Here is a 57,671-nt window from a genome sequence, read left to right on the forward strand (position 1 = left end):
TGGAGGCTATCCGATCACCGTAACGCTGGGCTCAAATCCGAACTATAGCGTAACGCCAACCGCTGGTACACTGACCATTGATCCGAAGGAACTGACCATTACCGCAGACAATAAATCGAAATTTGTAGGCCAAACAAATCCTCCTTTCTCTGTCTACTACTCAGGTTTCGCAATTGGAGAAGATGAGAATGTTCTTACTGGTACACTAGAATTCTCTACAGATGCAGATGAAAATTCATGCGCTGGTACTTATGATATTACTCCATCTGGACTGACCTCTACCAATTATGAAATTAAATTCATGGATGGTACACTTACAGTAGAAGGTCTCACTATTGATGCTTCGGCATCCAGCGCGCCAGTTCAAGTAGGGTCAAATGCCATTCTAAGTGCTACTGTTTCTCCGGCTGTTTCAGGAGTCTTTGTAACCTTCTATTTGAATGGAAATCCAGTAGGTAGCTCAAGTACCGATGCTAATGGCCTAGTTAATTTAACTGTTTCATCTTCTGTACTAGGAAGTTTACCTGCTGTCTACAAAGTGGAAGCAATAGTAGGTTCTGGATGCGCTGAATCAGTAGCTTACTTACCTCTATATGATCCAAATGGAAGCTTTGTCACCGGTGGTGGTTGGATTATGTCACCTGCTGGTGCTTATGAAGCAGATGAAAATTTAACTGGCAAAGCCAACTTCGGATTTGTTTCCAAGTACAAAAAGGGGTCAAATCAGGTAGATGGAAATACTGAATTCCAATTCAAGGCTGGAGACTTAAACTTCAAGTCTACCTTCCATGAATCTGGTACTTTGGTGATTTCAGGTAAAAAAGCTACTTACAGAGGTGAAGGAACTATCAATGGACAACCTGGTTATAAATTCACCTTGGTTGCCTTGGATGGAGATTATAATGGTGGAACTGCTCCGGATGAATTTAGAATTAAAATTTGGGGTGATTCAGGTATTATCTACGATAATGGATTAGGAGCTGATGATAATGCTGACGTAGCAACTTTGCTTGGAGGAGGATCAATAGTAATCCATGAAGCTAAAGGCAAAGGCAATAAGCGCGTAGCTGCTGATTTGGTGGAAGTTCCTTGGAACACCTCTTCTGAAGAAATCGAGAAGAAAATCGTAAGTATGGCTTCAACTTGGTTTGAAGGAAAAGGCATTAAGTTGACTATCGACTCTGAAAGCTATGACCAATTGCGTCCCGGATTCTATGAATTCAAAGCTACGCTTGAAGAAAACGAATGGTATGCTTTGGATGAACCAATTTCAGTTAATGTTTTGGTTTTGGATAAACCACTTGCTACTGATATTCAATTGAGTAATACTCTCATCGCTAGAAATATTCAAGCAGGTGATGCAATAGGAGACCTAAGCACAATTGATCCGGTAGATGATCAACATACTTACTCCATTGCTGAGAATTCTAATTTTGAACTAATCGGTAAGACGCTAATCTGGAAAGGGGCTGAAATTCCAGCAAATACTAGAATTACTGTCTTCAGTACTGATAGAGCTGGACAAACGATCGAAAAAGCAATTGATCTAAGTCGTGAACCTCGATTCGGTGACTTCAGCATGTTCCCTAACCCAGCTACTTCTGAAGTAAACATCGAAGTAGAATTGGAACAAAGCATGAATGTAGGAGTCAGAATCTTTGATGCTGTAGGTAGAATTGTGTTTGAAGAGGAAGGGGTTCAAAATGGAATCTCCACTTACCAAATCAATATTGACCACCTAAGTCCAGGATTATATGTTGTTCAATTGAAAACTGGAAAAATTGTAATGAATAAGAGATTGATCAAAAAATAATTTTAAGATTGATTGATGAGTGTTTAAATCTTCCTCCTATATGGGAGGAAGATTTTTTTATACCCTTTTCTTCATGATCTGAATTCTTCTAACCTCTTCAAAAAGTCTTTCAAACTCCAAATGATAAGTCAAAACCCATTCAAAACCCATTTTCTCATAAAATCGCTTTGCCTGAGGTTTTGATACCATGGCTTCCAACCATATCCAATCTATCCCAGCTTTTATAGCGACTTCCTCTATATATTCCATCAATTCCTTGGCAACCCCATTTCCCTGCACAGAAGAATCCAGGTAGAGTCTATGTAGTTTCATCGCATTTGGAATTTCTACTTCTCGAGGAGAAAAGGGGAAATCATACTTTAGAATACCGACCGTTTCCTTCTCGTATTCAACAAAAAAATAATGGCTTCTCTCTCTGGAAAGCTCCTTTTTTAAGTTTTCTGGATTGTAACATAGATCCAAATACCAATCTCCACCATCGATCCAAAAATCTGAATAAGCATCCTTGTAGATTTTATTCATAAGAGTGAAAAGCTTAGAATGATCCCCTATTCTAATCGGGATTAATTGAATGGTTTTTAAAGAGATCTTATAATCTTTCATCGTTGGTGATTAGGAATAAATCCAATAGGCAGATAACTGAATAAAATTTGATTTTTTGAATTCTGAACCTCTGAGGTGATTCAATTCATAAATCCGAATTCGTAAATTAATGCTAAAACAGAAACTCAATTTTATGGCTAATCCTGATCATTTTAAAATTTTTCTTCAAGGGCCAAAAATCTGGAATAATTGGAGAGAAGAAAATCCGCAAATCCATCCGGATCTCGATGGAGAATTTATCTATCCACATTTCGCCAGAAAAGATAAAACCAAGCTTCTCACAAAAGGTGAGAGAACGGTTTCAGATTGGGATATCCCATTCAATTTTTCAAATACTTCTTTTCATAAAGCTTCCTTCGAGAATGCTGTTTTTCCAAAAGCAAATATGACAAATTGCTATTTGTATGAAGCAGATTTAAGTAGCGCAGGTTTTCCTGGCGCAGATTTTTCGGGAAGTATGATCAGAAAAGCATATTGTTCTGGTACAGACTTTTCCGATGCAAAATTCATAGACTGCGTATTAAACAATTCAACTTTTATAGGGACTGATTTCTCAGGAGCTAGGATTGAAGGTTGCAATGTTTATGGTGTGTCTGCTTGGGAAATCTGCATCAGTGATGATACCGTTCAGAAAGAACTTTTTCTTCATAGAGATAATTTTTCTAGAAAAGATCTGAATGGCAATAGCCATGTGGCTTTTGTTGATGACATCGCGCTAGCTCAATTTATCTATTTTATTCAGCAGGATGGAGGTTTTGGAAAATCCCTAAAGCAACTGAATCAAAGGTCTGTTTTGCTACTTGGTAAGTTTAGAGACGGTGGATTGGAATTGCTTCGAGATGTAGCGGATAAACTTCGGAAGAGGAACTTTATCCCGGTAATCTTTGATTTTAACCCTTCCGAAAACACAAACATCATAGAAAATGTGGTGACTATGGCGGGCTTAAGCAAGTTTGTAATCGCCAATTTAGAGGGAAGTTCGGTACCTGCCGAACTCGCAAAAATTACCTCCAATTTCAGGAATCCAGTAATTGCTTGGATTCATGATGATAAGCATGATTCCATTTATGCCATGTTCCAGGACGTAATTGCCCTAGAGCATGTGCAATATTTCACTTACACCAACCCCAATAATTTAGAAACTCAATTGGATAAAGCCCTTCAAAAGGCGGAAGCTTATATTGAGGAGCTTTCAAAGCATAAAACAGTTGCCAAGGGAAAAATGGACGAAGGAAGGGTTAAAGAATAAAAAAACCACAGCCAAATGACTGTGGTTTTCAAAGCAGCAATTGCTTTTAATCTTATTTTCTTGCCAAAGCTTTTTTAGCAGCTTTTACAATGTTTGCAGCATTCAAACCATACTTTTCCAATAATTGAGTAGGAGTACCAGACTCACCAAAACTATCATCCACACCTACATACTCCAATGGAGCAGGGTTGTTTCTGATTAAAGTCTGAGCGATACTATCTCCAAGACCTCCGTTGTATTGATGCTCTTCAGCAGAAACTGCGCAACCTGTTTTTGCTACAGATTCCAAAATCGCTTCTTCATCCAAAGGTTTGATTGTATGGATATTTATTACCTCAGCAGAGATTCCTTCTTCACGAAGCATTGCTTCAGCGATTACAGCTTCCCATACCAAATGTCCTGTTGCAAAGATGGTTACATCTTTTCCATCTATCATTTTCCAGGCTTTTCCGATTTCAAATTTTTGATCGGCAGGAGTGAAGATAGGCCAAACTGGACGTCCAAATCTCAAATAAACAGGACCTTCATGTTCTGCAATCGCCATCGTAGCAGCTTTGGTCTGGTTGTAATCACAAGGGTTGATCACAGTCATATGAGGAAGCATTTTCATCATGCCTAAGTCCTCCAAGATCTGGTGAGTAGCACCATCTTCTCCAAGAGTCAAACCTGCGTGAGATGCACAAATCTTTACGTTTTTGTCAGAATAAGCCACTGACTGACGGATCTGATCATAAACTCTACCGGTAGAGAAGTTGGCAAAAGTACCTGTGAAAGGAATTTTTCCGCTGATGCATAATCCAGCAGCGATACCGATCATGTTTGCTTCTGCAATTCCTGTTTGAAAGAATCTCTCAGGAAACTCTTTCTGAAAAGCACCCATTTTCAGGGAGCCAATTAAATCTGCACAAAGACCAACCACATTTGGGTTTTTGCGACCTGCTTCAAGCAAGCCATCACCAAAACCTGAACGGGTATCTTTTTTATCTGTATAGTTGAATTTTAAATCCAATGTCTTTTCCATGTTTTCTTTGAATTGAGGGTCAATAATAGCGTTGGTTAATAATCTCCCAATGTTTCTGGAAGTTGTGCCAAAGCATCTGCCAATTGTTGGTCATTTGGTGCGATACCATGCCACTTATGGGTTCCTACCATAAAGTCAACGCCATATCCCATTTCAGTATGAAGCAAGTTCAAAATCGGCTTTCCTTGGCCTGTTAGATTTTTTGCTTTTTCCAATCCGATCAATACAGATTCCATGTTGTTTCCCTGAAGGGTGTCAATAACTTCCCATCCGAAAGACTCATATTTTGCTCTCAAATCGATCAAATCCATGATCTCTTTGGTAGGTCCATCGATCTGCTGTCTGTTTAAGTCGATTGTAGCGATTAGGTTGTCCACTTTCCAGTGAGCTGCATACATCGCAGCTTCCCAGATTTGACCTTCTTCCTGTTCTCCATCACCCATCATTACATAGACAAGACGATCATCACCATCTATTTTCTTAGCCTGAGCTGCACCGATTGCCACAGATAGCCCTTGACCCAAAGATCCCGAAGCGATTCGGATTCCCGGTAGGTTTTCTTCAGTAGCTGGGTGGCCTTGAAGCCTGGAATTTAATTTTCTAAAAGTGCTCATTTCGGCAATCGGGAAATATCCGGATCTCGCCAAGACACTATACCATACAGGTGAAATATGACCATTGGAAAGGAAGAATAAATCTTCGTTTTTTCCTTTCATATTGAAGTTTTTGTCATGCTTCATCTGGTCAAAGTAAAGGGCTGTAAAAAACTCAGTACAGCCTAATGATGCTCCAGGGTGGCCTGATTGTACTTGATGTACCATTCGTAAGATGTCTCTTCTCACCTGAGAAGCTACTTCCTGAAGCTGTTCGGTTGATTTTTTTTCCATTACGGAGGTTTATTTTAAGATTTGAGCTGTGTGATCTTTGGTGTTTACTTTTTCGATGATTTCGGCGATTTTTCCTTCCTCATCGATGACAAAAGTAGTTCGGGCTGTGCCCATATATTTCCTGCCATACATTGATTTTTCTACCCAAGTGCCATAGGCTTCATGCACTTTTTTATCCGGGTCAGCGATTAATGAAAACGGCAGGGATTGTTTTTCAATAAATTTCTGATGGGATTTTTCAGCATCTGAACTGATTCCCAATACTACATATCCAGCTTTCTGAAGGGCCTCGTAATTATCTCTTAAATTACAGGCTTGAGCTGTACAGCCAGGAGTATTGTCTTTTGGATAAAAGTATAGAACCACTTTTTTGCCTCGGTAATCCGAAAGTTTGATGGTTTCTCCTGTCTCAATTTTTGCTTCGAAATCTGGGGCCATTTGGCCAACTTCTAAATTCATGTTCTTTTCTTTTGGAATGAAACAATTTGTTTACAAAGTACCTTTCCATTCAGCGACGTTGCCAGCTTGGTCTTTTACTTTGAGGATCACTGGACCCTTCAGGGGTTCTCCGTTTAAGGTTTCGGACCAAATTACCGCCTGTTTGTATTCATAGCGCATCAAAAGCCATTTGCCGTTGACATTTGCTTCGAAACTATCGATGCCTGAAGAGTTATCCCTAATGGTAAACCTCAATCCTGAAGAATTGATTCGAATCGGAGTAATTGTTGGTTTGACATCGTCGGTGGCTAGAACAAAAGTACCAAAAATTCTGGTTTTAAAACGGATAGATTCACCTTCCCAAGTTCCCCCGACATAGGACTTTCTTCCATTCGATGCTTCTTGGTACACAAAAACCTTCTCTTTGTCCCCTTTGTAGTCAGGTAGATGCCAGGTGATCTCCATTTCATTCCATAAATAATCCGATGGATCATTGATCACCATCCTTGGAGCTGAAGCTGTACCTTTCTGCTCAATTCTGAGAAATAGATCTTCTAAAAGAGTTCGGTCAGTAAATTTGATTTTCACATGATTATCTGCGAAAAGCTGGTCAGTATCTGCCGGTATTCTTGCATCAACACCTACTAAAACCACTTCGGAACAAACATCGATTTCTTCTGGAATCCCAAAATTCATATCCCATAAATAGGTTCTGCTTTGGGAATTTTGGTAGGCTGGAAGCATCTCAAAGGTATGTGCTCCCACATAGAATTTAGCAAGGCCTCCGTTGGGTGAAATTGGTGCTTTTACTTTTAAGATATTCCCTTCATAGCTCACTGAGGCTCTTGACGGAGCGGCTCCATCATTTACATTATGTTCTAGATCCTGACCCTGAAGCGGAATTGAGATTTTTCGGGAATTGCCGTAAGCGTCTTTTAAAGCTAATTGATATGTTTTCTTGACGCCAGGCTCTAATTCCAAATGCCCTGTGTTTTCAGAATTTGGCTCGAAATAATCAAACTTTAAATCCTCCTGGACATAAAGTTTTGTAAACCTGTTTCTGTATGTATGCAATAAAAATTGTCTGGTAAAATTGAAGTCAACCTTGTCAACGACCATTCTATAGACCAAACCCGTTTCGTCGGATACTTCAAAAGTAGGATATCCATTTCGGTTGCTAGCTCCATCCAATTGGTCAAAACTTTGGATTTCCAGTCCAACTTGCCCTGTGATCTGGACAGTAGAAGGAAGGGTGTAAGATCCACCAGAATAAACAGGAGTCACTTCCAAGCGCTCAAATTTTCCATTCACTCTGGAATCAATGTCTAGCGGGACAATCGCAATTTTCTGAGGAGTAGGAGGAGTCTTGTCTACAATCTCAGAAAAACCCCAGAGTAATGGGTCCATTGCTCGTTCTAAACTGTCTCTGATTTCGAAATGCAAATGTGGGCCTCCAGAACCTCCGGTATTGCCACTGTCTGCAATTCGCTCTCCTTTTTTAACCGGTAATTCTCCTGGCTCTGGATAGACTTCTAATTCGTTTGCCTGGGCTTCATACATTTTATTGCGTATGAATTTGGTCAATTTATCATTGAAGTTTCTCAGGTGACCATAAAGCGTGATAGTGCCATTGGGATGCTTAAGGTAAATCACATTTCCGTATCCAAAAGACGAAACTTTAATACGGTAAACCCATCCGTCAGCAGCAGCAAGGATAGGTTCTCCTTCTTGGCCTCCTGTTTTAAAATCCAGACCAGTATGAAAGTGATTAGGCCGCAACTCGGCAAAATTCCCAGCCAAATAATTCCTGACTCCGGGCTTGATTGGATTAATGAAATAGCCTTTTTCAACTTCCTGGGCTATCCCGGAAACAGAAAAGAGTATTAAGAAAATGAGGAAAAGTGTTGATTTATTTAACTTCAAAATCAAGTAGTTTTTTTGTTCCGATGAATCCTTCCAATCTATCGCCAGGTTTAACTGGGCCAACTCCGGCCGGCGTTCCTGTATAGATCAAATCACCTTTTTTCAACATAAAAAACTTAGTAACATATTCGATTATTGTCCCGAAATCAAATAATAGCAAGCTGGTGTTTCCTTGTTGTTTTATTTCTCCATTGACTTTTAGATGAAAGTCAATATTGTTTAGTTCTGGGAGTTCGGTTACTGGGATAAAATCGCCAATAGGAGCGGAGCCATTAAAGGCTTTGGCGATTTCCCATGGAAGACCTTTTGCTTTGCATTGATCCTGTAAGTCTCTTGCCGTGAAATCAATTCCAAAACCGATTTCATCAAAGTAACGATGGGCAAATTTCTTTTCAACGTACTTTGCTTCCTTGTTGATTTTCAAAACCAACTCACCTTCATGATGGATATTCTGCGAAAACTCAGGATAGTAAAATGGTGCCCCTTTTTTTAAAATAGCCGTTTCCGGTTTTAAAAATACGACAGGGTTAGTAGGCTTTTCGTTTTTGAGTTCCTCGATATGAGCCACATAATTGCGGCCAATGCAAATAATTTTCATGCGGAATTTTAATCTACAGCTTGTAAGAGCATTAATTCAGCTCCTTTTTCATCTAACAAAGTAAGTTGATTCTCTGCAATTTGGTAAGATTTTGTAGCAGTAATTGCCTGAAGAATTGCATTTTCTACTGTCATGTCTGCACAAGCCATTTCAGTAACTGCACCCGGACCAAAAGTCAAAATCGCAGCATCGAGATCTAGGATAGTTCCACTGATGGAATTGCAGCCCAATGAACCTGAATAGCTTCTTTCACTAGCTTTGATTTCGAATAGCAGAGGATCTTTAGAATTGGGGTTTGTAGGATTTTCTATTTCGCCAACTTGGATTACCTTCCAGATATTTGTGATGCGCAAACTTGGATCCACTTCCTTCGAAATGACTTTTACCAACTCATATTTTTTGGAAGAGGCATCAGCAGGAATGGGTTCGGCTTTGTCAGAAACTTTCACCAAGACCTGATAAATGTATCCTGCTTCATATTCAAATCCCTGAATTTGATCGTAGAAAAACTGCCAACCTCCAGGCTCCAAAGTTTCTCCCTTTTGGATTTGGAGGCAACTCATAGGTCCTACACCCACGCAATCTTTTTTGGCAGAATTGATCCACCAAGATTCTATTTGATCATCTTCTTTTTCGCAGCCCAAAATGCTAAGCAATAGTCCTATAATTACCAGATAGATTTTCATTTGAATTCTTTTTTAGAGACGATTTCAATTAAGGCTTCTGCCCATTTTTTATAAACCAATCCACTGGGATGCAATTGGTCGTCAACTACCATTTCATCCTGCCCGCCAATCATTCGATATTCAGTAGTAATGTCAATGAAAACCACGCCGAATCTATCGCATATTTCTTTTTTCACTGAATTGAAGGCAGTGATTTCTTGGGCCACTTTTTCACTGTCTTTTCCATTGGCAGGAGCAAAAGGAGTCACTCCCCAATCTGGAATAGAAACGACAACCACATGATCAGGTAGATTTCCTGCAAATCCAATGGCTTGGAGAAGCATTTTCTCAAAATCGATTTCGTACTGGTCGACAGAACCACCTCGGTATTGATCATTGACACCAATCAACAGAGTCACCAAATCATAAGGCTGTCCTTCTAATGTTGACTTGCTGATTCCTTCATCCAATTCATCAACAGTCCATCCTGTTTTGGCGATGATTTTTGGGGCAGCCCAAGTGTATTCAGTTGAGCTGTTGAGAAGTGAAACCAATTGATTTGGGTAGCGGTCTTCTTCTGGGACACCTTCTCCGATGGTATAGCTGTCACCCAGTGCCAGATAAGTTAGCGTTTCGTTTTCTTCCATAGTATTGTTGCTACCAGGTTCGTTTTTTGAACCTTGGCAGGCCAAAAGTGTCAATATTGTACAGGTGATCAGAAGTGTTTTCATCAGGGTAAATTAGGATTCAAAAACTGATTCCATCATGGTAAAGGTACCTGCATCGGCATCCATTTTTACTTTGGCACCAACCGGCACGATGAACTGCCTGGAAATATGCCCGATCATAGCACCGGTATAAGCAGGGATTTTCAAAGGAAGGATGTAATCATCCATCACTTGATCCACTGTTAACGAACCATAACCACCTCCGGGTTCACATTCGCTGCATTGTCCAAAAATAAATCCCTTGATCTGATCCAAAGTGCCGTTCAATTTCAAAGTACTCATCATCCGATCGATGCGGTATGGATCTTCTCCCACGTCCTCAATAAATAGAATGGCATTTTTGAAATCAGGGTAATAAGGAGTACCTGAGATTGCGGTCAAAACAGTCAGGTTTCCACCAAGAATAACCCCTTCCGCGGTTCCTGAATGAAGTGTCTGAATCCTATTTGATTTCGCAACCAAGTCTCCATTTTTGGTAATGTCATTTTCGAATCGAATCAATTCCTTTGCAAAAAACATTTTTTCAAACTGCTCTACATTGAAGGGATTCCAGCTTCCTGAGCCATTTGGACCATGGAAAGTTATCAGGCCTGTCTGAGCATGGATGGCAGAATGCAATGCGGTGATGTCTGAATATCCCAGCAAGGGCTTTGGATTTTTTGAAATCAACTTATAATCAATCAAAGGCAAAATTCTGGCTGCACCAGATCCGCCTCGGATGCAGATTATTGCTTTGATATCTGAGTCTGCAAACATGCCGTTGAGATCAGAGGCTCTATCTTCATCAGTTCCTGCCAAATGACCTCTTCTGTTTTTCGCATTTTCTCCCATTTTCACCTGAAAACCCAAAGCTTCCAAAGCTTCCTGAGCAAAGGTAAATTGCATGCGATCTGCAGAGGCAGCAGAGGGGCTGATCAATCCTACGGTATCACCTTTTTTGATGCCGAGAGGCTTTAATGTTTTGGCAAATTCTTCCTTGGTGGGAAAGGTAAAAGATAGGGCGGCAGCTGAACCGGCCATTAAGCCTAAAGATTTTAAGAAATCGCGTTTTTGCATTCGATTGGTTTGTTTCCGAAATGTGAAAATAAGGTTTTCACCGCAAAGGACACAAAGGTTTTCTTGGATAACCGCAGAGACGCAAAGATTCAGTAATCAGTCAACAGTCGCAGTAACCAGTAACCAGTCAACAGTCGCAGTAGTCAAGTCGTATGCCAATAGCGCCATTGCGGGGGAGGAATGACCGGAGCAATCCCGATGTAAAAAACTTAAACCGTGGTCTGTGCCTTTCCGTCCGCAGGCGGGTCACACAGACATCAAGGTTTATATTTGACCTCAAAGCAAACAAAGTATCCCGCAGAGGCGCAAAGGGGCAGAATATTTAGTTTGCAGTCGCAGTATTCAGTCACAGTAGTGGTAACCTATGAGGTTTTTAGATTAACGCAGTGTTCGCAAAGTATACCGCTAAGGACGCTAAGGGTGCTTTTAAGAGTTCAGAGTTTACAGTTTGCTTCCGTCTCCCGTCTCCTGTCTTCCATCTTCCAACTTCCAACTTCAATCCTTTCACTTCGACTGTGCAATGCCTTCTTCTAGCATCCCTTCCATCTTTTCGATCAAGGGCTTTAGTTCACGATCGTACTTTTTGATTTTTCTGCGGATCTGCCAATGCATAAACACTGCGATTACTCCCGTAAGCGCCAAATGAATTCCGATTCTGGCCATTGCAGACAAAGGCTCCAACAAGATGAAATAGGAAATATTCAATGCTAGCAACAATAAAAAAGTGTAGCCATACATGTATTTGCTGGTAATGGTATATCGGGACTTCAGCTTAGCGATCTGAGCTTTTAAGTAAGCTGTGTTACTAAATCGCTCAGTACCATTATCCTTACTTAATTTAGCTTTTACGGTTAGTGCAAGTACTCCGATCATCGCGAAGGCAATCAGATATAAACTGATGGCGATTCCTTGACTTTCTCTCCATGGCATGGACCAAAAGAGGAATCCAATGGTCAGAGGTGTGATAATCGCCATAAAGGTCAACTCTCTTCTTTGCTTGGCTTCAGTTTTTTTCAGTCCAGAAATCAGGGAGGAGAGGTCAAACTCCACAGGCTGTTGTGCTTGCCAAAGCTTTTGTATGTCTTCAAAATTATTTTCCATGGGGGTTGAGAATTTGAGTGAGCGAGGTTTTGATGCGGTTTACTTTCACAGCCACATAGTTTTCGGTGATGCCTGTTACCTCGGCGATGGTTTTGTATGGCGTATTTTCCAAAAGGAGGGTAGCGATTACCCGGTCGGTTTCCGGCAGGGAATTGATGGCTTCGTATAGTCTTTGAATCTGGATTTCCTGTTCCTGACTTCTATTTTCAGGCTCGGCCAGCTCCATTCCCTGCGGAAAATCCACCTGTTCCTGTTTTCGCTTTTCCTTGGCAGAAAAAGTAATTGCCGTGTTATAGGCAATTCGATAGATCCAGGTACTGATGTCACTCTCACTTCGAAAACTATCCAGATGCCTCCAGATTTTGATCAAAATCTCCTGGAACAAGTCGTAAGCCAGGTCTCGATCTTTCACGAAACCCAGGCAAAGACGGAAGATCTTATCCTTATGGAGTTGGTAGAGGTTCTCAAATTCGAGTTCCTTGTTTTGCTTCATTGGATAAAACTTTTCACCTGTTCCATAAACCAATCCGGATTGTCCCACATGATGAAATGATGTGCCGTAGGAGCCATTTCAATCTGAACATTAGCTGCTTTTTGGTATTGATTTTGGAAATTACTTTTCACTGAAGCTTCAGTCAGCCCATAATCCTTACCCGAATACCAAGCACCCAAAACCAATAAGGGAGTTTTGAGGTTGCTGAGATTCTCCCGATAATCTGTCACCATCAATTCGTACATGGCCTGCGAAAAAGTCTCCCGATCACTGGCCAAAGACCAATCCACAATCGTAGCTATTTTGTCCTGAGTCGCTGTCATCATGCCCATTCCAGCTTGCTGTTGGGTTTTAAAATCTGCATCTGAAATTGATTCAATCATTTGTTTCATCTGTGCGGCCATAGGTTTCATGCCTTCGACAGTAGCTGCAGGATTCATCGCTGCCGAATAAAAAGGATACGAATCCACAATGATAGCTTTTTCTACCTTTTCGGGGAAGTCATTGGCCAGCTGCAAGGAAAGGAAACCTCCAAGACTATGGCCAATCAGAATCGCCGGTTGCCCGAGCTGGTTAAGGTATGCGCCTATTTCCTTTTCAACATCGGGAAGAAATCCCTTTTCCAAATCTATCGGAGCCTGTCCTGCAAAACCCGGTAAGGTCAGCACATGGCATTCGAAGTTTTGGGAGAGTTGGCTTACTGTTTCATTCCAAACATCTCCGGAAGAAGCAAGTCCCGGAATCAAAATGATAGGCTGGCCAGCTCCGGTAACTTTCACCGAAAAGGAAGTCTGTGAAAAAGAATAGGTGACAAGTCCAAAAATTAGGAGGTAAAGGATCAAGTATTTTTTCATGGTTCTGTTGTTTTTTCTCTTTAGACCATGAGTGATCCGAATCCTTACAGTTTCACGAATATTTTTTTGAAATAATTTTGGGGGAGGCTATTTCTTACTTTTCAATTTGCTCTAATACTTGCTGGATCCAATCCCTGTCAAATGCCAGGCTCACCTGAGGACTGATCCCGACTGATTCATAAGGCAGGTAATTGCCGGAATCCTTCATATCGGTGATATACAATTGGAATTTACCGGAGGGCAAAGTCTCTGTTTTGCCATAGTTATTACCATAGGTCAGTATGCCCGCTGTTCGGATGCCTGCACTGGTGACATGATCCCGCTTGAGGAGTTCGATGGTGAATTGCTCCGCATTGCTGGCGGTTCTTTGGTTGAGGAGCACCCAGATATTTCCCTTCTCTGCATATTCACGGAGTAGTTGGTAGAAGATTCTCGATGCTTTAAATCCTCCACCACCGTTATTTCGCAAGTCCACAATCAGGTTTTCGCTAAGCAAAGAATCTTTAATCTGCTCGTGAAATTGCTGGGAGATTTCTAGTTGATCGTTGGATGTAGCAAAGGTGCCTAAGCGCAGGTAATCGGTTTTTGGAGTCAGATGTTTGAATTGAAACTTCTCCTCTTCGGTAGGGATCTGCGAAAAATCAGGTTCCCCGGGAGTCTTACTATAATTGATCCGGGCAAAGGTTCCATTGACAAGCTGCTCGCCTCTATAGAGCCCTAGGTTCTTTTGCACAATATTGTAATTCCAGATATTCAAGTTGCCGTCAGGGAGCTTTCTTGCCAAAAAGGCGATCTGTCCCGGTGCCCAAGTGCCAAGTTTGGACTCAAATACCACGGCTATAAACTGACTGGGAATGGTCTGGAATAGCCCAACTTTCAGGTAATCCCCATACCAATAAATGCCTTCCGGATCTTCTTTGGATAGTTTGGAAAGGGCCGTTTCCAGAGAATCCATATTGGTGGTGACATTGGAAAAATTCAGAAACTCATCTTTTTGTCGGTAGGCTTGGACAAAAGCAGAGTCCTTTAGGTTTTCACTGCTGATAGGAGTCTTGGGAACCTGCGAAAGATAAAGATGATTGTCCCGAAGGGGTGTAACCAGCCCGCTGATAGCCAAAAAGCACTGGCTGTCATTTTGAGCATTAAGGGCATTTTCCTGTAGGGTTTGGTAAGCTTTTTCGTATTCGGTTTTAAAATCACCTTTTACCTGATCCTTGTAGGAAGGCGTCTCTTGGAGATGCGCATAGAGGGCTTTGAGGTCAAGAAGGCAGCTGCTGTTTTCTTGTGCCTGTGCCAAATTGGGAGAGAGGAAGAATCCTAAAAGCCCCAAAAATATTCCGAAAAATCTATTGCTTGGTTTCATTACCTTAATCTACACGATTTCGGGGTAATTGGGAGGGGTTTGCAATTAAAAAATCGTGGTCTGTTTCTCACAGACCACGGTGATAAAATGTGACGATTCCCTTAGCCCACGCCCTCAACAATTGTCGGGGTAAACCGTGGGCTATAAATTGAATAAAGGAAGAGGAGCCATTTCAATGGTTTCACATCCTATCAAGAATTACAATTTGAATTTTTTGATTTCCAGATTACCTGTTGGTCTTCCAGTTCCAGATATATGCCATCTCCTTCCACAATTTCCCCCTGACAGTCATAAAAAAAATATGCAACGGAAAGGCAAAATGCGCAGCAAGTGTGTTCATAAAATACCGTCTGACCTTGATATGTTGCCATAATCACAGAGGTTGCATCTGAATAGTCTCCAGCTTTAATTTCGGCAATCTTCTCCTTAAGCCAAGGTAAATTCTCAACGGGGTCTGCTACTCCGCAGGCCATAATTGGATCTTCGGTTTCCTTACATGAAAACAAAGCCAAAACCAAAAGAAAGAGAGGGAATAAGGTCTTTTTCATAAAAGTAAGTTTGTAATTGATTGTTTTTGATAATAGTACGAGGAATTTAGTGGAAGCGCAACTGAGGTCGGGGAAAAAAAATTAAAAACTTAGGATCAATTAAGTTCAAGAGAGGATTTTTCTCAAACCAAAAATTTAAATTGAACTATTGTTTTATTATTTTCTTCAGATTAAATTACCTAAGTAATTATTTTTCAACACTTTTAACTGATTTTTAAGATGGAAAACAAAGTATCCATTGAGATCCCACCAGCGGATCTACAGGCGATCAAAGACGCCATTGCTGTTTTAGTGACCAAATTGGGTCCCTTGCTCATTGCTCTCACCGAAGAGGAGCGTAAGTCGCTCTACAAGATGGGTGAGGCCTCCCGACCTTTTGCAGAAAAGGTACTGGAGTATGTAGTTTCCAATCCGGAATTTCTCCCACCGTTTACCGATGTGCCAGAGATGCAAAAAGACTGGAAAGCTATTACCGAATTATTGCCGATTTACAATGCTTTGGCGCAACTCTGCAGCAATCTGGATGATACGCTGATGGAGGCGGGCTCTGAGGTAATGGTGCCGGCAAGTTCTTATTACAAGTCAGTTCAGATGGCAACCAAACTGGCAGTACCGAGCGCCAAACCTATTTATGAGGATTTGAGAGTTCGGTTTGAGCGAAAGCCTAAACGGCCAGCAGCTTAAAAGTACCCCTGGCAATACCTGATTTTTTATCTTAACGCGAAGTGAAAACCGGTTCCTAGGAGCCGGTTTTTTTTTGATTCATTCTCTAATAATGAAAATTCATACTAAAAGAGTGAACGTTCATTGTTCAAGAGTAAAATTTCATACTAAAAGAATGAACGTTCAGTGTCAAAGAATGAAAATTCATACTAAAAGAGTGAACGTTCATAGTTCAAGAGTAAAAATTCATACAAAAAGAGTGAATGTTCAGTATCCAAGAGTGAAACTCCATACTTAAAGAGTGAATGTTCATTGTTCAAGAGTGAAACTTCATACAAAAAGAATGAATGTTCAGTGTTCAAGAATGAAAATTCATACTAAAAGAATGAACGTTCAGTATCAAAGAATAAATGCTCTTTAATTTTTTTGGTAGGGGAATGAATCAGCTAGGATAGGGGTAGGGCAATATTTATGCTTTTGGAATGAAAAAATCTGCTTTTAGTTATCGGGGTAAATGATATCTTTAGGAATCAATTTTTATCAACCCATTTTTCATGACTGTTTCCGAATACCTTCAAAGTATCAATACCCGATTTAAACTTGGTCACGCTACCGAACATACTTTTAGAGGCGATCTTCAGCAACTCATAGAGTCCATCGTTCCGAATATTTCTGCAACCAACGAACCCAAACGGCAGGCATGTGGAGCACCGGATTACATTCTGACCAACAAAAAGGAAATCCCTGTCGGCTTTATCGAAGCCAAAGATATTGGTGACTCAGATCTGACAGGATCAAAAAAGAACGGAAACAAAGAACAGTTTGACCGATACAAGGAATCGCTGGACAACCTGATCTTTACCGATTACCTTGACTTTTACTATTACAAAAGCGGAGAACTCGTTACTTCCATTCGGATCGGGGTTGTAGATCAAGGCAAGATTCTTCCACTCCCTCATAACTTCCCAGCTTTCGAACTCCTAATCAAGGACTTCACCACCCACATCGGGCAAAGCATCAAAAGTCCCAAGAAACTCGCGGAGATGATGGCGGGCAAAGCGCGAATGTTGGCCAATGTCATCGAAAACTCCCTCAATTCCGATGAGGAAAACCAGGAAAACTCTACGCTGAAGGAACAGATGAATGCCTTTAAGGATATCCTGATCCATGATATTACCCCAAAGGAATTTTCGGATGTCTATGCCCAGACGATTGCTTATGGCATGTTTGCGGCGAGATTGTATGATGAAAGTCTAGATACTTTTTCCAGACAGGAAGCAGCTGAATTAATTCCCAAATCCAATCCTTTCCTACGAAAGCTCTTTCAATACATCGCTGGCTATGATCTGGACGATCGAATCGTGTGGATCGTGGATACACTAGCGGATATCTTCCGGGCTACCGATGTGAGTGCGATCTTGAAAAACTTCGGCAAGGCCACCAAGATGGAGGACCCGATTATCCACTTTTACGAGGACTTCCTGAGCAGCTATGATCCCAAGCTGCGCAAAGCCCGTGGCGTCTGGTACACGCCGCATCCCGTGGTAAACTTTATTATCCGTGCTGTGGATGATATTCTGATCGATGAATTCGACCTCCCGATGGGGCTGGCGGATACTTCCAAAACCACCATCAAAGTACCCATTGCCACCCATGACAAACGCTTCTCAGGAGGAATGCGGGAAATCGATCAGGAAGTACATCGTGTGCAGTTCCTTGATCCTGCCACGGGCACAGGGACTTTTGTGGCGGAAGCAATCAACCAGATCTATTCTAAATTAAAAGGACAGCAAGGAATCTGGAACTCTTATGTGGAAAATCACCTGCTGCCCCGCATCAATGGCTTCGAATTGCTGATGGCCTCATATGCTATGGCGCATCTAAAGCTGGATCTACTGCTAAAGCAAACAGGCTATACGGGTACCAAAGCTCAAAGATTCCGTATCTACCTGACCAATAGCCTAGAGGAATATCATAAAGACACGGGAACCCTCTTCGCCAACTGGCTTTCTGCTGAGGCCAATGAAGCAAATCAAATTAAGCGGGATGCTCCTGTAATGATCGTGGCAGGAAATCCACCTTATTCTGTGAGTAGCACGAATAAAGGAGAGTGGATTCAAAATCTGATTGCGGATTATAAAAAGAACCTGAATGAAAGAAAGATAAACCTAGATGATGATTACATCAAGTTTATTCGATACGGACAGCATTTTATTGATAAAAATGGTTCAGGAATTTTAGCATTTATTACTAATAATAGTTTTATCGATGGTATTACTCATCGTGAAATGAGGCATAGCTTGATAAAATCTTTTAATAAAATCTACATTTTAGATTTACATGGTAATGCTAGTAAAAAAGAAAAAGATCCAAATGGTGGTTCCGATGAAAATGTTTTTGACATTCAGCAAGGAGTTTCTATTAATATATTTATAAAAACAGGTTCAAATAAAACAGAGATTTTTCATCAAGATCTATATGGAAAAAGGCAAGTAAAATACGAATTTTTATCTAATTCAAGTTTAGATTCTATTAAATGGTCAGATGTTATTATTGAGAAGCCAAATTTCTTTTTTACTTCTAAAGATATTAATTCTAATAAAGAATTCTTAAAATATTTATCTCTTAATGTCTTATTTAAACTTGGGAATTCTGGTATTCAAACAAAGTGTGATAATATATCTATTGATGAAGATGTGAATATATTAAGAGAAAGGGTTGAAATTTTTAGAAATGAGGATATTGAAAGATTAAAATTAATATTCACTAAAGGAGAAAGTAGTGGATGGAATTATAAAAGTGCAAAGAATGATATTTTATCAAATAATGAAATAGAAATAGTAAGATATAACTATAGACCATTAGATTTTAGAAATATTGTTTATACAGGAACATCATCTGGATTTTTAGGAAGATCAAGGAGCATTGTTATGAAACATTTCATAAATAAAGAGAATCTAGGTTTATGCTTAATGAGACAATTTTTTCAGGATGCTCCATATAGTCATATTTATATAACAAATTCATTAATTGATGAAAGAACAATGTATAGCAATAGAGGAGGGACATACTTATTTCCACTTTATCTCTACCCAGATTCCGATTCTCAGCTATCTATAGATTCTCAGCCTACCCGAACGCCGAATTTGGATATGAAAATTCTGGCAGAGATTGCAAATGGTTTAGGTTTGAGTTTTGAATCAGAGAAGACCGATGCTAAAGGGAGTTTTGCACCGATAGATCTACTGGATTATATCTATGCAGTGTTGCATTCTCCGAGCTATAGAGAGACGTACAAAGAGTTTTTGAAGATTGACTTCCCGAGAGTGCCTTATCCTACCGATGCGGATGAGTTCTGGAGATTGGTTGCCCTAGGCGGGGAACTTCGATCCCTGCACTTGATGGAAAGCCCAAGCCTCAGCGAATACATTACTGAATATCCAGTTGGAGGAGAAAATGAGGTGGATAGGCCAAAGTTTGAACCGTCATCGCGAGCAGAGCGAAGCGATCCCGATAATGAGACTGCTTCGGCAAAAAGCCTCGCAGTGACGGGCCGAGTCTATATCAACTCAGATCAATACTTTGACAAAGTACCCGAACTCGCATGGAACTTCTATATCGGCGGCTACCAACCCGCCCAAAAATGGCTCAAAGACCGCAAAGGCCGAACACTGGATTTCCAAGACATTCTGCATTACCAAAAAATCATCAAGGCACTTGTGGAGACTGATAGGGTGATGAAGGAGATAGATGGGGGTGGTAAATAAAAGGTGGTGTCGGTAAATAATTGTAAAATGGAAGAAAACAAAAAACCATTTCGATTTAGTAAAGAAGATGCCCAGCGTCTTTGGGAGTTAGCCGATCCGGAGAGATTAATTTCTGGATCATTCTCAAATATTGATACATTTTCGTTTTTAGAAATTGTTGATAATAGTATAAAAAGAATTAATAATTCAGAAAATCCTAGGGTTATTATTTTAGAAACATGGCTAATTCTTGACTATACTATAAGAGAGCTTTTAAGAAGAGGTTTAGATATTAAGAGATTTTGTGATGACTCATTTGATCCTTTACCAAATGGGTTTAGGGATTGTTCAAACTTATTAGAGAATTTTATTAATAAGCAAAATTCAAAAAAAAAGAATCCTTATTTAATATTTTCAGAGGTTCAAATTCCAATAGGATTACGAGATTTAATTTATTCTAAACAAAAAGTGCTCAAGGAAATTCTGGAATTCCAGTTTGAGTTTTGTAATAAAAATAATATTTCTGCTCTAACTATAAAAAACAGAGAAGATGTTAAATTTCAAAACGTTGATACATTTTGGCTTAATTCTGTAAAAATGTTAGATAGTAATTGGTTCAAAGATGCTAATAAGATAAATAAAGTTCGGAATCAAGCTGCCCATTCAATTAATGAAGAAAAAATATATATCATATTAGGCATAAAAGGAGAAAAGAAGTTAGAAGCGTTAAAGAGATATTGTAATCACTCATTAAAACAATTGATAGGATTAAAATAAATTCAACCTTAACTGGGAGTAGAAACTTTACCTAAGCGTAGACCTCTATAGCAATCGGGCGCATCTACGCTTTTTTGTTTTAAATCTTAGATTGATTTTTTACTGATCGTGCCTTTGGCACTCTCAAGAAAAGCTGATTCTTTGACCCAGCATTACGCTTCGCTGATGCTGGGTTGGCACTGATCGCACCTTTGGTGCTTGTTTCCATCTGCGTCTTTGCGACCTTAGCGAGAGTCTTTGTGGTTAAAAGAATATAGAGGTTCTTTTGACGGGATTGCTTCGCCTCGTTCCTCGTCTCGCAATGACGGTTAAAAACAAAAACCTTCGAAGTTGAAAAAAAACCTCAAAGGTTAGGCTTGTTGCGCCTTTGCGCCGTTGCGTGAGAATCTTTGCGCCTTCGCGGGAGTCTTTGTGAACTTTGCGGTTAAATAATCAACCTTCTACTCAGAAGCATGGATTGCAAAGGTTTTTCCTTTGTCCTCGGATTTTACTTCGAATAGAAGCTCTTCTTTATTTTCCCCTTTGATCAGGTACACTTTTGTTTGAGGGTAGAAACCAACATATCGCTTTTCAAAAGGATAGAAGCTAAGCACATTATCTGCAATCCGTAATTTCTTGGGGAAAATGCTGTTGTTCTTAATGGAAAAAGGAATGGAACCTGGGTTGCGGGATTCAGCCGATGGAAGAGTATCTGTTTCTTGAAGTGTTTCTGCTGTATTTGCTTTCCGGTTGTTTCGTATTTCTTCCCATTCCTCAGGAGTTTTGGAATTATTGAATTCCTCATAGTAGGCTTTTCGTTCTTCCGCAGTCATGTTTTCAGGATAGCTTTTATCTGCACATCCGGCTAGGATAGACAAAGAAATAAGTAGAGATGCTTTAAAAAGAATGGTTTTCATTTAGTGTGTTGATTTGAGATGCTTGGTAGGATTTCAATTCCAATGCCAGTTAAATCTTTGTTTTTCAGACGATTTTGGCCATTTCCAAAATCATTAATTAAAAAATCCGATCAATTTTGTTCGCTTTCGAGCGATTTGAGGTTTGCCAATTGCTTGTTTCCTTCTGCTCCTTTGCGCCTTCGCGGGAGCCCTTGTGTTTAAAAACATATAGAGGTTCTTTTCACGGGATTGCTTCGCCTCGTTCCTCGTCTCGCAATGACGGTTAAAAACAAAAGATTGCCACGTCGTCGTTCCTCCTCCTTCCACCACGGCGGACAGGCGCAATGACGGTCAAAAAAACGTCCTACATCTTACATCTAACATCTGACATCCCACCTCACAACATGTCCCTTACCTGCACCAGTACTTTTTCCATTTCACGGCGAACTTCAGAGGCTTTGTAAGGATAGTTGGAATTCATAAAGGCAAAGCAAAATGTTTTACCGCTTTTAGTCTTGATCAGTCCCACGAGGCTGTGATTGTTACTCATCGTACCTGTCTTGGCAAAGATGTAGGGAGTTTGCGCTTGATAGCTGTTTTTGATCGTTCCGGAAACTCCTCCAGTTGGTAGGATTTCATAGAGATCCTGATCCGGCATCATTCTGTAGATTTTCTCAAACAAGGCCACCATGGATCTGGGAGTCATTAGATTGTGACGGCTAAGTCCACTTCCATCCACCCATTGCGGTTGATCCGGCAAGTCAAAAAGATAGGTTTTCAGCATGTATTCGATCGCTCTTTCGGTATCCAAGCGTTGAAAAAGTCGATCCGAAACCATCAGCATCAATTGCTCAGCGAGGAAATTATCGCTTTCCAGCATCATTTCTTTTAGGATGGGAAATAGCGGTGATCCACGCCACTCCTGATGGATTTTTGGGAGGCTGTCTGGCTTATAGATCCAGCTTTTTCCTGTGGCTTCTGATGCCAGTTCGATAAATAATTCAGGAGTTGAAATAAAGGGAATGAACTCCTCTGATCCCCGGAAATTATTGGGGTTGTAAAAGAACTTGTTCGAATGGAAATCCCTTTCGAGTTCCCGAATGCTTCGGTTGGTCGTAAAAACCGAGGCTTGGAATCGGGCTGGGGAGACAATAGGTCTGTTTCCTGATTTTCTAACCTGAACGAGATTTCCATAAATAGGAAGGGAGGTTCGCTCAGCGGAATAGTCGTAATAGTAATCATCCCATTGCCAACCATAGCCAAAGGCAGGAGCATCTTGATTGGCATCGGAGAAAATAACGGTGGAATAAGGTGCTAAAAACGCTTTGATATCTGGCTGGAAGAAATCCTTGTACTTCCAGCTTGGATCACCTGAACCCCAAATCCGAATTGTGTCTCCGCTAGTGACATAGCGAAGAGTTTGTGTGGAATCATTCAGAATGATCAGGCTGGAGAAAAGTGTTAAGAGTTTTGTGGTGGAAGCCGGAATAAAGCGCTGCTCGCTGTTTCGCTCATAAACTACTAGTTGGCTGTCCAGATCATACAGTTCAAAACCGGAAAGGTGATTGGCAAAAAAGCTTCTATCGCCCACCAGCTGTTCGAGTTTTTCATATTGATCCCGATTGAGTTGGGCATAAGAAAAACTGCTCAGTAGGCCAAAGAAAATAACAAGCGAATAGGTAATTCTAGTCAACGACAATTTGATCATTTCTTAAAGCTGCATAAAACAAACCCAACCAACCCAGGATAAAAAACACGCCACCTAGAGGAGTCACAGCTCCCCACCAAGTGACACCCGTCAAAGATAAAATATACAAGGAACCCGGGAATATTACGATTCCCCCGATCATGGACCAGGTGCTGAATTGAAGACTTTTCCAGTTGGGACGAACCAATTGAATCAAACCGATCAGTGCCAAAGCCAGGGTATGGTAAAAATGGTATTTGACGGCTGTCTCAAAGGTTTCAGTTCTACCAGTTGCAGTCAGGGTTTCTTCTAAACCATGAGCGCCGAAGGCTCCTAGTCCTACTGCCAGTGCGCCGGAAAGTCCCGCGAGCATAATAATTTGTCTTCCGTTCATGTGTTATTGTTTAGTTGCCAAAATTTTCGAAAGAGTTAAAATTCGAAGTTTAGCATTCATTATTCGGTGTTAGTTCAATTCACTGTTTTCGAATTTGTCCTCCTGCGAATTCTATTGGTTTCCAAAGGGAAATTCGGAGCAGGAGGGGAGAAAAGGTTTTGCATCACTATACCCAGGGGCCCGATAGCTATCGCGGCAAACCCTGGGCTATTGATATTTCATGCCTTCGGCATGCTTCCGTTTTTCATTTTTATCCAAGATCTGTTTCCCTATTCGATATTCAGCATTCATTATTCGGTGTTTTTTTCTCTGTTTTCGTCTCCGGCCTCCTGCGATTTCTATTGGTTTCCAAAGGGAAATTCTGGGCAGGAGGGGGCATTTTAAATCCATTTTTACCATGGGTTGCATTTGCTCACTTCGTTTCGCTCATTTACCCATGGCTATAACTATTTGACCCTCCCGAAAATATCGGGACAGGCTGTACAGGGTCTTTTCAGTTTTTACATTATGCCTGCTCTGGAAAACGAAGTCCAGTATTTCTATTTTCGTATTTCCTAAGTTTTCGACCACATCATAAATCTAACTTCTGAAATCTTACTTCCTTTAGCCTCTGCTTCCAAAGATCGCGGATCCGATACGAACCATAGTACTTCCTTCCTCTTGAGCGATAAGGTAATCTCCGCTCATTCCCATGGAGAGTTCTTTCATCTCAACAAATGCTGGAAGGGTTTCTTTTTTTAGATTTTCAAAAAGGCTTTTTAAACTTTTGAATTCCTTTCGGATTTGGTTTTCGTCTTCTGTGAAAGTAGCCATACCCATCAATCCCTGAACGCTTACATGAGTCAGCGCAGTGAATTCAGGATCCTGAATCATTTCTTGGATTTCTTTGGCATCAAACCCAAACTTACTTTCTTCTTCTGCGATATGGATTTGAAGTAAAACAGGAATAATCCGATCGATTTTCTTCCCTTGCTTGTTGATTTCTTTCAGAAGCTTGAACGAATCCACTCCATGAATCAGATGGACAAATGGAGCGATGTATTTGACCTTGTTGCTTTGCAGATGGCCGATCATATGCCAACGGGTATCCTCAGGCATCTCGGGCTGCTTCGCCTGGATCTCCTGTACTTTGTTTTCCCCAAAATCCCGTATGCCACAAGCATAGGCTTCTTTCAGATCTGCAAGAGGCTTGGTTTTGCTTACCGCAACCAAGAGACAGTCCGGATTAATAAAAGTTTTTTTTACTGCTTCTAGATTGGCTTTAATGTCCATTTTCTATTTTTATGCTTTACTTTTTCACTAATTGGCCTAAAACAAAGATATGGCGATCATCAGTACTTTACTAAAAAGAGGCATAAGACTGCGCGAAAGTTTGGAGCAGGAATACTCGATGCCTCTTGAACTTCAACGTGCTACCCTTAAGAAATTATTAATCAAAGCGAACCGCACCGCCATAGCCACCAAATATGATTTCTCAGCCATTTTGAGAGGTTTCAAATTGGGTAATCATGAGTTCTATGAGCGATACAAAGCTCAAGTTCCTATTTACGATTACAATAAAATACATGCCGAGTGGTGGCATTTGTTGCAGGAAGGAAAGCGTGACGTGACTTGGCCGGGTGAAGTCCGATATTTTGCCTTGAGTAGCGGCACATCAGGTGCGACTTCCAAATACATTCCGATCACGGTGGATATGGTGAGAGCCATTCGGAAAACAGGAGTAAGACAGATTTTATCACTTTCGAAATATGATTTGCCGGATTCTTTGTTTACAAAAGGTATTCTGATGCTGGGAGGAAGTACTGATCTGGAATTTAACGGAACCTATTTTTCTGGAGATCTAAGTGGGATTACAGCAGGGAGATTGCCGATTTGGTTTCAGCGGTTTTATAAACCCGGAAAGAAGATTTCTAGAAGCAAAAATTGGGGAGAAAAACTGGATCAGATTGTCAAAAAAGCACCTCATTGGGATATCGGGATAATAGTTGGAGTTCCGGCTTGGTTGCAGATTTTGATTGAAAAAATAATCGAGGAATACGGTGTCAAAAATATTCATGAGATCTGGCCCAACCTTCAGATTTTCGTGCATGGCGGCGTATCTTTTGAGCCATACAAAAAGGGATTTGAAAAGCTCTTAGGGAAGCCGCTGATCTATATTGAGACTTACCTTGCTTCAGAAGGATTTTTGGCTTTTCAGGCTTTGCCTGACCGCAAATCCATGCGTTTGGTGTTGAATAATGGAATCTTTCATGAGTTTGTGCCTTTTACGGAGGAAAACTTTGACGAGGAAGGAAATATCCGGGAAAATGCAAATGCTTTAAAAATTGACGAGGTTGAGGAAGGAGTAGATTATGCGCTTTTGATCAGTACCTGTGCCGGAGCTTGGCGCTATCTGATTGGAGATGTGGTGAAGTTTGTGTCCAAAGAGGAAAGTGAAATTATCATCACTGGGAGGACCAAGCATTACCTGAGTTTATGTGGGGAGCATTTGTCCGTGGACAATATGAATAAAGCTATAGAATTGGCCTCAGAAGAATTGAACATCACGATCCGTGAATTCACGGTTTTGGGAGTTCCTCATAAAAATCTCTTTGCACATCATTGGTTTGTGGGAACAAGTGATGATGTGGATCCGGATGCCTTAAAAGAGTCTCTGGATAGCCATTTGAAGGATCTCAATGATGACTATGGAGTGGAGCGAAAGCATGCCTTGAAAAAAGTGAAAGTCACCGTGGTACCGTCTTCCCTGTTTTATGAATGGATGAAGCTTCAGGGAAAAGAAGGTGGTCAAAATAAATTCCCAAGAGTATTAAAAGGTGAAAAGTCCACTTCCTGGCTTGAATTCATGAAATCAAAAGATATGATTTCATGAATCCGGCATTACTCGAAGGCTTGAGTATGGGACTTTTGCTCTCAGCGCTGGTTGGACCGGTATTTTTCACTTTGATCCAAAGCAGTCTCAGTTACGGTTTCCGTTATGCAGCAGTACTCGCTTTGGGGATCTTAGTCAGCGACAGTATTTACGTCGTAATCACTTTTTTTGGAGTCAAGTTTCTGGCGGATGCAACTTACTTTGAATTGGTTTTGGGTTATGTTGGAGGCTTGATTTTGATAGGATTTGGCATTAGTTCTTTGTTGAAGAAAAAGGTTTCCAGGCCAAATTCAGGAGGATTGGATTTTCCGCAATTCAAAAAAAGATCAGCCTTTTTCAAAGGTTTCAGCATCAATGGAATCAATCCTTTTGTGCTTCTGTTTTGGATTTCCATTGCCAGCATTGTACAGATTAAAGATACTTTTGGCACAGCTGAAGTTTGGTATTACTATCTAGGAATATTAGGAACAGTTTTCAGTATTGATTTGCTGAAGGCATTTATAGCCAAGCAACTTTCCCATTTAGTTACTCCTAAAATGATGGGTTGGTTGAATAAAGCTGTAGGTCTGATCATGATTGGGTTTGGTATCCGAATGTTGGTTTTTACCTACCTTCAGTAATTCAGCCAGCCTGAATTTCAAATCAGCCTCGAAAACACTTCTTCAGTCTAAGCGTTTTGCTTGTATGAAAAATCTCCTTTCCCTATCTCTAATTTTGTTGATTTCTCTGCTCTTCCCTTGGGAAGCTTTTTCGCAGGAGATTCCAGAATTACCGATGTTCAATGAAACCAGAATCAACTACAATGAGTCAGGAATGATCATTCTAGGATCTTGGGCTTTGGGAAATATGGTTTGGGGAGGAATTGCAGCCAGCAATACGACTGGACAAACCCAAGCTTTTCACCAGATGAATCTTTATTGGAATTCAGTGAATTTACTGATTGCAGGATTGGGATATTGGCAGGCAAGCAAGGAAGTTCCCAGTAATGATTTGTTGGAGACGATGATGGCTCAGGGCAAAATGGAAAAGATTTTACTCTTTAATGCCGGATTGGATCTGGCTTATATGGCAGGAGGGATGTATCTCAAGGAAAGAGGACTGCGAATCAACAAGGATAAATTTGTGGGTTTTGGAAAGTCAATCATCCTGCAAGGAGCTTTTCTGTTGACTTTTGATGCGTTGATGTACACATTTCATGTCACCCATGCCAAAGAACTTCCCGTATTTTTCGAGCAGGTTTCTTTTACTCCAGCTGGAATGACCATGACCATTCCTTTGGCTCGATAGTCTTAAAAAACAGCCTTGAATTCGATTTTATTCAACTGGAAGCTCAGGGCTCAATTGTTTTTTGGATTCTTCCGAACAGTCACTCACAAAACTTTCTCCCGCTGAGGCAATCAAATCGCAAGTTCCTGTTCCCATTCCCATAATTGTTCGCATGGCATCCTGTGTTTGGACATTAAGGAAAGTGATCGATTCTTTAGGAACATGGTAAATGTTGCCGTTGGTGGGGTTTGGAGCAGTAGGAACGAAAACCGTGTACAATTTCTCATTGATTTGATCGGTAATAAAACCTGTCATCATCGTTCCGCTTTTGTAAACATCAATCAGAACCACTTCAGAAAATGGTAGTTTTTTCAAGCCGACAAACTGATAAACTGTTTGATGGATCAAATTGTAAAGAGGGACCTTCGTAAGGTATTTCTTTTCAAATCGGGAGAAGTAAATCTTTCCGACTCTGTTTCTGATTAAGGCTCCGATGATAAAAATGAAAAGAACCAAAATGCCGATCGAAAGGAAATTGATAGACCAATGAGGTTCTTCGGTTCCAGGATCTAGTATCGAACTGATTGGAGCTACTATTTTGAAGATGAAGTTGAATGAAAAGGAAAGTAAAATGAGAACTATCGATAGGGGAAGTAAAATCAAAAATCCCTGAAAAAGTGTATCTAATAAAAATCCGCGTTTCAAATTGTTATCAATATTTTCTGAAGTGTTGAGCTGGGGGTCCATGGTTTCAAATGTCTATTACTGATTAATTTTCAGTTATTTAACATTCAATTCCATGCCATGGCTTTAATTCAGATTTAAAGGGCATTGCCAGAATTTTGATTGGGTATCCAACGGATATAATTGGGGATATTTTGCCTCTCTTATCTCAAGGACAAAAAAAAATCCCTCCCATTTTCACAGGAGGGATTTATTAGTATCGATTGCAGTTTAGTCAGCTAGGTATTTTACAACAGGAGTGTAATCCAAATCAAAAGCTTCTGCTACTGCTTGGTATACGATATCACCATTGATGATATTCAAACCTGGTACCAAATCAGGATTGTCTTGAGCAGCTTTCTTCCAGCCTTTTTCTGCCAATTGAATAGCATAAGGCAAAGTAGCATTAGTCAAAGCCAAAGTAGAAGTGTAAGGAACCGCACCAGGCATATTAGCAACACAGTAATGAACCACATCATCGATGATGAAAGTAGGGTCCTGATGTGTAGTTGGCTTACAAGTTTCGATACAACCACCTTGATCCACTGCCACGTCCACTAGAACTGTTCCTGGTTGCATTTCTTTCAACATGTCACGAGTGATCAAATGAGGAGCTTTCGCACCTGGAATCAACACAGCTCCAATGATCAAGTCATGATTTTTGATCATTTTTCTGATGTTGTATTCATTGGACATCATTGTTTTTACATTGGCAGGCATTACATCAGCCAAGTATCTCATTCTTGGAAGAGAAACATCCATGATAGTAACATCAGCTCCAAGTCCGGCAGCCATCCAAGCAGCCTGTGTTCCCACGATACCACCACCAAGAATCAAAACTTTAGCAGGAAGTACTCCTGGTACGCCACCCAAAAGAATTCCACGACCTTGCAATGGTTTCTCTAGGTAATTGGCACCTTTCTGAACAGCCATTCTACCGGCAACTTCAGACATAGGAATCAATAAAGGAAGGCTTCTGTCTGCTTTTTCTACAGTTTCATATGCCAAACAAACAGCTTTGCTTTCAACCATTGCTTTTGTAAGCGGCTCGTATGAAGCAAAGTGAAAATAGGTAAACAACAATTGATCTTCTTTGATCAGTTTGTATTCAGGTTCGATAGGCTCTTTAACCTTCATGATCATCTCAGCAATTTCATATGTTGCTTCGATAGTAGGAAGGATAGTAGCACCTGCTTCAGCATAAGCTTCGTCAGGGAAACCAGACCCTTCACCAGCAGTGTGTTGTACATAGACAGTATGGCCTCTTTTGACCAACTCTTTCGCACCGGCAGGAGTGAGGGCTACTCGATTCTCGTTGTTTTTTATTTCCTTTGGAACACCTATAATCATGGCTTGTCTATTTGGATTTGTATAAAGTACTGCAAAGATACTAAGCAAAAACAAACTGAAAAGCCGGTAAACAAATAGTATTTGGTCTGATTCTGAAAAAATTAAAAAATCAGAATTTTATACTGTTTTTAATATTGATTTTTGTGAAAATTTTAAAATTCGAGTTTTAAACAAGTTTAATTTGGAAAATTTTTTTCTGTCAATAAATCTTTTAACTTATTTCAAGCCCTTGCGAATATTTCAATTTTTTGAATGGTTTGTAATTGAATCACCAAATAATATTTGTTTTTGATCAAAAATATTTAACACAGTCCAAATTATTGATTGTAAATTTATTTTAAGGAAGTTTGTAAAAAAAAGGGATTTGGCTATTTTTGGAATATGCTACTTATAAAGCATAAATACGCCCAAAATAACTTTAGACTATAAGACCCTATGGCAGAAGTACAATCTTTATCTAAGAACCAAAATTCACCAAACTTTACGAAAGAAGCGATTCTGAATGATTTCAGAGTGGCGCTTATGAGTAGGCAAGCCTCACTCGTAGGAAGGAAAGAAGTGTTTATGGGAAAGGCAAAGTTTGGGATTTTTGGAGATGGAAAAGAGCTTGCGCAAATCGCCATGGCTAGGGCATTTCAATTGGGAGATTTCAGATCTGGATACTACAGAGATCAGACTTTTATGTTTGCCATCAATGAGCTTACTGTGCAGCAATATTTTGCCCAGCTTTATGCTCATACCAATGTAGATGCTGAACCAGCAAGTGCGGGCAGATTGATGAATGGGCACTTTGCAACTCGTTCATTGAATGAGGATGGTAGCTGGAAGGACCTGACCAAAATGTATAATTCTGCTGCGGATATTTCTCCGACAGCTGCTCAGATGCCAAAACTTCTTGGTTTGGCATATGCATCTAAGCTTTTCAGAGAAAACAAGGGGTTGAAAACTCTTTCAAAATTCTCTGTGAATGGAAATGAGGTAGCATGGGGAACCATCGGAAATGCTTCCACTTCAGAAGGAATATTTTTCGAATCAATAAATGCTGCTGGGGTTTTACAAGTACCTATGGTTATCTCGATTTGGGATGATGGATATGGTATCTCTGTTCCTCAGGAATTCCATACCACCAAAGGAAGTATTTCTGAAGCTTTGGCTGGATTTGAAAGAACAGACAGCCAGAAAGGTTTTGAAATCATCAAGGTAAAAGGATGGGATTATGAAGGTCTGATGCATGCTTTCTTCCAAGCTGGAAAAATTGCACGCGATGAGCATGTGCCTGTTTTGATCCATGTGGAGGAAATGACTCAGCCACAAGGGCACTCTACTTCTGGTTCGCATGAGCGATACAAATCTCCAGAGCGATTGAAATGGGAAAAAGACTGGGATTGCATCAGCAAATTCAGAGAATACATTCTTTCTTCAGAAGTGGCTACTGCAGAGACTTTGGATAAAATTGAAGCAGAAGTAAAAGCTGAGGTAAAGAGACAAAAAGAAGCCGCTTGGTCAGAATTTTCTAAAGAAATTAAATCCGAATTGACAGAGGCTATTGCCTTGATCAAAGAAGCTGCTCAAAACAGCACAAGAAAAGTATTGTTGACTCAAATGGCTGATGAACTAGCCAGAACAATCAATCCTATCCGAAAGGATGTGATTTCAACAGTTAGAAAAGCTTTACTCACACTCCGATTTGATCAGGGTTCCTCAAAAAATGCTTTGAAATCCTGGTATGAAGCACAGGGAGCAAAGAATTTCGATAGATATAACAGCCATTTGTACAGCCAGTCCGAGTGGAATGTTTTGAACATAGAAGAAATCAAGCCTATCTTTGATGAGAAATCCCACTTAGTGGATGGACGTGAGGTTTTGCAGAATTTCTTTGATTATACCCTAGAAAACAACCCCGCATTTTTTGCATTTGGAGAGGATGTAGGGAAAATAGGAGATGTTAATCAGGCTTTCGCAGGACTTCAAGCAAAGCATGGAGAATTGAGAGTGGGAGATACGGGTATCCGTGAGGCGACTATTGTAGGGCAAGGAATTGGAACAGCACTAAGAGGATTAAGACCAATTGCAGAAATCCAATACCTGGATTATTTGCTTTATGGACTTCAGATGCTATCTGATGATTTAGCTTGTTTGCAATACAGAACCAAAGGGGGCCAAAAGGCACCATTGATCATCAGAACAAGAGGTCATAGATTAGAAGGAGTTTGGCATTCAGGCTCTCCAATGGGAATGATTCTTTCTTCCCTAAGAGGAATGGTTGTTTGCGTGCCAAGAGATATGACTCAGGCTGCAGGGATGTACGCTACGCTTCTGAAGGCGGACGAGCCAGCGATCGTAGTTGAATGTCTGAATGGTTACCGATTGAAAGAGAATTTACCAAGCAATTTAGGTGAATATACAGTTCCGATTGGCAAGCCGGAGATTTTAAGAGAAGGAAAAGACATCACTTTGGTGACTTACGGATCCATGTGTCGAATCGCATTGGATGCAGCTGCGGAATTGTTCGAATTAGGAATAGACGTTGAAGTAGTGGATGTACAGACACTGTTGCCTTTTGATGTTCATGGAATCATCGGAGAATCAATCAAAAAGACCAATAGAGTGATTTTTGCTGATGAGGACGTACCAGGAGGAGCTTCAGCATTTATGTTGCAGCAGGTAATTGAAGGCCAAGATGTATTTAGATATTTGGATTCAGAGCCTTTGACAATTGCAGCTCAAGCTCATAGACCGGCATACTCTTCAGATGGAGATTATTTCTCTAAACCGAGTCTTGAAGATATTGTGGAGAAAGTTTACAAGGTGATGCATGAAGTGGATCCGAAAACCTATCCAGCATTCTAAAAAGAAAAGCCCTTTTCAAAGGGCTTTTTTTATTTTCTGGTAATCTGACTTAGCGTGACATCAGGACTTGTGACTTCGTTGCTTCTATTTAATCTTCGGTCTTGAATCTGGATTTCTACTCGGAGAGTATCTGTTCTGAAAATTGATTCCCAACCAGAAGAAAGCATTCCATATCTGATATTTCCCTCAATGGCTTGCTCCTTATCATCATTTAGGATTCTAGGAAACCTACCGTTGAAAGTTGTGTAGAATGGCGGATCTTGCCATTTGAACTCAGTATATTGTCCGTTTCTCTTTCTGAAAAACTTAACGAAAATATTGTATTGATCCGGGTTTTGAATAACCCAAATTGTATCCTTTACAGTAGCATTGTTGATGATCGGGTCAATTACCCAATCGATTGGATTATAGCTTGGTGCATTAGCTGGTCTATTTGCATAATTGATCAATTCTCCTCGATTATCCCTTTGATATTCTACCGGATTAAATGGAGGATTATTTTCTGTAGCAGAAAGACCTAAATCCCCTTCAGCATCCTTAAAATCAACTGATACAATCAATGAATCAGGACCAGCAGTTGGTACATATTCGATAGTTGCGAAATTAATTTCAGGAGTAGAGGGGAAATTATCAGGTGTGTTGACACAAGAAAAACCCGCAAGAGCTAAAAAGAATATTCCTGAATAGTTTTTGAAACGCATAGGTCGAAAGTAAATTTACATCCAAATGACATCAGTGCCGATTGGACTTTGCAAAATATAAAACGATGCAGGAATTTAAAAGTTTTTCAGAACGCATAAAGGATTTAAAATCCGAGGATTTTGATTCTTTGGCTTTAGAGATTTTTAGATTTCAGGCATCGCATAATCAAATTTACAGAAAATACGTCGAGGCAAGGCAAGTGGATGTTTCGAGCATTCAGCAGGTAGTGGATATTCCTTTTTTACCCATCCGTTTTTTTAAGGATTTTGATGTTATCTGTGGAGAAAAGGAAAATTTTTCAGGCTTTTATTCCAGCAGTGGCACCACAGGAATGATTACCAGTAAGCATTATTTCTGGTCAGAAGAGCTCTATTTACAACATACCCAATCCATTTTTGAAAGCGAATATGGTTCATTGGAAGATTTCCATGTTCTCGCTTTACTTCCTGCCTACTTGGAGAGAAAGGGGAGTAGTTTGGTTACGATGGCAGAATATTTTATTAAACAGAGCCATTCTGAGCATTCTGGTTTTTATTTATACAATCAGGATGAATTGCTTGATAAAATAAAATTGCTTTCCAAAGAGTCTAAAAAAATTCTATTGCTGGGAGTGACCTTTGCTTTGTTGGATCTGGCAGAATCAGGAAAGGCTTATCCAAAAACGGATCAATTGATCGTCATGGAAACTGGTGGGATGAAAGGAAGAAGAAAAGAAATGATCCGAGAAGAGGTCCATGCTATTTTAAAGCCATTTTTTGGAGTTGATAGGATCCATTCAGAATATGGAATGACAGAATTACTTTCTCAGGCCTATTCAAAAGGAAATGGGAAATATACTTTACCTACATCGATGCGCGTTTATTTGAGAGATATCAATGATCCCTTGTCCTGGACTTCAAGAAAACAAGGTGGAATAAATGTTGTCGATTTGGCTAATTTTCACTCCTGTGCCTTTATTGAAACCCAAGATTTAGGAAGATTTGATGAAAAGGGGGAGTTGGAGGTTTTGGGTAGATTTGATAATAGTGAAATCCGCGGGTGTAATCTTCTGGTGCAGTAATTGCTATCTTAAGATTAATTGAACATATTTGATCAGCATAAAATCTGAACTATGAAAAAATTAGCAACAATCGCACTATTGGTAGGAATTTTAGCTTTGGGAGCTTGCGCTTCCAGCAAACCATGCCCAGCTTACGCAAAGGCTCCTTCTACTGAAAAGCCGAATAGTTAAAAAAAATGCTGACCTCAATAGTCAGCATATTTTTTTATGTCCTCTAGACTGATTTCAGGTTCCCCTAAAATCACAAGTCTTTCCACTACATTTCGAAGTTCTCGGATATTTCCTGTCCATGGGAATTCCTGCAATTTTTTAAGAGCTGCATCAGAAATTGATTTTTTAGCGTCGCCATTTTCTGATGAGATATCATCCAGGAATTTATTTACCAAAAGTGGAATATCTTCTTTTCGATCTTTCAAAGCTGGCACTTGAATCAAAATAACACTTAGCCTGTGGTATAAATCCTCACGGAAACGGCCTTCCTTGATTTCATTTTTCAAATCCTTATTGGTGGCAGCTAGCACTCGTACATCTACTTTAATGTCTTTGTCGCTTCCCACTCGATTGATCAGATTTTCCTGCAATGCTCTCAAAACTTTTGATTGAGCAGATAGGGACATGTCTCCGATTTCATCCAGAAATAAAGTACCTCCTTGTGCCTGTTCAAACTTTCCTTGTCTCTGTTTATGAGCTGAGGTGAAAGCTCCTTTTTCATGACCAAAAAGCTCACTTTCAATTAGTTCAGAAGGAATTGCTGCACAGTTTACTGCGACAAATGGTTCGGCAGATCTATGGCTTTTCGCATGAACCCAGTGAGCCACTAACTCCTTACCGGTTCCATTTGGACCTGTAATCAAAACCCTAGCATCGGTTGGAGCTACTTTTTCTATGGTTTCTTTGACATGTTGGATGGCGGATGATTCTCCGACCATGTCTAATTTTTTGGATAGCTTCTTTTTCAGAACTTTCGTCTCTGTAACCAGATTTTTCTTATCGAGAGCATTTCTGACAGTCAGCAATAAGCGATTGAGGTCTGGTGGTTTAGGAATAAAGTCAAATGCACCTTTTTTAGTGGCTTCCACAGCTGTTTCTATACTGCCGTGAGCAGAAATCATAATAAACTGAGGGGATTTGTCTAAAGCCTTTGCTTGATCCAGGACTTCGATTCCATCCATTTTGGGCATTTTGACATCGCAAAGCACCAAATCAAAATCTTCCTCCATCAATTTTTTGAGCCCTTCAGCACCGTCTTGAGCTTCTGTAACCTCAAATTTTTCGTATTCTAAAATTTCTCGCAACGTGGCGCGGATGACTTTTTCGTCATCAATGATCAATATTTTTGACATGTCTCTAATATAAAATAAAAAAGTGCAAGTCTATAAGCCGGGTTCTGTTTCCCTATGCGAAATCGCAAGAGATTCTTGTCATTTATCTAGCCCTGACTTCACAGTCAGGATCCATCGATCTACCCATCCCGCGTAAGAGCGAGCAACTCTTCTTGGAACTGAATCCAATGCGGGACCTATTTGATCTTTCAACCCATAAGGTTTGCCATGCCTCCTACATCACTGTCGGAGCGGTGGGCTCTTACTCCACCTTTTCACCCTTATCCTGATTCCGACAAATCGGGATCGGGACGGTATATTTTCTGTTGCACTGGCTGTATTTATTCCGTCGCCAGAATAAACCCTTCCCGTTAGGAAGTATGGTGCTCTATGTTGCCCGGACTTTCCTCTCCCTCGAAAGAATCAAGGCAGCGACAAGTCGACTTGCACGACACAAAGAACGTAATTTTATCCAAGATAGATTTCAAAGTTTTTTGATCGGTCAATGGAACAAATAAAAAAAGACGATAAATATTCCTGATTGTCAAAACATTTGAATTTTATCCTTGTTACAAACAAAAGGCTAAATAATAGCTTTATTTCATAGTGCTGGGTTGAGCCGCTTCCGAAAGGGAGCGGTTCTTTTTTTATCTTTCCTGATGGAAAAGAAAGAAAATAAGAATTTTAAGAAATTGATCCGCATGATCAATTGGTACCCGCCTTACTTGTTTTCGGGAATTAAAGTAGTGGATTATGCACCAGACTTTTCCATGTTTAAAACAAGATTAAAACTGACATGGTATAACAGGAACTTGATTGGAACTGCTTTTGGGGGCTCGCTTTATTCCATGTGCGACCCATTTTTCATGTTTATTTTACTTACCAATCTTGGAAAAGAATACATCGTCTGGGATAAAAATGCATTTATAGATTTTGTCAAACCCGGAAAAGGTACCGTTTATGCAGTGTTTCAGCTTTCGCAGGAAGAGATTCGAGAGATAAAAATGAAAGTAGATGAAACAGGTAAACATGTTTTTGAGTTTCCTTGTGAGGTAAGGGATGCCTCAGGAAATTTGATAGCAAGTCTCAAGAAAGGAGTTTATGTAAGGAAGAAAAACTTCCTAAAGCAAGATTCCTGAGCTCATTTCGATGTCAATGATTACCTTTGGAGCAAAATAATTGAGGTTATGATTTTAGTGGGAAATGCAGTTCTGTCTGATGATATCAAGGAGAACTTTTTTGTCTGTGATTTAGAAGCTTGCAAAGGCGCTTGTTGTGTGGAGGGTGATGCTGGTGCTCCTTTGGAAGATGAAGAGACTAAGATTATTGAAGAAATTTATCCCATTGTAAAGGATTACATCACAGAAGAAGGTAGAAAAGCTATTGAGGCTCAAGGAACTTGGGTAATAGATAAAGACGGAGACAAAGGAACGCCAACTATTGGGGATAATAGGGAATGTGCCTATGCTCTCTATGATGAGCGAGGGATTTTAAAGTGCGGTATTGAGCAAGCATATTTGGATGGGAAAATCTCATGGAAAAAGCCGATCAGTTGCCATATGTACCCGATCCGAATCACAAAATACGATCAGTTTGATGCCCTGAATTATGATCGTTGGCATATTTGCGATCCAGCTTGCCAACTAGGATCTAATTTGAAAGTCCCGATTTACAAGTTTTTAAAGGATGCTTTAATAAGAAAATATGGCGAATCTTGGTATGAAGATTTGGTCCAAGAAATTGAAGGATAAAAAACGAATCCTGCCCAATTGCTGGGCAGGATTTTTAATTTGTATTGATTTGATAATGGCGAAGGGGTTTCTCTCCCATTAAATGCTCAATAAAGTAATCCCATCTCTTCTTTGTAAAATAATCCCCACTAGTCCTTCCAAAACTATGATTTCTACTTGGCCAGATAAATAGGTCAAAGTCTTTTCCAGCATTGATTAATGCCTCAGCAAATTTAAAGGTTGCCGAAGGGTTTACATTTTCGTCGATTCCTCCATGTGCCAAAAGCAAATGACCCTTAAGGTTTGCCGCATTGGTAATATTGGACTGCTCATGATAGAAATCTCCGATTGGATAGCCCATATACATTTCAGGCCACCAAGCTTTCTCCATTCTGTGATCATGATCACCTGCAGAAGCAACTCCCACTTTGTAAAAATCGGGATGTAGTAACATTGCTCTTCCGGCATCATATCCTCCTGCTGAGTGGCCAAAAATCCCCACTTTATCTACATCCATAAACTTATTTTTGGCAGCCAGTTCTTTGATTGCCAAAACATGATCTGTCGTGCCATCTCCCAAATTATTGTATGAAACATCGTTAAATGCTTTACCTCTTCCATTCGTGCCAAGCCCATCAACAGTTACCACCACAAAGCCCAGTTCCGACATGGGTTGCTGCAATCCAATCAAGCCAGCTTTGAATGTTTTTGGGGTAATATCCGTATGAGGTCCAGTATAGGTGTAGTCAATGATTGGATATTTCTTTTTTGCGTCGAAGTCAGTCGGGAGGTAATAAATGCCATAAATGGTTGTCTTTCCATCTTTGGCAGTTGCTGTAAAAGGAGTGGGGCTTTGGTATCCTTTTTTCAGAAGATTTGAAATGTCAGCTTTTGAAATTTCCTGAATTATTTTTCCTGTTTCTAATTCTCGTACAACGGAAACAGTTGCTTGATTTACTGTAGAATAATTGTCTACAAAGTACTTACCATCGGGAGAATAAGAGATTTCATGATTAGCCTTTTCAGGTGTCAAAAGCTCGATATTTGATCCATCAAAATTGACTTTGTAAAGAAATGAATAGTACGGATTTACATCCTTTTCTTTTCCGGAGGCTTCGAAGTAGATGATTTGGTTTTCCTCATCGATCTTTATAAGGTTTTTTACAACAAAATCTCCATTCGTAATTCTATTGATTAATTCACCTGAGTTCCAATCCATGAGATACAATTGATTCCATCCTGATTTTTCTGTTCCCAGAATAAATTGGCCATTATCCAATCTTCTAAAAATGTTATTGTTGTTGACATGGGTAGGGGAAGATTCGGAATATACTTTTCTGACTTTCTTTGAATCCGCATCAATTTCTATCAGGTCAAAAGCTTTAAATCCACGATGGAGATAGGTTCCGAAAAGTGATTTACTATCAGGTGCCCAATTGAAATACATCCCAATGAAATGGGGAAGTGAAAACTCGGGGAATTTAGTTTCCTCTTTCTTCTCAATATCAAAAATTACCGGAGTATAAGTAACTACTGTTGTGTCTCCAGGAGATCCGCGGTAATACCCCATCAATTGTGGGCGGAATTTATCATCCTGACTATTGTCTAGGAGCAACATTTTTTCGGCTAACCTCAGGTCCACTATCTGGGTTTGGATCTTCTTAGAATCTGGCGACCAATTTACTGTAAAATGAAAAGGTCTTTCCCCACTTTCTCCGTAAATCATATCTGACCAACCCCAAAAAGAAGCGTATTCATAATCTTTTTTTCCATCAAAACTCAGTTGGATTTCTTCACCAGTCTCAAGATTTTCTACAAATAGATTAAAGTTTCGAGTATAGGCTTTCCAATTTCCATCAGGAGAAGTTGAGGAATCTCTATTTCTTGGTTCTGGAGCTCGTTTTGATTCCAAATTCCCATTTTGAAAAGTCCAGGTTTTGTTTTGCCAATCAAAGCTGATCTTGCCGTCTTTGGAGATTTGAATGCGGTTAAAAGGAAGCTTGTTTTCTGTGATTTCTTGTCCACTTTTTTCTGATAATAATTTTGCCAGCTGCTTGTGGTCAAAAGCTTCTTGAGTGGATTTTTTCTCCACATCGGTTAAGAAAAATCGCTTTCCATCTTTGGTATATGTCTGATGCCAAAAGCTTGTTTTTCCTTCCAACCAATTAGGAATAACTTCTAAATGGTATACCTCACGCTGGATATTGTTGCTTAAAAAGTATTCAGCTTTGTGATAGGTTTCCTCGGTAATTTGAGCGACAGCTACCTGAAGACTGCAAAGCAGGAGAAATAAAAAAAGTCCTGAAATTCTAAACAGTTTTAAAATTCTGTAATTAGTCATGGTTTTAGATTAGAAATTATCCATTCAAGGTAAGTTCAAAATAGCTGGAAAACATGTTTGAAATTGACCAGATGTGATCTTATTATGTGAATGGAATCAATTATCCAGCAGCATCATAGGCTTTTTTCAGCCAAGTAATGAGTTCTTTGGAGTATTGCTCCTCATGATTTACTACGATTCTATGCGATACCATTCCATTTGACTTCGTGTCCAGTTCCAAAATGCCTTGTGGTTCTTGGCCTTTCAAATTGATTCCGATATCATATCTAGTCTTTGTGGCAGGGATCAATAAGGCAAATTGTTTTTTTCTCCTGACACTGACATAGGCGTTTTTTGGGGAGAACTCTACATCCTTTCCAAACTTCTTGATTTCTTCGCTTAGCTTTTCGTACAGGGGAAGGAAATGCTCTTTTCCTTTGTATTGTTTACTGATTAAATCGTCAGTGTCTTTTGCCGATCCCGCATCAGATTGTAGGGTCTTATGGGCAACTAGATTTGCAAAGCCATGGGTGAATCCATGATTTGTTTTGAGGAATTTTAGAATTTCCCCATGCTTTTCAAATTTTTCTTTTTTGACGATTTCCACCCATTGATCCAGACTTTTACCTGTATTTTTATGAAGGTTTTCAATCATGGTAATTGCTGCTTGGTCCATTTTAATTCATTTAAAATTCAACTTCAGATAGTATAGGAAAGTGATCGGAACCTTGAATCAATTGGTTTTTTACACTTTGAATTAAATCATCATCTTTTTCAATATAGGGGTTCCAGACTTTTCCTGCTGTTACATTTAATCCCTGACTGGCCAAAATATGATCAATCAAAACATTTACCTGATCTCCGGTGATTCGATCTTTGTATCGACTTGAGTTGGGAGTCCAACCGTAGGAATTAAGTTTGGGTTTTGGCAAGACTGACTTGAGGATAAATTCAGGTTTCCATGTATCCCCAAGCAGTAATTCGACCGCACTTTTACTGAATCGATTTTCATAAAAATCCAATTCAAAGCCATCGTTAATATCGCCCATGACCATCACCTGTTGGCCTTTTTCTAGGTATTCATCACAACGCTCTCTGATAGACATACATTCCGCAAAAAGCTTGAGCCTATCCCGTTGTGATATCTGCTCAAACCTGGCATAATCTACCATGTCAAAAATCCCCTTTGATTTGGTGTGGGCTATGATCACACGCGTGAGCAAAGTGTCATCCAGACCCAAAATGCTCAGTTCCAAAGGCGGTCTATAATGCTTGTATTGCTCTTTGATCAAGCGGTTTAAAGTGTCTACTAAAAAAGCCTCATCAAAGCGTTTACCCTCTTTGGTTTCGGGTGTAAAAAGTACTTGAATCTTATCAGGATTATAGAGGGCGCATAGCTCTTGTTGACCGGGTGAAGGGAACCCGTGGATCCCTTTCAGGTTTTTGGAAGGTATAAATTCCTGAACCCATGCCTCCAATTGTAAGCTTGCTGTTTTTGATCCATTGACCAAAGTATTTGGTCCTTCCACGATTCCCAAAAAATCCGGGTCCATGGCTTCCACTACATCTGCTAATTTTCTGCTCCTGGCACCATCTGTTCCTGTAGTGATCGGGTGGCCTTCTGCGTCAAAAAGATCTCGCATCCATTCCACATTGTAAACTCCAATTTTTAGTTTCATAAAAAAATCCCTGTTTGTTAGTAACAGGGATAATTTACGAAATTTAAACTAGAGTGATAATGCTCAGAGTGTTAAGATTAAACCTTGATATAAATTTTCTTTTTATCCATCCATAAGCCTATTAACCAGATTAATAGCATATAGCTAAACGCAAAGAAGAAAGATGCATTCTTAGGACTAAGCCAACTGGTAAAAAGGTTTTGATAGATAACAGCTCTGAGGGACATATCACCAACAGGGATCATTCCAAAAACTCGAATAACTATTCCAGATAAAACGTACAAGATCAAGGGATTTCTCCCGAAAACTTCAAAGAAATAAGTCCAGCCTTTGATCTTCTGTAATTCGATGATATAAACCATGAGTGCCAGTAAAAGCAGGTCGATTCCAACAGTTAAAAGCACATAGGAACTGGTCCAGATTTTTTTGTTGATAGGAAATAAAATATCCCATGCATATGCTAAGACAATTAGGATGACACCGCCAATGACCAGTTTTTTAATGGACTGCATCGTGTTGCCATATTTCTGGATCATTTTGCCCACGATAAAACCAGCAATTACATTGACGATTGAAGGAAGCGTACTCAATAGACCTTCCGGATCAAATGGAATTCCTTCTCCTCCATACATTCTCTCTGGACCAATAAGTGCAAGATCCAGTTTAATTGCAGCATTTCCAGTCAATCCAAATGGATCAGCGGCGTCTCCAAAAAAATACATGATTGCCCAGTAGCCAAGTAATGCAATGGCACTGAAAATCCATCCTAATCGAATTCCTCCTATGTAAAGAACAATGGCTGCGAAGAAATAGCTTAAAGCGATGCGCTGAAGAACTCCAAAGAGTCTGATTTCTGTGATGTTGATAAAATCGAATTCACCAGATTCTCCTACTCGATAAAAAGGAAAAGCATTCAGCAGCCATCCGATCAAAAAGATGAGAAATGCTCTTTTTCCTACTTTTTTGAAAAAATTACCGGCAGACATATCCTGTAGTTTTTTCATTGAAAAGCTCATAGCATTACCCACTACAAATAAGAAAGTAGGAAAAACCAAGTCAGTGGGAGTGAAGCCATGCCATTTGGCATGAGCCAGAGGCGCATAAAGATTACTCCAGTCTCCGGCAGTATTTACAATGATCATAAATGCAATGGTCAATCCTCTCAGGACATCTAAAGCTAGATACCGATTGCTCATTGCACCAGTTGGGTGATTTAATGTCATAACTTAAGGTTAATTGGGTGGTTTAATATTTGAAAAGGTACTTGAAGTCTTCCGAGCTCAATTTAAAATATTATCTTGTTTTATACTTTTCAACCAATTTTTTATTGACTTAAAATTAGAAAATGAAACATATAGAAATCGAAAGCCTAAAAGTTGTCGCACCAATTAAACTTGCTTCAATTCCAACTTCTTTAGATCTCGAAACTTCTGAAAAGAAAAAAGAGAAAGTTTTAAATGATTACCGAGAGAAACTAAGTGAGCATCAGGATATCATGTATGCTCATAATAAATATTCTGTTTTGATCTGTCTGCAAGGAATGGATACAGCAGGGAAGGACAGTCTAATTCGTGAGGTTTTTAAAGAGTTTAATCCCCGAGGAGTAGTTGTTCATAGTTTTAAAACACCTTCCTCCAATGAGCTGGAACATGATTATTTATGGAGGCATTATATCGCTTTGCCAGAGCGCGGGAAATTCGCAGTATTCAATAGAACTCATTACGAAAACGTCCTAGTTACCCGTGTACATCCTCAATATATTTTGTCAGAAAATATCCCAGGAATCAATAACGTAGAGGATATTACTCCAGCATTTTGGGAAAAGAGATTTGAACAGATTAATAATTTCGAAAGTCATATCAGCCAAAATGGGATGATTGTATTGAAATTCTTCCTGCATCTCGGCAAAGAGGAACAAAGGCAAAGGCTGCTAAGAAGATTGGATAAGAAGAAACACAATTGGAAATTTTCTCCTGGTGATTTGAAAGAAAGAGGTCATTGGGAGGAGTATCAAGCCTATTACGAAGAAGCGATTAATAGAACTTCTAAACCTCATGCACCATGGTATATTATCCCAGCAGACAATAAGGAAACGGCTAGATTGTTAGTTGCTAAAGCGATTTTGGAAGAAGTGTCTCGCTATAAAGACATCCAAGAACCAGTTTTGGAAGAGGCAGTGGCCAAAAATATCAGCCAATACCGAGAGATTTTATCGAAGGAATCAAAAGAATAATTAATTAAATAGTACAATATTTATCTAGAAAATATCATATTTTTTGAAATATTTTTTTATCTTGATTTACTTTTAAAAAATTGATTTTTAGCTCTTTAACTTTTGTGTCTATGAAAAAGGTGCTTTTTATACTCTTCATTGGGTTTTGTCTGTTTTCCTGCGAGTCAAATAAACCAATAATTGACTCATCTGGTACAAGCCAAAATTCACCTGAAAAAGAGCTTTTGAACTATGAATTATTTTTTCAGGATAGTTTAGAGTTTGTTCCTATTTCCCAAAATCCTATCTGTAAAAATGGAACAAATTCAAAAGAATGTCTCGCCCAAATCGAGCAGTTAAAATCAAGTGTTATTGCTAAGATCAGGGAAATAGACCCAACAATTCCAGTAAGCGAGGAACATGTAAGAGTTTACATGCAAGTGTCGGTTTACTTTGATGATTTGACAGAGGCACAGCTTCAGACGCTTCAAGATCAATCTCAAAGTTTTAATTATATTTTGAAAAAGAGTTTTGGGGTTCAGATCAGAAGGCCAGTAATGCAATCTGATTTTATTGAGCAGGCAAGAAGGCCTGTGATGCAAGAACAATTGAGATATAATCCAGCGGATAAAGTAAGCACCTTAATTGACCTGATTGGGGGAGGAGAGCCTTCTAGCACCAATCCTACCCAAAAAGTTTGGATAGTTGACACGGGAATTGATAGAACACATCAAGACATCAATTTCTCATCTACAGAAATAGGGCTATCTAAGGATTTCTCTTATCCACCTAGCAATCCATTTAATGATCCTTTCAACGATTCGAATGGGCATGGAACATTCCTAGCAGGGACAATCGGAGGATTGGCATCAGAAGATCCAATTTATGTCAGTGGCTATGGGGTAAATGGTGTATTCCCTAATGCAAGGATGGTTTCTATCAAGATTTTTGATAAGAATGATCATGCTCAAAGCGGAGAAATTGCCTCTGCTTTGGACTATATCCTTTTAAATTCTTTGCCTGGAGATATTGTCAACCTGAGTTGGGGTATGGAAATAACCCTTGGAGAATGTGATACATTGAATACCAAAGGGATTTATGATTACATCTATGAGTTGGCAGCAAAAGGAGTCTATGTGGTGATGTCAGCTGGTAATCAAGCGAAAGAGTCTTTGACCAATTTCCCTGGTTGCATGGAATTGCTGTCTTTCCCTGAATCTGTAAGATCAAAGATATTTACTATAGGCTCAGTGGAAGTCACAAGTACAGGAGACTACCTTTATTCTTCCTTCTCTAATTTTGGTAGACCATCGATTGATTATCTTACTCCTGGAGAATATATCTTTACCACAGCTCCAGGTGGAAAATATGCTCTTGTTTCAGGAACTTCAGTTTCTACTGCGATATTCAGCGGAATCTTATACCATCAGACTGGAATAGATACTTTGCTAAACATCAAGAGAGGTGCAGCGGCGGGTGATCCAGATCCTGATTATCCGGTAGCAAAAGTTGGTAATTAAGGTGTTGAAATTGTTGGGAAAATAATGTGACTTACTTCATTATCAATTGGTTTGATACCAGCTGTTTGTTGGATTCAAAACGCTTGTCAAGGATTTGATTGACAATGTTTTGTACTCCGGGATCATTTAAAAAAGGCTTTAAGATGGGGTTTCTGCTTATGTAAAAATCATCTCTAAAGCCATTTTTATAGGCTTGGTTTAAGTATTCAACTACTTTCGAGCCGTTATTTTTCAATGCTTCCAATTGTGCTAAATCCAACCAGATATTAAAATCTTGCTCAGTGGCTTGAACCGCACTTAGTCGGACTTCTATTGCTGGGTTTATCAAAGACTCAGCCTCAGTTTTATTTTGGTTTTGAAGATAGATGTATGCTAAAACTATCGGAGTCGGATGACTCTTGTCGTTTTTCATTTCTGGATTAAGCTGGTAAGCCTCATTTAAATATGGAAAAGCAAGATCCATTTCTTCAGCCATAAAAGCGATAAACCCTGCTGAGGATAGGTTATAATCCGATTTATCATCTTGAGCCAAGATCAGATCAATTTGTTCCAAAGCTTCTTTTTTCTTGTTTTGGCTCAGATATGTATAGGCAATTTGCTCAGAAGTAACAGGATCAAAAGTGAGTGAATTTGCCTTCTGAAGCCAATCAATAGCCTCATTTGGATGATTGAGTAGTCTATAAATCCATCCTGTGATTTGAAATGGAACAAAGTTCGTCGGGTTTAATGAGGCTGATTTCTGTTGATATTTTAGGGCTTCAGCCAATTTTCCTTGTGTCATGTAGACTGTGGCAAGGTTACCGATAGCACCGCTTAGATTAGGATTTAAGACTAATGCCTTTTCAAATGACATTTGGGCATATTCCAGCTGCCCTTTGTAATAAAAGACAGAACCTCTTGATTTAAAAGCGTCTTCAAGTTGAGGGTCTATAGACAAGGCTTTTTCGCTTGCCGCCAGACTTGAATCCAACCAATTTGATCCTTCTCCAAAATAATCCAACCGTGCATAGCTGTCAGCAAGTCCAGTATAGGCTGAGGCATAGTTTGGATCTATTTCAATTGCTTCTTTATAAAAACCGATGGCATCGTAAGTGTTTTTCTCGCTGAAATTAGAGTAAGATTCTTTGCCTTTGAGATAGAGCTCGTATGCATCAAAACTTACCGTTTGCTCTTTCGATATTTGTTCTTTTTCAGTTGAGCTCAGTTTATAATTCAGAATGTCCGCGATTTTCGAAGCGATTTCTGCCTGAACTTTGAAGATGTCCCGGACCTCCCGATTATAGGTTTCTGTCCAAAGTGTTTTATTCTCCACCGGATCAATCATTTCAATGGAAATTCGAATGTTATCACCGATCCATTGAATTGATCCCTGAACAATAGTACTCACATCCAAGATTGAAGCAATAGAATCGATCGGGATCTGGCTGTCTTGAAATTCATAGACAGCAGCTTTATCAATCACTTTTACTTTTTCTAGTTTAGTCACATGGTTTATGATGTCTTCCGTAAGGCCTTCAGCAAAAAAAGCCTGATCTTGATTTGCTACAGTATTGGTAAAAGGTAAAACAGCTACAGACTTTTCTTTTTCCCAGGTGTAATCATTCCAAATCAAGGAATAAATCAAGAAGAGAACCAGCGTTGTTGAAATGATAGCAGCAGTCCAAAACATCCAGGTTGATTGTTTCTGATTAGCAGCGTTTTTCAGCAAATCCTTTCTCTCTGGACGGGAACATGGAGGGTTTGTTAAAGCAAATAGACTTATATCCTTTTCTACATTTTTGAGCTCAAACTTTCCGAGTTTGTTGTATGTAAATTCTGTTTTGTGCTCAATCAATGGAAGGACCTTATCGGAAAAAATGACGCAAGAGGGAATTCCAATACCCTGAATCCTCGCAGCGATATTTACAGCGTCACCGAAAACATCCCCATGGTCATAAATTATTTCTCCACAATGAAGCCCGATCCTTAGTTCTAATTTTCCTTCTTGAATCCAGATTTTTTGGATTTCTATGCTGGCAAGCAATGCCTCTTCTGCAGTTTCGAAAGTTCCTAGAATTCCATCTCCAAGTTCTTTTATGATCTGTCCATTGTATTTAGACATGATTTCGGAATGAACGCGGAGATTTTGAGTAACAAGATCAAATGCCTCGTCCTCATTTTTTCCCATCAGTTTGGTATAACCGACTATATCAGAAAAATAAACAATCGAATGTTTTCGATTTAATTCGACACTCATAAAAATCAGGTTGTTCTAACTTATGTTAAATTTTGAAGCTAGGATAGTAATTTAATCATTTTTTAGATGCCCAAAAAGTACTGATTTACTTCTTGGATTTTTGACTTCTTCCAAATCTTTAAACTTATCCAAGCAATCATTGGCTTAAGCAAAATGCAACTATTTACTTTTAAAAAAAGCAATTAATACCAATAAAATTGTATTTTAGGTAATAGGTTGTCTTAAAATATTACAATCTAACTCACTTAATTTTTGAAATATGAAAAAAATTGGAATCCTATTATTGCTTTTGACTTTTACATGGCTAGCACATGCCCAATCAAATGTATATGTGGTTACTATGAAAAGCACTTTTGAAAGTCCAGTTCTAGATAGCCGAACTGATAACGCTGACAGAATCACTCAGGCTCAACAAAACCAGGGAAAAAGGAATAACAAACAAGCCAAGCTTGACATGTTTATTCAGAATAAGGGCCTTACCAATGTGAGAAGCCGATTTATGGATGTGAAAATTGGATTTATCACTCCTCTTACTGAATCACAAAGAGCTGATCTTTTAAATGATCCTAATGTGGAAAGTGTCGTAGAGGACGTGGATATTCAAGGTAGACCCATCATGCAAGGTGATCCAGGGTCTCAAGGGCGACCTATTATGCAGGGAAGACCGATCATGCAATCAGATGCGATGAGTCCAAGTTGGCTTTATGATCCTAATGGCAAAGCCAGTTGTGCGATTAATCTGGTAAATGGTTCGGAAAATAGCTCAAGTAGAAGAGAAAGTATCTGGATTATCGATACAGGAGTCGATGCGAACCATAGAGATCTGAATGTAAACCGTCAACAGGGTGTTGCGATTTCAATGATACCAGGAGAGTCACCTTTTGATGATGTCTTAGGCCATGGAACCCATTGCGCGGGCTTGGTTGCCGGAAGAGGAACTGGTCCAATTTCAGCAACTGGGGTTTCTTCTGGAGCAGAAATCATTCCTTTAAAGGTTTTTGCTAGTAATGGAATTGGAAGCTGGTCAAAAATCCTGATGGCTTTGGATCATGTAGCCAAATATGGACAGGTAGGAGATGTGGTACTCATGAGTTTGGGAAGCTATAATGTTTCCAATTGTGAGGTTTCCAATCCACTTTTAACATCAGCCATCAAAGCTATTGCAGCAAAAGGAATGTTTGTAGTTATGTCTGCAGGAAATGATGGAGGAGATGCCGGACGAAATTTACCTGGATGCATTAATGGAAATAATATTTTTACCGTTGGAGCTCTTGATTTCTCATGTGGTTCTATAGGAAGTAAATATTCAGCTTCCAACTTTGGATCCGGAGTTGATTATTTTGTACCGGGATCAAATGTATTTTCCACTTGGCCTGGAGGTCAATACATGGTCATGTCTGGAACGTCTATGTCAGCAGCTATCATGGCAGGAATTATCCATGCTACAAGAGGTAATCCACGATCTTCAGGAACGATCAATATCGGAGGAATAAACTACAGAATAGCTTCTAAATAAGATCTGAATCCTCATCCAACAAAAAAGCTCAGGAATTTCTCCTGAGCTTTTTTAATTTCCTGATATTCGATTAGATATTCTTTTTCATCTCTTGAAGTAGAGATTCAATTTCTTTTAGCAATTCTTGGTATTCTTTGTTTGATTTTAAATTTTGAAATAGTGCGTTGTTCTGTACTTCGAATACATCAACCCAATGAAGTTCCTTTGCTTTCTGAAGGTATTCTAGAGACGCTGACTCATCATTTTTCAAAAGGTAGATAGCAGAAACCATTAAAGCCAATTCATCCTCCTGAGAAGAATTTTCAAGTTCCTCAATTCTTAATTCCAAGCTATTTCCAAGCACTTCATCGATTTGGTCTGATTGTCCATTCTTTTTCAATATATATGCGAGATAAATAGGTGCCGAAAAATATTCATCCAGAGAATTGGTTTCTCTTAATTCTATTGACCTTTTTAAATGACTTTCGGCCTTGGCGAAATCTTGAGCAAAAAAAGCAATTTTTCCTGCTATCTCGTAATTGGCGTAAGTCTGGCCCAATGACAAGATCTTAGGAATCAATTCCATTGCCCTACTGGTTTCATCCTCGAATAAAAAACTGTATGCAAGTTGCTCATAAGTTTCTATCACTTCTTGAATAGACAGTGATTTATCCAGCCAAATCTGAGCTTCTTTTTGATCTCCAAGAATTCGGTAAATCCAGCCTACAATCTGAAAAGGGATATAGCTATTAGGATTCAATCCAGAAGCTCTTTTTTGAAGTGGCAATGCCTTATCCAACTGCCCAGTGATCATATATACTGTAGCAAGATTTCCTACAGCTCTTGAATGGTTGGGATTAAGATCGTATGCTTTTTGAATTTGAGGCAAAGCGAGATCATATCGATTTTGGTAGTAATAAATCACACCTTTTGAAAGGTATCCTCCAGGCAATTCAGGGTCAAGTTCGATAGCTTTCTGGCTTGAATTGAGACTTGAATCCATATAAGCATCACCTTCACCAAAAGCACCATACATCTGAGCATATGCATCCGCTAACCCCGTGTAAGCCAAGGCATAATTTTGATCTATTGCAATGGCCTCTTTGAATTCTTGAATGGCCAACATTATAGAATCGAATTGGTAATAATTATATTTTTGGCGGCCTTTTAGATAGGATTCGTATGCTTCAAAATCTGTCGTTGGTTTCTTTTCCAGTTGGGTGATTTCGGTCTCTGTCAGGCTACCTTCGAGCTGAACAGCAATCATCTGGGCTATTTCGCTTTGGACAGCAAATACATCTTCCAATTCCGGATCAAATGTTTCGGACCACATGTTTTCATTGGTCTTCGTATCGATCAATTGCACCCGAATTCTCAATTCATCTCCTGACCATTGGACACTTCCATCAAGAATGGCTGAAACACCCAACTCCTCTGCTATTTGAGCATATGTCAAGGTCTTGTTTCGAAGTTTATCAATACTCGATTTAGAAATTACTTGTATCGAATTGATTTTGGTTAATTGCGTAATAATATCCTCAGAAAGACCGTCGCTAAAAAAGTCTTTTTGAGCATCAAAATTCAAGTTTTTAAGAGGTAAAACCGCTACCGATTTACTTTCTGGAGAGGTGGGTTGGAATAAGGGAGTCAAAGCAAAATAAGCGAGAACTATGACAAGAATTGCAGTAAAAATACTGACGCCAGTTACCCATTTCTTCTGAAGTGCAGCCTGGTTTTTTTCGATGTCAATTTTTCTAGGAACTTTCACTCCATTGGCACCAATAGCAAAAATCTCTATTGGCCTGAACACATTCTTCAGTTCGTATTTCCCCATCGGGATTTTAGCGATGGAGATTTTGTCCGGAATGAGTTCTTTGACTTTTTTACTGATCAAAATACAACCGCCAACTCCTATAGCCTGAATCCTTGAGGCAATGTTTACAGCGTCTCCAAATACATCGTGATTATCGTAGATAATGTCTCCGTGGTGGATACCTATCCTGATCTCTATTGTATTTCTTTTGTAATAGTATTGTTGGATCTCGATGCTAGCCAATAAGGCCGCTTCAACACTTGGATAAATAGACAAAATTCCGTCTCCAAGTTCTTTAATTAATTCTCCGTTGTACTTTTCAATAATAGAGAGATGAATCTCATTATTTTCCTTTAAAAGAGTATAAGCTCTTTCTTCATCCTCTCCCATAAGGCGGGTATATCCCACTATATCTGAGAAAACTACTGCGACAAGTTTCCTGGTTACCTGCTTATCCATAGAAAACCTTCGGAGAATCCAAAATCCTTTAAGTGATAAAAACTAGACTACAAAAATATTCCGATAAGAAACGGAATATTGTGTTCATTTGGAAGTGGTATTGAATTCTTTTTTTTAATCCTTCTAAAAAAAATCCAATAAACATGAAAATCGTCAATCCTCTAGTAAAACTTCATCTACAAACACCCATCCTTTGGAACCAGCACCAGGATGCCAGCTTGGTAACTTGGCAATAGGAGTAAGCCGGATGCGGATTGAAGAAAAGTCCGAAGCAGGTAAGTCATAAGCCAAAGCTTCAAAACGGGCGTTTTTGGCTTCGGTACTTTGCTCAGGAACTTCATTGATAACAGATCGCCAAGACGTTCCTTCTTTCACCCAGACTTCAGCTTGCTGAGGAGGGAAAATGTAAGCCGACTCACTATATAGTAAACTTAAAACCACTCTGGAGGGACGTTTATTCGGGTCAAATTTCACCTCGACATCAAAAGGGTTGTCCTGATATCCAAGCCATTCTCCCGTAGTGTGATTGTTTTTGCCTTTTATCTGATCGTTTAAGGTTCTTCCCTCTTGAGCTTTATATTGCTTGTTTGGTTCTTTCAAAAGAGTGACTTCACTAGGGTGAATACCTGATTTGAAAAGTAAAATGCTTTCTTCTGCACTTCCAATCCAATCTTTTGCAAAAACTCTGGCATTGATTTTTGAAGTGTTTTTAACCCAAACTGGCTCAGTATATAAGGGGCTATTTATACTATCAGGCTTGGTCCCGTCTAAAGTGTATCGAATTTCAACCGTTTTGATTGGATGCTTTATTTCCAACAAAGTACTATCCTGAAAAAGGATTTCATCGTAAACCAATTTCGGGGCATTTAACTCATAATTCACATTTGCTGCATTAAAACCAAAATCGATTTCCACGTCAGTTATTTTTTCCTTCAATTCTTGTTTTCCAGCTTCACTCAACCCGGTTTGCCAAGCAAATAATTTTCTTAGATTTTTGAATTTTAGGATACTTGGAATTGAAGAATCGCTGATTGGATTTCCTGAAATAGCTAAACTTTCGAGGTTTTCTAACTGACTGAGTTCGGCTAATTGATCATCAGTTAAGTCTGAAAAATTCAACTGTAATTCCTCAAGATTTGAAAACGTTTTTAGGAAAGAAAGATCGATTCCTTCCAAAGGCATTTTATTCAAATTGATCTTGACAACTTGTTCTTTTACCTTTTTGAGGTCTTCCAGTGAATTTGGATCAAATGCAGAAATCCCAAAATAAGAAACCTCGAGGGCTGGTGATTCAGGATAGAGTGGATTCACCTTTCTGAAAAAGTTGTTTAATTCTGCAATGTCATCTGGATCTGCTTCCTCGAAATCATAAGTTTTCTCATTGGTGAATTTTTGCGAAGCCAACATAAATAAGTCGCTTTCAGCCGGAAGTTCTCTGACCTTTTTTTCAAAGTCAGCGCCTGAATTGACCCAAGCCGTTAATATTTCAATTTCCTCTTCTGTCAACTGCTCCTTGTTTTTAGGGGGCATGTGTTTTTTTTCTTCTTTGGGAAGATGGATTCTTTGGGTTAATAGCGACTCTTCAGTATTTCCGGCAAGCACAAATGGGCCTGATTTGCCACCTTTTCGGATCCCTTCTAACTGATCCAATCTTAATTCGCCTTTAATTTTGCCTTCCTTGTGACAGCTTTGGCATTTAGATTCGAGAATCGGTTGAACCAGATCCTCAAAAACTCTAGCATCCGCTAGTTGTACTTTTGGAGTTTCATTCGATTTGATCGGTGCCAATAAAAAATCGCTTCCATGTGTCAAATTAGCTCCTAGATGCCCAGTCACAACAACTGAAAGGACCAAAACTAGACTTAGTGGCTTTAGTAATTGAGCTTTTGAATTTCTATAGAAATATAAAAGCATCGAAATTCCATAAGCAGCGATTCCCATCCATTGATGCCAATTTAATTCCGAGCCTTCGTAATCTTCTTTTGCCAATAATAATCCAGCAATCACTGTGATTCCGGCAAAATTACTTCCAATCAAAAGACTGAAAGATCCGATCTCTTTTACTTCCGAGTTTTTATCCGGTAACCAAAAAAAGACAACCCCAAAAATTAATAAAACGATAGGAAAGTGGAGGAGAAGAGGGTGAGATCTTCCAACCACTTGAAGCCAACTTGGAATTTCAATGGAATTACCTGCAATGGCTAAGATTAGGGCTAATCCTAACCAAGCAAACAGACTATTTTCTAAGATTTGCTGAATACGATGGATTTTTGGCATAAAGAAATCAGGCAATTAGGTCTTTGATTACTTTGCCGGAAACATCTGTTAGTCGGTATCTTCTACCTAAATGTTTGTAGGTAAGTCGCTCGTGATCAATTCCCATCAGGTGAAGCATCGTTGCTTGAAAATCATGTACATGCACTGGGTTTTCTGCGATATTATAACCGAATTCATCCGTTTCTCCATAGACCATTCCGGATTTTACTCCACCGCCAGCCATCCAAATGGAAAATGCCCTTGGGTGATGATCTCTGCCATAATTATGGGGAAGAATTTTTCCCTGGCAGTAATTCGTTCTGCCAAATTCTCCTCCCCAAATCACCAAAGTCTCATCTAATAAGCCTCTTTGTTTTAAATCAGAAATCAAAGCTGCTGATGCTTGATCTACATCTTTGGCTTGCATCGCCATTTGGTCAGGAAGATCACCATGCTGATCCCATCCTTGATGATACAGCTGTACGAATCTAACACCGCTTTCAGATAATTTTCTAGCCAGAAGACAGTTGGCAGCATAGGTGCCTGGTACCAAACAATCCGGGCCATACATTTTGATGATACTATCTGGTTCTTTAGAAACATCAGTCATTTCTGGAACGGCAGTTTGCATTCTGAATGCCATTTCATATTGCTGTACTTTGGCACTGATTTGTGGGTCATTAAATTCCCGGTAACTCAAATCATTCATAGATGCGATTTGATCGAGCATTTTTCTACGCTCGTCTCTCGACATGGAGTTGGGATCCTTCAAATAAAGCACCGGGTCTTCTGAATTCGAAAACTGAACTCCTTGATGGGTTGCATCCAAGAAACCATTGCTCCAAAGTTTGGAATAAACACCCTGGCCATTTCCTTTTCCTCGGCTTAGCAACACGCAAAATGCGGGTAAATTACTATTCTCACTACCTAAACCGTAACTCAACCAAGATCCCATACTTGGTCTGTTCCCTACCTGAGCTCCAGTTTGGAAAAAAGTCAATGCTGGATCATGGTTGATCGCTTCAGTATGCATGGATTTGACAATACAAATGTCATCCACCACACTAGCAGTATGAGGAAATATCTCTGAAATCCAAGCTCTGGATTCTCCATATTGATTGAATTTGAAGTAGGAACCTACTAAAGGAAATGAGGTTTGACCTGCAGTCATTCCAGTCAATCGCTGCCCACCTCTGATGGATTCAGGAAGTTCCTGACCCATGTTTTTATTCAACAAAGGCTTGTAATCAAAGGATTCCAGTTGACTTGGAGCACCATTCTGGAAAAGATAAATAACGCGTTTGGCTTTTGGAGCAAAATGGGGGAGCGCTGCCATAATCGCATCTTCATCTGGACTTCCTCCCTTAAAAAGATCAGGAATCAATAAAGAACCCAAGGCGACACTTCCTACTCCCAAACTTAATCGGGATAAAAACTTCCTCCTATTCAGATTTAAACCCTGCTCTAATATTTCCTTTTCCATTTTAAATCTTGGTAATCGTTTCTTCTAAATTGTACAAGCTTACTATCACTTGCATTAATGCGGCTGTCCTTGCCGTTTTCTCTGATTTCTCAATCGGATATTCACCCACCTCTAAAGTCGGCTTAATTTGCTCTGGATTTGCTTCAAATCGATCGAGTTGATCTTCAAAGTAGCTTTCCAAAATCTCCTCTTCCTCAGAATTCATATCTCTACAAAGGATTCTCTTAAATGCTGTTTTGATTACTTCTGAGTCATCTTTGATTTCTGAATCAAGTCTTGTGGCCAACACTCGAGACGCTTCCAAAACCATCGGGTCATTTAGCATTAACAAAGCCTGAAGAGGAGTATTTGTCCTGCCTCTTCCTACTTCGCATTGGTCACGATTGCTAGAGTCAAAAATGATAGCTTTTGGTGGAGGTACGGTGAGCTTAATAAAATTGTAAAGTCCTCTTCGATATAGACTTTTGCCTGTATCCTGAACATAAGTTGCTAGCACGCCTCTTCCAGAGGTTGCAGCTTCCCAAACTCCTTCTGGTTGATAGGGTTTCACACTTGGGCCTCCAAGTTCCTTATGAAGTAAGCCACTGCTTGCAAGAACCAAATCTTGGATATTTTCTGCAGAAAGTCTAAGTCTCGGAGCTCTTGCCAAATAAACATTAGCGGGATCAATAGCCAAATGATCTTTATTGATTGCTGCGGATTGTTGATAGGTAGCTGATGTGACGATTTGTTTCAAAAGACGCTTGATATCCCAACCGTTTTCCATAAAATCAACTGCTAACCAATCCAGTAATTCAGGATGGCTAGGAAGGTCGCCTTGCATGCCAAAATCCCCAGCAGATTTTACGATTCCTGTTCCGAATATTTCCTGCCACATCAGGTTGACAAATACCCTTGCGGTTAATGGGTTTTCTCTAGAAGTAGTCCATTTAGCCAATCCCAATCTATTGCCTTCCATGTTTTTAGGAAGCTCTAAAATTGCAGCTGGCGTGGAGGCTTCTACTGGGACGGTAGGAGCATCGTAAACTCCCCGATCAAGAATATAAGTGATTCTTTTCTCCCCTTCATCCAATTCACCCATAACTGACACGCTTAATTTTGAAGTGTCTTGGTAATTGATAAAGCTCATTACACCAGATAAATCTTCCTGATCCATCCAAAGAATAGGAGTTTTTGCAGGTTTTGAAACGGAAACATCTCCCTCATAGCCTTTTTCAGGAGTATTATTGAAAAAGGCAAACATCTCGTAATACTCTTTTTGAGAGAATGGATCATATTTATGATCATGGCATTGCGCACATTCCATAGTGATTCCCAAAATCCCCTTGCTAAACGTGTTGGTTTTATCCAAAACATATTCAATGCGGTATTCTTCATCAATAACTCCACCTTCTTCCGTGTATTTATGATTTCGGTTGAAGGCAGTAGCAAGGATTTGTTCTTTATTGGCATCAGGAAGTAAATCTCCTGCCAATTGCCAAGTCAAAAACTGATCATAGGGCATGTTTTCATTGAAAGCATGAATGACCCAATCTCTATAAGGCCATTGGGTTCTGATATTGTCATCCTGATATCCGTAACTATCCGAGTAGCGAGAAATATCCATCCAAAGTACCGCTAACTTCTCTCCAAATGCTGGATCTGACATTAAACCATCTACCAAATCCTCATAGCTATTAGGGCCAGAAAAATCCCCGTACTTATCTAAAACTTCAGGGCTAGGAGGTAGGCCGGTTAAATCCAAACTTACTCTTTTGATTAACTCATGAGGCTTAGCAACTGGGTTAGGTTCTAATCCCTGCGAAATGATTTTTTGGTAGGTAAAAAGATCGATTTCATTTTTTGTCCACTCGTTGGATGGTGGAAGAGCAGGTTTTTCAGCTTTGGAAAAAGCCCAATGAGGTTCATATTTTGCTCCTTGTTTGATCCATTCCTTGATAAGATTGATTTCTGATTCAGTTAAAACCAAGTTTGATTCAGGGGGAGGCATAAGTTCACCTGTATCTTCAGAAGTTATCCTATGATAAACCTCGGATTCTTCCAGATTTCCTGAAACCAAAGCAAATTTCCCTGGACTGTCTTTTAGTGAAGCAAATGCACCTTCCTCTGTGTCTAATCTTAGGTCAGCCTCACGTTTGTTGGCGTCTGGTCCATGACAGGCAAAACATTTATCAGAAAGTATTGGTCGAATGTGAAAATTGTAGCTGATTTGATCATTTGGAGCTAATTCCAATGATTTATTCTCCTTGGACGTACAATTCCAAGCAAGCAAAGCTAGTGTTAAGAGTGCTAAAGAGTTAGATGTTCTAAAAAGCGACATTTAGATTATTTTGGTATTTCAAATTATGAAAAAAAATTAAGAAAGTCTTTCTAATTATTAAAAAAAACTATTTATGTGAAAGACCAAAATTGGGAAGTAATTGTCGAATTGGGTTGATTTTAAATTAGCAATTTTCGCAAAAAGTAAATTACTGTTTTTTGGAAAATAATAATTTAACATGCTGTCAAATTACCTTTTTACGGATTAAATCAACGAATTTTAACTGAATAAATTTTAAGATAATCGATTAATAGTTAAATGGTTAGTTTGAATTTTTGACAATTAAATAAATGAGATCTTATTTTTTCTTAGTGTTTTGGCTTATTGGATTTTCTGTATTGGCACAAAATACTGTGCTTCCTACTGGACCTTTTATCAGAATTTATAATGCAGAAGGAAAGAAAATCGGAAAAGGTAGAGTGATAACTGTTTCAGATTCTGTTTTAACCTTTGGGTCTGATTACAGAGGTATTAGTCTACCGATCCAAAATATTCATACTATCAAAACCAAACATTCAAAA

Annotated in this window: 47 protein-coding genes and 1 other RNA gene (1 of these 48 running past the window's edge); 16 read left to right on the forward strand and 32 right to left on the reverse strand. The window is 39.5% G+C overall.

All coding sequences use genetic code 11. From position 1 onward, the window contains the following. Positions 1-1,813: MBG domain-containing protein (locus J0A69_RS11245; protein WP_206586644.1), on the forward strand; the 1,813-nt coding region annotated here is incomplete at its 5' end. A 57-nt stretch (positions 1,814-1,870) separates the two neighbouring features. Here J0A69_RS11245 and J0A69_RS11250 read toward each other — a convergent pair. After that, the gene (locus tag J0A69_RS11250) at positions 1,871-2,416 is read right to left on the reverse strand and encodes a GNAT family N-acetyltransferase (protein ID WP_206586645.1); all 546 of its coding nucleotides are present in this window, start codon (positions 2,414-2,416) and stop codon (positions 1,871-1,873) included. A gap of 109 nt (positions 2,417-2,525) precedes the next feature. On the opposite strand from J0A69_RS11250, the gene J0A69_RS11255 reads away from it, so the two are divergent. After that, entirely contained in the window at positions 2,526-3,665 is a 1,140-nt protein-coding gene (locus J0A69_RS11255; protein WP_206586646.1) for a pentapeptide repeat-containing protein, read from the forward strand. Between the two features lie 52 nt (positions 3,666-3,717). Here J0A69_RS11255 and J0A69_RS11260 read toward each other — a convergent pair whose 3' ends face one another. From J0A69_RS11260 to J0A69_RS11320, 13 genes are all read right to left on the reverse strand, one after another. After that, on the reverse strand, positions 3,718-4,686 hold the full coding sequence (locus J0A69_RS11260; protein WP_206586647.1) for a transketolase family protein: 969 nt from the start codon (positions 4,684-4,686) through the stop codon (positions 3,718-3,720). Between the two features lie 35 nt (positions 4,687-4,721). Continuing rightward, positions 4,722-5,573: a transketolase gene (locus tag J0A69_RS11265; protein ID WP_206586648.1), complete on the reverse strand. Its 852-nt coding sequence runs from the start codon at positions 5,571-5,573 to the stop codon at positions 4,722-4,724. A 9-nt stretch (positions 5,574-5,582) separates the two neighbouring features. Beyond that, a complete protein-coding gene (gene bcp, locus J0A69_RS11270) occupies positions 5,583-6,032 on the reverse strand; it encodes a thioredoxin-dependent thiol peroxidase (RefSeq protein ID WP_206586649.1) in 450 nt (149 codons plus the stop codon). Between the two features lie 30 nt (positions 6,033-6,062). Continuing rightward, the gene (locus J0A69_RS11275; RefSeq protein ID WP_206586650.1) at positions 6,063-7,934 is read right to left on the reverse strand and encodes a M23 family metallopeptidase; all 1,872 of its coding nucleotides are present in this window, start codon (positions 7,932-7,934) and stop codon (positions 6,063-6,065) included. Continuing rightward, a complete protein-coding gene (locus J0A69_RS11280; RefSeq protein ID WP_206586651.1) occupies positions 7,921-8,532 on the reverse strand; it encodes a fumarylacetoacetate hydrolase family protein in 612 nt (203 codons plus the stop codon). Before J0A69_RS11280 ends, J0A69_RS11275 begins: the two co-directional genes overlap by 14 nt. Before the next feature lie 8 nt (positions 8,533-8,540). Next, a complete protein-coding gene (locus J0A69_RS11285; protein ID WP_206586652.1) occupies positions 8,541-9,218 on the reverse strand; it encodes a DUF4377 domain-containing protein in 678 nt (225 codons plus the stop codon). Next, positions 9,215-9,928 carry an SGNH/GDSL hydrolase family protein gene (locus tag J0A69_RS11290; protein WP_206586653.1) on the reverse strand — a complete coding sequence of 238 codons (714 nt, stop codon included), beginning with the start codon at positions 9,926-9,928 and terminating at the stop codon, positions 9,215-9,217. The genes J0A69_RS11285 and J0A69_RS11290 overlap by 4 nt, the downstream gene beginning before the upstream one ends. Positions 9,929-9,937: 9 nt before the next feature. Then, positions 9,938-10,981, reverse strand: coding sequence for a S66 peptidase family protein (locus tag J0A69_RS11295; protein ID WP_206586654.1), 1,044 nt, complete (start codon positions 10,979-10,981; stop codon positions 9,938-9,940). A 504-nt stretch (positions 10,982-11,485) separates the two neighbouring features. Then, positions 11,486-12,082 (reverse strand): hypothetical protein, encoded by a 597-nt coding sequence (locus J0A69_RS11300; RefSeq protein WP_206586655.1) that lies wholly within the window; start codon positions 12,080-12,082, stop codon positions 11,486-11,488. Next, complete coding sequence (locus tag J0A69_RS11305) at positions 12,072-12,575, reverse strand: RNA polymerase sigma factor (RefSeq protein ID WP_206586656.1); 504 nt, start codon at positions 12,573-12,575, stop codon at positions 12,072-12,074. Before J0A69_RS11305 ends, J0A69_RS11300 begins: the two co-directional genes overlap by 11 nt. Next, positions 12,572-13,429 (reverse strand): alpha/beta fold hydrolase, encoded by an 858-nt coding sequence (locus tag J0A69_RS11310; RefSeq protein WP_206586657.1) that lies wholly within the window; start codon positions 13,427-13,429, stop codon positions 12,572-12,574. Before J0A69_RS11310 ends, J0A69_RS11305 begins: the two co-directional genes overlap by 4 nt. A 94-nt stretch (positions 13,430-13,523) precedes the next feature. Then, a complete protein-coding gene (locus tag J0A69_RS11315; protein ID WP_206586658.1) occupies positions 13,524-14,792 on the reverse strand; it encodes a S41 family peptidase in 1,269 nt (422 codons plus the stop codon). A gap of 191 nt (positions 14,793-14,983) precedes the next feature. After that, complete coding sequence (locus J0A69_RS11320; RefSeq protein WP_206586659.1) at positions 14,984-15,340, reverse strand: hypothetical protein; 357 nt, start codon at positions 15,338-15,340, stop codon at positions 14,984-14,986. A gap of 309 nt (positions 15,341-15,649) precedes the next feature. Here J0A69_RS11320 and J0A69_RS11325 point away from each other — a divergent pair, with 309 nt between their 5' ends. From J0A69_RS11325 to J0A69_RS11335, 3 genes are all read left to right on the forward strand, one after another. After that, positions 15,650-16,024 (forward strand): hypothetical protein, encoded by a 375-nt coding sequence (locus tag J0A69_RS11325; protein WP_236032814.1) that lies wholly within the window; start codon positions 15,650-15,652, stop codon positions 16,022-16,024. Between the two features lie 533 nt (positions 16,025-16,557). Then, a complete protein-coding gene (locus tag J0A69_RS11330; RefSeq protein WP_206586661.1) occupies positions 16,558-19,770 on the forward strand; it encodes a type ISP restriction/modification enzyme in 3,213 nt (1,070 codons plus the stop codon). Between the two features lie 27 nt (positions 19,771-19,797). After that, on the forward strand, positions 19,798-20,526 hold the full coding sequence (locus tag J0A69_RS11335; protein ID WP_206586662.1) for a hypothetical protein: 729 nt from the start codon (positions 19,798-19,800) through the stop codon (positions 20,524-20,526). 440 nt (positions 20,527-20,966) lie between these two features. Here the strand turns inward: J0A69_RS11335 and J0A69_RS11340 are convergent, their stop codons facing one another. From J0A69_RS11340 to J0A69_RS11355, 4 genes are all read right to left on the reverse strand, one after another. Then, positions 20,967-21,422, reverse strand: a complete 456-nt coding sequence (locus J0A69_RS11340) for a hypothetical protein (RefSeq protein ID WP_206586663.1) — start codon at positions 21,420-21,422, stop codon at positions 20,967-20,969. A gap of 376 nt (positions 21,423-21,798) precedes the next feature. Next, entirely contained in the window at positions 21,799-23,109 is a 1,311-nt protein-coding gene (locus J0A69_RS11345; protein WP_206586664.1) for a D-alanyl-D-alanine carboxypeptidase, read from the reverse strand. Further along, entirely contained in the window at positions 23,087-23,482 is a 396-nt protein-coding gene (locus J0A69_RS11350) for a DUF423 domain-containing protein (RefSeq protein WP_206586665.1), read from the reverse strand. The genes J0A69_RS11345 and J0A69_RS11350 overlap by 23 nt, the downstream gene beginning before the upstream one ends. Before the next feature lie 603 nt (positions 23,483-24,085). After that, positions 24,086-24,754, reverse strand: a complete 669-nt coding sequence (locus J0A69_RS11355; protein WP_206586666.1) for a YggS family pyridoxal phosphate-dependent enzyme — start codon at positions 24,752-24,754, stop codon at positions 24,086-24,088. Positions 24,755-24,803: 49 nt separating this feature from the next. Between J0A69_RS11355 and J0A69_RS11360 the strand changes: the two genes are divergently transcribed. The 3 genes from J0A69_RS11360 to J0A69_RS11370 all read left to right on the forward strand — a co-directional run bounded on the left by J0A69_RS11360 (position 24,804) and on the right by J0A69_RS11370 (position 27,641). Continuing rightward, entirely contained in the window at positions 24,804-26,354 is a 1,551-nt protein-coding gene (locus tag J0A69_RS11360) for a GH3 family domain-containing protein (RefSeq protein WP_206586667.1), read from the forward strand. Further along, positions 26,351-26,974: a LysE family translocator gene (locus tag J0A69_RS11365; RefSeq protein WP_206586668.1), complete on the forward strand. Its 624-nt coding sequence runs from the start codon at positions 26,351-26,353 to the stop codon at positions 26,972-26,974. Before J0A69_RS11360 ends, J0A69_RS11365 begins: the two co-directional genes overlap by 4 nt. Positions 26,975-27,038: 64 nt before the next feature. Continuing rightward, positions 27,039-27,641, forward strand: coding sequence for a DUF6992 family protein (locus J0A69_RS11370; protein WP_206586669.1), 603 nt, complete (start codon positions 27,039-27,041; stop codon positions 27,639-27,641). Positions 27,642-27,668: 27 nt separating this feature from the next. On the opposite strand, the gene J0A69_RS11375 is transcribed toward J0A69_RS11370, so the two are convergent. Both J0A69_RS11375 and ald read right to left on the reverse strand, forming a co-directional pair. Beyond that, entirely contained in the window at positions 27,669-28,367 is a 699-nt protein-coding gene (locus tag J0A69_RS11375; protein ID WP_206586670.1) for a DUF502 domain-containing protein, read from the reverse strand. Positions 28,368-28,574: 207 nt separating this feature from the next. Further along, a complete protein-coding gene (gene ald / locus J0A69_RS11380; RefSeq protein ID WP_206586671.1) occupies positions 28,575-29,693 on the reverse strand; it encodes an alanine dehydrogenase in 1,119 nt (372 codons plus the stop codon). Between the two features lie 435 nt (positions 29,694-30,128). Here ald and J0A69_RS11385 point away from each other — a divergent pair, with 435 nt between their 5' ends. Further along, a complete protein-coding gene (locus J0A69_RS11385; protein ID WP_206586672.1) occupies positions 30,129-32,543 on the forward strand; it encodes an alpha-ketoacid dehydrogenase subunit alpha/beta in 2,415 nt (804 codons plus the stop codon). 29 nt (positions 32,544-32,572) lie between these two features. Here the strand turns inward: J0A69_RS11385 and J0A69_RS11390 are convergent, their stop codons facing one another. Continuing rightward, positions 32,573-33,244, reverse strand: a complete 672-nt coding sequence (locus tag J0A69_RS11390) for a hypothetical protein (protein ID WP_206586673.1) — start codon at positions 33,242-33,244, stop codon at positions 32,573-32,575. A 65-nt stretch (positions 33,245-33,309) separates the two neighbouring features. Between J0A69_RS11390 and J0A69_RS11395 the strand changes: the two genes are divergently transcribed. Further along, positions 33,310-34,305, forward strand: coding sequence for a LuxE/PaaK family acyltransferase (locus tag J0A69_RS11395; protein WP_206586674.1), 996 nt, complete (start codon positions 33,310-33,312; stop codon positions 34,303-34,305). Positions 34,306-34,490: 185 nt separating this feature from the next. Here the strand turns inward: J0A69_RS11395 and J0A69_RS11400 are convergent, their stop codons facing one another. Both J0A69_RS11400 and rnpB read right to left on the reverse strand, forming a co-directional pair. Next, positions 34,491-35,648: a sigma-54-dependent transcriptional regulator gene (locus J0A69_RS11400; RefSeq protein WP_206586675.1), complete on the reverse strand. Its 1,158-nt coding sequence runs from the start codon at positions 35,646-35,648 to the stop codon at positions 34,491-34,493. 17 nt (positions 35,649-35,665) lie between these two features. Next, positions 35,666-36,078, reverse strand: an RNA gene (rnpB, locus tag J0A69_RS11405) — RNase P RNA component class A. A gap of 208 nt (positions 36,079-36,286) precedes the next feature. Here rnpB and J0A69_RS11410 point away from each other — a divergent pair. After that, entirely contained in the window at positions 36,287-36,766 is a 480-nt protein-coding gene (locus J0A69_RS11410; protein WP_206586676.1) for a DUF4442 domain-containing protein, read from the forward strand. Between the two features lie 48 nt (positions 36,767-36,814). After that, entirely contained in the window at positions 36,815-37,378 is a 564-nt protein-coding gene (locus tag J0A69_RS11415; RefSeq protein WP_206586677.1) for a DUF3109 family protein, read from the forward strand. Between the two features lie 34 nt (positions 37,379-37,412). Here J0A69_RS11415 and J0A69_RS11420 read toward each other — a convergent pair whose 3' ends face one another. From J0A69_RS11420 to J0A69_RS11435, 4 genes are all read right to left on the reverse strand, one after another. Next, entirely contained in the window at positions 37,413-39,698 is a 2,286-nt protein-coding gene (locus J0A69_RS11420) for a S9 family peptidase (protein WP_206586678.1), read from the reverse strand. A 100-nt stretch (positions 39,699-39,798) separates the two neighbouring features. After that, the gene (locus tag J0A69_RS11425) at positions 39,799-40,353 is read right to left on the reverse strand and encodes a DUF5655 domain-containing protein (RefSeq protein WP_206586679.1); all 555 of its coding nucleotides are present in this window, start codon (positions 40,351-40,353) and stop codon (positions 39,799-39,801) included. Positions 40,354-40,363: 10 nt separating this feature from the next. Continuing rightward, positions 40,364-41,356, reverse strand: a complete 993-nt coding sequence (locus tag J0A69_RS11430) for an endonuclease/exonuclease/phosphatase family protein (protein ID WP_206586680.1) — start codon at positions 41,354-41,356, stop codon at positions 40,364-40,366. Positions 41,357-41,433: 77 nt separating this feature from the next. Further along, on the reverse strand, positions 41,434-42,579 hold the full coding sequence (locus J0A69_RS11435; protein ID WP_206586681.1) for an acyltransferase family protein: 1,146 nt from the start codon (positions 42,577-42,579) through the stop codon (positions 41,434-41,436). A gap of 122 nt (positions 42,580-42,701) precedes the next feature. Here J0A69_RS11435 and J0A69_RS11440 point away from each other — a divergent pair, with 122 nt between their 5' ends. Together J0A69_RS11440 and J0A69_RS11445 are read left to right on the forward strand one after the other, a co-directional pair. Continuing rightward, the gene (locus J0A69_RS11440; protein WP_206586682.1) at positions 42,702-43,589 is read left to right on the forward strand and encodes a PPK2 family polyphosphate kinase; all 888 of its coding nucleotides are present in this window, start codon (positions 42,702-42,704) and stop codon (positions 43,587-43,589) included. Positions 43,590-43,699: 110 nt separating this feature from the next. Next, a complete protein-coding gene (locus J0A69_RS11445; RefSeq protein ID WP_206586683.1) occupies positions 43,700-45,088 on the forward strand; it encodes a S8 family peptidase in 1,389 nt (462 codons plus the stop codon). A gap of 31 nt (positions 45,089-45,119) precedes the next feature. Here J0A69_RS11445 and J0A69_RS11450 read toward each other — a convergent pair whose 3' ends face one another. Next, positions 45,120-47,324: an adenylate/guanylate cyclase domain-containing protein gene (locus J0A69_RS11450; RefSeq protein WP_206586684.1), complete on the reverse strand. Its 2,205-nt coding sequence runs from the start codon at positions 47,322-47,324 to the stop codon at positions 45,120-45,122. A 259-nt stretch (positions 47,325-47,583) separates the two neighbouring features. Between J0A69_RS11450 and J0A69_RS11455 the strand changes: the two genes are divergently transcribed. Continuing rightward, complete coding sequence (locus tag J0A69_RS11455) at positions 47,584-48,840, forward strand: S8 family peptidase (RefSeq protein ID WP_206586685.1); 1,257 nt, start codon at positions 47,584-47,586, stop codon at positions 48,838-48,840. A 70-nt stretch (positions 48,841-48,910) separates the two neighbouring features. On the opposite strand, the gene J0A69_RS11460 is transcribed toward J0A69_RS11455, so the two are convergent. The 4 genes from J0A69_RS11460 to J0A69_RS11475 all read right to left on the reverse strand — a co-directional run bounded on the left by J0A69_RS11460 (position 48,911) and on the right by J0A69_RS11475 (position 57,150). Further along, positions 48,911-51,091: an adenylate/guanylate cyclase domain-containing protein gene (locus J0A69_RS11460; protein WP_206586686.1), complete on the reverse strand. Its 2,181-nt coding sequence runs from the start codon at positions 51,089-51,091 to the stop codon at positions 48,911-48,913. A 153-nt stretch (positions 51,092-51,244) separates the two neighbouring features. Beyond that, entirely contained in the window at positions 51,245-53,368 is a 2,124-nt protein-coding gene (locus tag J0A69_RS11465; protein WP_206586687.1) for a c-type cytochrome domain-containing protein, read from the reverse strand. Between the two features lie 7 nt (positions 53,369-53,375). Further along, positions 53,376-54,830, reverse strand: a complete 1,455-nt coding sequence (locus tag J0A69_RS11470) for a DUF1501 domain-containing protein (protein ID WP_206586688.1) — start codon at positions 54,828-54,830, stop codon at positions 53,376-53,378. 1 nt (position 54,831) lies between these two features. Next, positions 54,832-57,150 (reverse strand): PSD1 and planctomycete cytochrome C domain-containing protein, encoded by a 2,319-nt coding sequence (locus J0A69_RS11475; protein ID WP_206586689.1) that lies wholly within the window; start codon positions 57,148-57,150, stop codon positions 54,832-54,834. Between the two features lie 290 nt (positions 57,151-57,440). Here J0A69_RS11475 and J0A69_RS11480 point away from each other — a divergent pair, with 290 nt between their 5' ends. Then, positions 57,441-57,671, forward strand: the 5' portion of a protein-coding gene (locus tag J0A69_RS11480) for a hypothetical protein (protein WP_206586690.1). The gene runs 270 nt beyond the window's last position; the window shows 231 of its 501 coding nt (coding positions 1-231); its start codon is at positions 57,441-57,443; its stop codon lies beyond the right edge, outside the window.

It is taken from the genome of Algoriphagus pacificus (assembly GCF_017254845.1).
GTDB lineage: Bacteria > Bacteroidota > Bacteroidia > Cytophagales > Cyclobacteriaceae > Algoriphagus > Algoriphagus pacificus.

Bases quoted from the DNA above. Each gene is read 5' to 3' on its own strand.
- J0A69_RS11250 (WP_206586645.1), bottom strand. From the start codon at position 2,416: ATGAAAGATTATAAGATCTCTTTAAAAACCATTCAATTAATCCCGATT.
- J0A69_RS11255 (WP_206586646.1), top strand. From the start codon at position 2,526: ATGCTAAAACAGAAACTCAATTTTATGGCTAATCCTGATCATTTTAAA.
- J0A69_RS11260 (WP_206586647.1), bottom strand. From the start codon at position 4,686: ATGGAAAAGACATTGGATTTAAAATTCAACTATACAGATAAAAAAGAT.
- J0A69_RS11265 (WP_206586648.1), bottom strand. From the start codon at position 5,573: ATGGAAAAAAAATCAACCGAACAGCTTCAGGAAGTAGCTTCTCAGGTG.
- bcp (WP_206586649.1), bottom strand. From the start codon at position 6,032: ATGAATTTAGAAGTTGGCCAAATGGCCCCAGATTTCGAAGCAAAAATT.
- J0A69_RS11280 (WP_206586651.1), bottom strand. From the start codon at position 8,532: ATGAAAATTATTTGCATTGGCCGCAATTATGTGGCTCATATCGAGGAA.
- J0A69_RS11285 (WP_206586652.1), bottom strand. From the start codon at position 9,218: ATGAAAATCTATCTGGTAATTATAGGACTATTGCTTAGCATTTTGGGC.
- J0A69_RS11290 (WP_206586653.1), bottom strand. From the start codon at position 9,928: ATGAAAACACTTCTGATCACCTGTACAATATTGACACTTTTGGCCTGC.
- J0A69_RS11295 (WP_206586654.1), bottom strand. From the start codon at position 10,981: ATGCAAAAACGCGATTTCTTAAAATCTTTAGGCTTAATGGCCGGTTCA.
- J0A69_RS11300 (WP_206586655.1), bottom strand. From the start codon at position 12,082: ATGGAAAATAATTTTGAAGACATACAAAAGCTTTGGCAAGCACAACAG.
- J0A69_RS11305 (WP_206586656.1), bottom strand. From the start codon at position 12,575: ATGAAGCAAAACAAGGAACTCGAATTTGAGAACCTCTACCAACTCCAT.
- J0A69_RS11310 (WP_206586657.1), bottom strand. From the start codon at position 13,429: ATGAAAAAATACTTGATCCTTTACCTCCTAATTTTTGGACTTGTCACC.
- J0A69_RS11315 (WP_206586658.1), bottom strand. From the start codon at position 14,792: ATGAAACCAAGCAATAGATTTTTCGGAATATTTTTGGGGCTTTTAGGA.
- J0A69_RS11320 (WP_206586659.1), bottom strand. From the start codon at position 15,340: ATGAAAAAGACCTTATTCCCTCTCTTTCTTTTGGTTTTGGCTTTGTTT.
- J0A69_RS11330 (WP_206586661.1), top strand. From the start codon at position 16,558: ATGACTGTTTCCGAATACCTTCAAAGTATCAATACCCGATTTAAACTT.
- J0A69_RS11335 (WP_206586662.1), top strand. From the start codon at position 19,798: ATGGAAGAAAACAAAAAACCATTTCGATTTAGTAAAGAAGATGCCCAG.
- J0A69_RS11340 (WP_206586663.1), bottom strand. From the start codon at position 21,422: ATGAAAACCATTCTTTTTAAAGCATCTCTACTTATTTCTTTGTCTATC.
- J0A69_RS11345 (WP_206586664.1), bottom strand. From the start codon at position 23,109: ATGATCAAATTGTCGTTGACTAGAATTACCTATTCGCTTGTTATTTTC.
- J0A69_RS11350 (WP_206586665.1), bottom strand. From the start codon at position 23,482: ATGAACGGAAGACAAATTATTATGCTCGCGGGACTTTCCGGCGCACTG.
- J0A69_RS11355 (WP_206586666.1), bottom strand. From the start codon at position 24,754: ATGGACATTAAAGCCAATCTAGAAGCAGTAAAAAAAACTTTTATTAAT.
- J0A69_RS11360 (WP_206586667.1), top strand. From the start codon at position 24,804: ATGGCGATCATCAGTACTTTACTAAAAAGAGGCATAAGACTGCGCGAA.
- J0A69_RS11365 (WP_206586668.1), top strand. From the start codon at position 26,351: ATGAATCCGGCATTACTCGAAGGCTTGAGTATGGGACTTTTGCTCTCA.
- J0A69_RS11370 (WP_206586669.1), top strand. From the start codon at position 27,039: ATGAAAAATCTCCTTTCCCTATCTCTAATTTTGTTGATTTCTCTGCTC.
- J0A69_RS11375 (WP_206586670.1), bottom strand. From the start codon at position 28,367: ATGGACCCCCAGCTCAACACTTCAGAAAATATTGATAACAATTTGAAA.
- ald (WP_206586671.1), bottom strand. From the start codon at position 29,693: ATGATTATAGGTGTTCCAAAGGAAATAAAAAACAACGAGAATCGAGTA.
- J0A69_RS11385 (WP_206586672.1), top strand. From the start codon at position 30,129: ATGGCAGAAGTACAATCTTTATCTAAGAACCAAAATTCACCAAACTTT.
- J0A69_RS11390 (WP_206586673.1), bottom strand. From the start codon at position 33,244: ATGCGTTTCAAAAACTATTCAGGAATATTCTTTTTAGCTCTTGCGGGT.
- J0A69_RS11395 (WP_206586674.1), top strand. From the start codon at position 33,310: ATGCAGGAATTTAAAAGTTTTTCAGAACGCATAAAGGATTTAAAATCC.
- J0A69_RS11400 (WP_206586675.1), bottom strand. From the start codon at position 35,648: ATGTCAAAAATATTGATCATTGATGACGAAAAAGTCATCCGCGCCACG.
- J0A69_RS11410 (WP_206586676.1), top strand. From the start codon at position 36,287: ATGGAAAAGAAAGAAAATAAGAATTTTAAGAAATTGATCCGCATGATC.
- J0A69_RS11415 (WP_206586677.1), top strand. From the start codon at position 36,815: ATGATTTTAGTGGGAAATGCAGTTCTGTCTGATGATATCAAGGAGAAC.
- J0A69_RS11420 (WP_206586678.1), bottom strand. From the start codon at position 39,698: ATGACTAATTACAGAATTTTAAAACTGTTTAGAATTTCAGGACTTTTT.
- J0A69_RS11425 (WP_206586679.1), bottom strand. From the start codon at position 40,353: ATGGACCAAGCAGCAATTACCATGATTGAAAACCTTCATAAAAATACA.
- J0A69_RS11430 (WP_206586680.1), bottom strand. From the start codon at position 41,356: ATGAAACTAAAAATTGGAGTTTACAATGTGGAATGGATGCGAGATCTT.
- J0A69_RS11435 (WP_206586681.1), bottom strand. From the start codon at position 42,579: ATGACATTAAATCACCCAACTGGTGCAATGAGCAATCGGTATCTAGCT.
- J0A69_RS11440 (WP_206586682.1), top strand. From the start codon at position 42,702: ATGAAACATATAGAAATCGAAAGCCTAAAAGTTGTCGCACCAATTAAA.
- J0A69_RS11445 (WP_206586683.1), top strand. From the start codon at position 43,700: ATGAAAAAGGTGCTTTTTATACTCTTCATTGGGTTTTGTCTGTTTTCC.
- J0A69_RS11450 (WP_206586684.1), bottom strand. From the start codon at position 47,324: ATGAGTGTCGAATTAAATCGAAAACATTCGATTGTTTATTTTTCTGAT.
- J0A69_RS11455 (WP_206586685.1), top strand. From the start codon at position 47,584: ATGAAAAAAATTGGAATCCTATTATTGCTTTTGACTTTTACATGGCTA.
- J0A69_RS11460 (WP_206586686.1), bottom strand. From the start codon at position 51,091: ATGGATAAGCAGGTAACCAGGAAACTTGTCGCAGTAGTTTTCTCAGAT.
- J0A69_RS11465 (WP_206586687.1), bottom strand. From the start codon at position 53,368: ATGCCAAAAATCCATCGTATTCAGCAAATCTTAGAAAATAGTCTGTTT.
- J0A69_RS11470 (WP_206586688.1), bottom strand. From the start codon at position 54,830: ATGGAAAAGGAAATATTAGAGCAGGGTTTAAATCTGAATAGGAGGAAG.
- J0A69_RS11475 (WP_206586689.1), bottom strand. From the start codon at position 57,150: ATGTCGCTTTTTAGAACATCTAACTCTTTAGCACTCTTAACACTAGCT.